Raw genomic sequence first — 57,671 nt, 5'->3', positions numbered from 1 at the left:
CTAAAAAAATACTGTTCCGATACCAGATTGGCAAACACCAAGATTGCGATGATCAGGACAATGGTTAGGTTTGTTTTTTTCATTTGATATACAAGCGTTTAAGAAATATGTCTTTTGGATAGGGACCATTCCCCTAGGTATAGCCCCAACACGGTTATAGAAAGAAAATATACCAGGTCCTTGGAGTCTAAAACCCCTCGGGAAATGGACTCAAAATGGGATTGAAGGTCTAGGGTATCGAAGATTTGCCCCAGACTACCTGTGAAATTTTGGGCCAATACCCCGAAAATGATCTGAAAAAATAAACTAATGAGCAAAGCGGTCATAAAGGCCACAATCTGATTGGTGGTAATACTGCTTGCAAAAATGCCTATGGCCGTGTAGGTGATACTGAGCAACAGTAATCCGAGATAGCCGCATATGGTACCACCGTTATCGAGATTTCCGATATTCGATACCGTAATCACATAGGGTAGGGTAGCCGCCAAGGCAATACAGACCAATAGGATGGATCCCAAAAACTTACCAAGAATTACTTCCCTGTCCGATACCGATTTGGTCAAAAGCAGTTCCAAAGTGCCCGTCTTTCGTTCCTCGGCCAACATTTTCATGGTAATGGCGGGAATAAAGAAGAAGAGGCTCCAAGAGGCAATATTGAAGAATACGCGTAGGTTGGCCTGACCTACCAAAAAAATATCGTTTCCATAAAGCCAGGTGAAAAACCCACTAAACCCTAAAAAAAGGACCAGAATAATATAGGCGATGAGTGAGTCGAAAAAAGTTGCCAGTTCTCGTTTGGCAATAGTCCAAATGATATTCATATTTAATTTACCGTTAAGTTTCTAAAAATGTCCTCGAGTTTGGTTTCCAAAGGCGTGAGTTCGGTCAGTACCCATTTTTTTTCCACACAGAGATTAAAGATGTTCCGTTTGGAGGATTGTTGGGCGACACTCTGTACTTCGAATACGTTTTCTTCCCGTTGTATGGGGTCTACATCCTGTACCGTATCAAGGGCATTCAGGGATTTTATGATTTTTCCAGCCTCGGCGTCTTCAATGCGCACCCTCAAAACTTCATTGTCCTGTGCTTGTTTCCTTAGGGTTTCGGGGGTTCCGTTTGCTACTATTTCCCCCCTATTGATGATTAGGATACGGTCGCAGGTAGCTTCTACTTCTGGAAGGATATGTGTACTCAGGATAACGGTTTTCTCCTTCCCAAGGTCGCGAATCAGTTTTCGGATCTCTATGATTTGGTTGGGGTCAAGGCCCGTTGTAGGTTCGTCCAACACCAAAATCTCCGGATTATGGATCATGGCCTGGGCGAGTGCCACACGTTGGCGATATCCTTTGGATAATTCCCCGATTTTTTTGTGCTTTTCGCGGTTAAGACCACATAGTCCGATCATTTCACGGATCCGACTGTTTAACTTGGTCTTTTCTACCCCTTGAAGGGAGGCACAGAAGGCCAGATAGTCAATTACCGGCATATCCAGGTACAACGGATTGTTTTCCGGAAGGTACCCAATATGTTGTTTAAAGTTGCTCTCGGGATCGGTTACACTTTTACCGCCGATCCGTATATCACCTTCTTCAATGCCGATGTAGCCGGTGATCATTTTCATTGTGGTCGATTTCCCAGCTCCATTGGGGCCGAGAAACCCGAGGACTTCCCCGGTCTTAACATCAAAACTGATGTTGTTTACGGCCCTTTGGGGACCATAGGTTTTGGTCAGTTTTTCTATTTGTATATCCATGTGCGATATATCATATATTGATTTGATTGAATAATTCCTGAATGTTCATGATGTATTTCCCCATAGAACCGGACTTTTCGATATTCTTTTTTTTGACTTGCTCATGAAGCCGCGATCCTATTGGATGTTGGCGCTGGTTTTGAAAACTTCATGATATCCCTTTCTTTCTGTTCACCTGTAAGGTGTACTTTCAGGATTCCATTGTGAAAGCGTATCGTATTTATATGGCGATACCGTTTATTGGGAAGCGCAATTTGAAAATCCATATCCTTTTTATGTCTTGTCAAGGGCGTCCCCTTGTCGGTATAATCGAAAATGCGTTCAGGCTGTTTTATTTTTAGATGTAGCATCCCGTTGTGTACCCTTACAGAGTGGTTTCCTTTTTTAAGGAAATTGGCGGCGATTAGGACTTGGGCACCGCTATCGTCCAATTTCATTTGAAATTTTTTGAATCGCAACGGAGGAAAGGAACGAACCCTCCGCAGGTGTTTTTCTTTCGTGGTTTTCTGAAGTGATTCCATAACTATTCATTTAAATTATACTTTGGTTTTAAAAAGTATTCGTCTAAAAAAACAGAACGAAAAATGATTCTTGGGTATTGAAAGGAAATCCCGGTCAGCCCATTTTGGTTAATGGGAATGCAGGCCTTTTACAGGTGCTTCAATGGGATAGGATAATCTCATCTGTAAAATTTGAATTCAAAAAATTTATTTTCCAAAAGAAAAATAGGGAGAAGATGGTCAATCAACATCCCACTGAAGGAAGGTTCCAAAAGGCGCCCGCTCGATTTGCTATTTGAGTAGAGATCATCAGATGTTCTATCAATCGGCCAAACAGAAAACGCGGGCGAAAAGTCGTCTTCATGTTCATTAAATTGCATGGTATCGCTATTTCAAATTTTGAATAAAAATATAAATTCAACAAAATACAAAAAGTTAAAAAATGCAAAAATATCGGTTTACCGTTCTTGTTTATATTTTGGAGAAGGGGTGATTGGTAAGGGTATGGTATGTGCAACACATTTATAATGAATGGTTTAGGAAATGGGGGTGCACAGGTGCTATATTTTTCGCCTATGGGAAGTCATTTGCGTGAAAGGATCCCCTCGAGTACCATATGTACCCATTATGTGGTCGGTTTGGGTAACGGTTGGGATGGGTTGCCATAAAGAAATAAGTGTTAACTTAACACCTAATTGGTTTTGTTTATATTTGGATACTTGTAATTTCAATTTGTAGTAATGGGTGAAATGGATAGGGCCTATAAGGAAGTTCAGCAGATTACCCTTGCTGTTGATTGCATAATATTTGGTTTTAATAACAACCAATTGGAAGTGTTGCTCATCCATCGAGGTTTTGAACCCGAGAAAGAACGTTGGTCCTTGATGGGTGGTTTTGTTGGGAATAGGGAGGATCTCGATGCGGCGGCCCACCGTATACTTCATGATTTATCTGGACTCGAGGATGTGTATATGGAACAGGTACGCACCTTTGGTAAGGCTGATCGCGATCCTTATGAGCGGGTAGTTTCAACCACGTATAGCGCCTTGATATTGAAAGAGCGGTACAAAGCGGAACTCATAGCGCAATACAGGGCTAGATGGTTTTCCATAGATGATCTTCCAAATCTGATTTTTGACCATAAACAAATGATAGTTTCGGCCTTAAACCGTTTGAGAAGAAGGGTTCGGACTGTTCCTATTGTGTTTAATCTGCTTCCTAAAAAGTTTACCTTGCCTCAATTGCAAAAATTATACGAGGGTATTTTGGGGGAAGAACTCGATAAGCGAAATTTTAGAAAAAAGTTGAATACAATGGATTTCTTGGTCAAATTGGATGAAAAGGACATGTCTGGCTCTAGAAAGGGCGCGTATTATTATCAGTTTGACGAAAAAAAGTACGATCGCGACACGAATTTTAACATCTGATAAATAAGTGTTTTTATAACACTTATAATTATACTATATTGCTTTAAATATTTTAGGGAGGTGTTTCAATCAGCATCTTCTATTTAAATTCATTGATTATGCCCATAATTACTTATAGCCTGGGATTGGATTTCGGCTCGGATTCAGTCCGGGCGTTGTTGGTCAACACAAAGACTGGTGAGGAAATCGCCACAGCCGTTCATTATTACATTAGATGGAAGGAAGGGAAGTTCTGTAGGCCCTCAAAAAATCAATTTAGACAGCATCCCTTGGATTATATTGCAGGTGTCGAAAGCACCATTAAGGATATCATAAACGAAGTGGGTCATGATATCGCAAAGAATATTATTGGTATCGGTGTTGATACCACAGGTTCAACACCAGCCCCGGTGGATGAAACAGGAACTCCTTTGGCTTTGCTGAAAAATTTTGAGGATAACCCCAACGCCATGTTTGTCCTTTGGAAAGACCACACGGGTATCAGGGAAGCCAAGGAGATTAATGATTTATGTAAAAAATGGGAGGTGGATTATGCCCAATATGAAGGGGGTATCTATTCTTCGGAGTGGTTTTGGTCCAAGATTTTACATGTCTCTAGACAAGATAAGGCTGTTCATGAGGCCGCTTATTCGTGGGTAGAACATTGCGATTGGATCCCTTTTTTATTAACGGGTGGAACCGATGTTCGGGAAATGAAACGTAGCCGATGCGCTGCTGGCCATAAGGCATTGTGGCATGAGTCTTTTGGGGGCTTGCCCTCGAATGACTTTTTTGCAACCTTGGATCCTTTGTTGGATGGATTGCGAGATCGGTTATATGAAAAGACCTATACTTCCGATGTTCCCGTAGGGACCTTAAGTCCCGAATGGGCGAAACGACTTGGGTTGTCCGAATCGGTTGTAGTTTCGGTCGGGGCGTTTGATGCGCACATGGGGGCAGTAGGGGCTAAATCGGAACCCTACTATTTAACGAAGATCATGGGTACTTCAACCTGTGATATTCTCGTTGCACCGATGGAAGGGGAAGAAAAATTGGTCAAGGGAATCTGTGGTCAGGTCGACGGTTCGGTCATACCCAATATGTTGGGGTTGGAGGCTGGCCAGTCTGCTTTTGGTGATATTTATGCATGGTTTGAAAGGCTTTTGGCTTGGCCCATAAAAGAAATTTTAGGTGCTTCAAGTTTGATTGATGAAGCCACTAAGGGGAAATTGATCCAAGAAGCAATGGATCGCCTTATTCCAGATTTAAGTGAAGCCGCTTCAAAGGAACCTATTGGAGCTGCCGGTGAATTGGCCCTTGATTGGATGAACGGAAGACGTACCCCGGATGCCAATCAGAATTTAAAAGGCGTTATCGCCGGAATCAATTTGGGCAGTACTGCCCCGAAAGTCTTTCGGGCCTTGGTAGAGGCATCCTGTTTTGGGGCAAAGAAGATCGTAGACCGGTTTTTATCCGAAGGAATACCGATCAAAGGAGTGGTAGCACTGGGCGGAGTAGCCAAAAAGTCTCCCTTTATCATGCAAATGATGGCCGATGTACTCAATATGCCGATTAAAGTGGTGGCGTCCGAGCAATCCTGTGCTTTGGGTGCGGCGATATTCGGTGCCGTCGCGGCCAAGGCATACCCCGATGTTCCTGAGGCCATGGAAATAATGGGTAGTCCGTTTGAAATTGTATATGAACCGGACGGTAACCGTGCAAACGCTTATTCATCGGTTTATGAAGAATACAAGGCGCTTAGTGACACAATGGAAAAACACATCATGAATCAAGTTAGGGCCAATGGGTAATTATAAAAGATTAAAAGAAGAGGCCTATGAGGCCAATATGCAGCTTCCCGAATTGGGATTGGTGCTTTTTACCTTTGGAAATGCCAGTGCTGTAGATCGGGACAAAGGGGTGTTTGCCATAAAACCTAGTGGTGTGCCTTATGCCGAATTGAAAGTCGGTGATATGGTCATCTGTGATTTTGATGCTAAGGTCATCGAAGGTAAAATGAGACCTTCTTCCGATACCAAGACTCATGCTGTTTTGTATAAGGAATGGGAAAAGATAGGAGGGGTTGTCCATACCCATTCCACCTACGGTACCGCATGGGCCCAAGCCATTAAGGATGTTCCTATTTTCGGGACTACCCATGCCGATCATCTGATATCCGATATCCCATGTGCCCCACCCATGAAAGACGAATACATACAAGGGGACTATGAGTATATGACAGGTTATCAGATCATAGATTGCCTTAAGGAACGCGATATCGATTACAACGAATTAGGTATGATCCTAGTTGGCAGCCATGCCCCGTTTACCTGGGGGGAAACCGTTGCTAAGGCGGTATATCATAGTGCAGTATGTGAGGAAGTGGCAAAAATGGCCTATTTGACCTTGCAGATCAATCCGAGTGCCGCACCCTTGAAGACTGCGTTGAAAAAGAAACATTTTGAGCGAAAGCACGGCAAGGATGCCTATTATGGCCAAACGGAATAGTACGAATCAACTAAACTAAAAGCATATGAAATCATTGGATACACTCGATTGGGTGGTAATTGCGGCTTATTTTATTATTCTATTGGGCGTTGCATGGTGGGTTATTATGCAGAAGCAAAAAAATACCGAAGATTATTTTTTGGCAGGACGTAATATTGGTTGGTTTATGGTTGGGGCCTCGATCTTTGCTTCCAATATCGGATCCGAACACGTTGTAGGTTTGGCGGGTAATGGGGCAGGGGACAAAATGCCGCTTTTGATATACGAATTGCATGCCTGGTTGGTCTTGATGTTGGGCTGGGTCTTTTTGCCATTTTATGCCCGTAGCGGTGTGTTTACCATGCCTGAATTCCTTGAAAAACGTTTTGATGCCCGTTCCCGATGGGTGCTTTCCGTCGTCTCATTGATCGCTTATATCCTAACCAAAGTTTCGGTAACGATTTATGCCGGGGGTGTAGTGGTCTCTGCGCTTTTGGGAATTCCGTTTTGGATTGGGGCCGTTGCCACCGTCGTACTCACTGGGTTGTACACCGTTTTGGGAGGAATGCGTGCCGTGGTGTATACCGAAACCATTCAGGCCGTAGTCTTGGTGCTGGGTGCGGGTATTTTAACCGTTTTAGGATTGGATGCCGTTGGGGGATGGAGTGAATTGAAGGCAACCATCGGCCCTGATTATTTTAATATGTGGAGACCGAATTCAGATCCCGATTATCCGTGGTTGCCATTATTCATTACAAGTACGGTTGTGGGGGTTTGGTATTGGTGTACCGATCAGGTCATTGTTCAACGGGTACTTACAGCCAGGAATATCAAGGAAGGCCGACGAGGCAGTATCTTTGGGGCCCTATTGAAATTAATGCCGGTATTTCTTTTCCTGATTCCCGGGGTAGTCGCCTTAGGGTTGAAAATGCAGGGAAAATTGGACTGGGATAGCCCAGATCAAGCCTTCCCGGTCTTAATGAGTAATTTAATGCCTTCCGGCCTTCGTGGATTGGTTGCTGCCGGATTGTTGGCGGCCCTGATGAGTTCCTTGGCATCTGTCTTTAACTCCTGTTCCACCCTATTTACCCTGGACATCTATAAAAAACTTAAGCCCAATAAACCAGAAGCGGAATTAGTGAAAACCGGGCGTATCGCTACCTTTTTTGTTGTGGGCCTAGGGTTGTTGTGGATTCCGATCATAACGAAACTGTCTGATGGATTGTATGAATATCTTCAAAATGTGCAGGCGTATATCTCTCCTCCAATTGCAGCGGTATTTTTATTGGGTATTTTCTATAAACGGATTAATTCAAATGGGGCAATCGCTACTTTAGTCGGTGGTTTTATTATCGGATTTCTAAAATTGACCCTTGAAATAGTACAATCGAGTTTTGCTGAAGGAAGTTTCCTTTTTAATCTGGCCGATATCAATTGGTTGGTATTCGGCGCCTATTTCTTTGCCCTGTGTATAGCAATCGCTGTAATCGTAAGTATGTTTTATCCAGCTCCCTCACAGGCACAGTTGGCCGGACTCACATTTGGTTCGATTACCAAGGAGCAAAAGGAAACCAATAAATCAAGTTATAACATATGGGATATTATCGCGTCGGTTGTGGTGGTCATTATCGTGATTTATATAATGATATCCTTTAGCACATTGAGCTTATAAAATAAAAAACAGCATGATAGATTTAAATAGGTATGAAGTTTGGTTTGTAACAGGTAGCCAACATCTTTACGGACCGGAAACCTTACAGGAAGTTGCGGAGCATTCTAAGAAAATCGCTAAATCCTACAATGAAAATAAGGACATAGTGGTCAATGTTGTTTGGAAGCCTACCGTGAAAACGGCGGAAGAAATACTTCAAGTCTGTAAGGAAGCCAATAATACGGATAACTGTGTGGGATTGATCGCTTGGATGCACACTTTCTCGCCTGCAAAAATGTGGATTGCCGGGTTGCAGGCATTATCAAAACCTTTTTTACATCTGCATACCCAATTTAATCGCGATATTCCTTGGGATGGTATAAATATGGATTTTATGAATTTGAACCAATCCGCGCACGGCGGAAGGGAGTTTGGGTTTATGGCGTCTAGAATGCGGATGGGCCGAAAGGTGGTCGTAGGGCATTGGCAGAACGATTCGGTACAAAAACAAGTGGATGCATGGTGCAGGGTAGCCTGTGCCGTAGCTGATTCCAAAAAGATGAAGGTGGCCAGAATAGGAGACAATATGAGGCAGGTGGCCGTTACCGAAGGGAATAAGGTTTCCGCCCAAATGCAGTTCGGGTACGAGGTAAATGGGTATGGAGTAGGTGATTTGGTTGCTTTTGTAAACCAAATTACGGATGCCGAAGTGGATGTTTTGATCCAAGAATATACCGATAGTTATACCTTGGCCCAAAAGGTACAGAAAGATGGTCCATTGCACCAATCCCTAAGAGATGCGGCAAAAATAGAGTTGGGTATGCGTGCTTTTATGCATGAAGGTGGTTTTACCGCCTATACCGATACGTTCGAGGATTTACATGGAATGAAACAACTGCCGGGAATCGCCACACAGCGTTTAATGGCGAGTGGTTTTGGATTTGGTGCGGAAGGGGATTGGAAAACCGCTGCACTGGTGCGAAGTATGAAAGTTATGGCCGCAGGTCTGGATGGAGGCAATAGTTTTATGGAAGATTATACCTATCATTTTGACCCCTCCAATGCTGCCGTATTGGGTTCCCATATGTTGGAAATATGTCCTTCGATCGCCCAGGGGGAAATTAGGGTGGAAGTACATCCGTTGGGTATTGGGGGCAAGGAAGATCCTGCCCGTTTGGTGTTCAATGGTGGTGCCGGCAAAGCCTTGAACGCTTCGGTTATCGACATGGGTAACCGTTTTAGGATGTTGGTCAATACCGTTAATGCGATATCCATTGAAAATGATATGCCACAATTACCGGTAGCAAGGGTGTTATGGAGTCCCGATCCAAATCTCGAAATAGCCGCTTCTGCATGGATCTACGGAGGTGGGGCACATCATACTTGCTATAGTGAAAACCTCAGTGCAGGACAGTTGGAGGATTTTGCGGATATATTCGGCATTGAATTTTTGTTGATTGATGAAAAAACCGATCTCTATCGCTTTAAGCAAGAATTACGGTGGAATGATATGGCCTTTAAATAGGGGTTGTCTTTTTGAAAATCCATATTGTTTTGTTCCTTACTGGGTTTAGGAGTCTTTGGCCATGATATGTTTTAAGTTTATTCACAGGGCGTTCATGGGTAAATGGTCTAAAATAAAAATGTTATGAAAGTTTTAATATTTCATATACTTTCAATTACTTTGTAATATACAATAGTTACGAAGTTTTTAAAGGTTAATTAAAATATATCCATATGGTGCTTTCAGTCTGTCCAAATCCGTCAATTGATACCTATGCATGGTTGCAAAGCTTTGAAATAGGTCAGTCAAATCGTATTGATCGGCTAGATGAATTTCCGGGAGGGAAGGGTGTCCATGTCGCGATGGCCCTGAAAGAACTGGGTAATCCTGTATCGCTTTTTGCCAATTGGGCGGGGAATAATGGGGAATGGATCAAAAATGCCCCGCAACTTAGTAATGTCCAAATACTGGGTAATCAACTAAAGGGAAACAATCGAAAATGCTATACCTTCAGGTCCACGGACAAAGCATTGGATAATACGGAGTTGTTGGAGCCCGGTCCTGAAATGACTACCGGGGAATGGAATCAGTTTCTTTTGGAATTTCAAGTAGCGGTACAGGCGAGCGATTTAGTCTGTCTTTCCGGCTCGTGGCCAAAGGGTGCCCCAGAGAATGCTTATCTTCAGTTGTTGGAAATCTGCAATAAGGAAGGAAGGAAGGCCATTTTGGATTGTTCGGGCATACAGTTGGAAAATGCCTTGAAGACGACTTTTTTCGGACTGCATATCAATGAACATGAGGCACTAAGTACTTTTGGGACCAAAGACCACATGGAAATACGCAACCAGTTAAGGAATAGGGTTTCACTAATTGCCATTACCAAGGGGAAGGAAGGACTCTTTCTACACACCGATGAACAATCCGTACACGCCAATGTGGTTATAAACGAAGTAAAGAGTACCGTGGGGAGCGGGGATTGCCTAACGGCAGGAATCGCCAATGCGGTATTCAAGGGAATGTCGCTTCAAGAAATCGCTAAATATGGGGTGGCCTGTGGGGCAGCCAACTGTTTGAATGAGGATTTGGGCATCTTGAAATTAAAGGATGTAAACCAACTCTTGCCTAAAGTCAAATTGACTTAGGAAGAGTTGTTCGATTGAACTTCAGTGAACCCCCTTAATCAGGGGGTAAGTCAATTACCCTAAATAGAATGGTTATAGGGGGTTAGTAAATAGTAACTCCTTTTACAACCCTGGATATTGCACCGCTCAAGGAAGGTGAATCCGGATTCAAACCTAAGTCCATGGATTTGAAAAAGCCCAATAGTTGACCTAAAATAATATTGCACACCGAAAGATAGGGCTCCTCTATGTGGTTGCCATCCTTGGAAAGTACGATTAGCGCATCCAAATCCAGATCGGCTCGCATTTTTTCAGCGATACCCATTTGAAATAATGGTGTTTTGCCTTCATCCATGGCTGCAACCAAATCTTTCTCATACCGGTAAACATCCTCGTTATTGGAAAAATAATAAACGAGTAATGTTTTGTTATTGACAACTGCCTTTGGTCCGTGTCGAAAGCCTAAATAGGAGTCGTTCTTGCAAATAATCTGTCCATCGCTTAGTTCCTGTAATTTTAAATGGGATTCCATGGCTGTACCATATTGTGGGCCAGATCCGAGGAAAACGGCCCTGTCGAAAGGTAGTTCTGCCGTTTTCTTAATGGTAGGGAGGAATTCCGTAAGTAAGGAGGTTCCGTATTCACAGACCTTATCCACGGTACTGTGCAATGATGTAATATTCTTGATGTCATTGATCAAGAGTGCTGATAGGAGCATACCCGAGTAACTTCCGGTCATGGCCAAACTTTTGTCATTTGCTTCTGGTGGCAGGTAAAAAACATATCCATTTTTTTTAAATGAATGTTTTGCCAGGTCCCCGTCGGTATTGCACGTAATGATTAAATGATAACAATCATTACAATGTTTGTCGGCAAGTTCAACCGCGGCTACACTTTCGGGACTGTTGCCCGATCTCGCAAATGAGATGAGTAGGGTGGGAGTATCCGGCTCAAAATAGTCCTGTGGGTGGGAAACAAGGTGTGTCGTGGCCACTGGGACTGTTGTTATTTTGGTAGTACGCTGTATAATGCCTTCTAATGAAAAACCGATATAAGCACTTGTTCCTGCGCCTGTTAGGATTATCTTTTTTGCAATTGGATAAACATTGTCAAGAAACGAGGAGATAGATTCACGCTCAGAACATATATTATTGTAAATGGCTTCCCATAGTTCGGGTTGGCCTTGTATCTCTCTTGCCGTATCAATGGCTTTTAAGTCGATCAGTGCACTTTCGGCAATATTTAGATATTTCATTTGGTAAGTCGTTATTTCAAATGCTTATATTCTTTCAGAACATTTCACACAAAGTTATTAAACTTATTTAAACTTTCAAATCTTATTATTTAAATTACGAAACATTATTATGTATTAAATCATAAGATTACTTCCTTATTTTTGTTAAATACCAAATCAAAATGTTATTTTAGATTGTTAATTTATGAAGAAAGCCAATGGATAAAAGCAAAACAAAACGTTCAACTGTTGAGCGTCGTAAGAAAATATTGAATCTTCTCGATATAAACGGACAGGTGTTCGTTCATGAACTCAGTGAGCAATTCAACGTTAGTGAGGTTACCATTCGAAACGATCTTGAACTTTTTGAATCCAAGAAGCTATTGATTCGTGCACGGGGTGGTGCAATGAAATACGATAACTCCGTAAGTGCCGATTATCAACTCTCTGAAAAGGATAAAATACATTATGCCGAAAAAATTGAAATAGGGAAAAAAGCGGCCTCCCTTATTAAGGAGGGTGAGACCATTATTTTGGATTCAGGAACTACGACTATGGAGGTCGCCAAGCATCTGGATGCTGAAAAAGCTATTAATGTGATCACCAACGCCTTTAATATTGCCAATCAGTTAATTCACGCCCAAAACATTAATATTATTGTTCCAGGAGGAACATTGAGAAAGAACTCACATTCCTTGGTTGGGCCTTTGGCTGAAAAAAACCTTCGTAATTTTTATGTGGATAAGGTATTTCTAGGTGTAGACGGACTCGATATTAAGCAGGGGGCATTTACCCCCAATATTGAGGAGGCCTCATTGAACCAGATTATGATAGATATTGCCAAGGATGTTATTTTGGTGGCTGATTCCAGTAAATTCAACCGAAGGAGTCTCGCATTTATATGCCCTACAAATAAAATCAATATTATTGTTACCGATGCCAATATCAGTAAAGAGGTTCTTGTGCAATTGCAGGATGCCAATATAAAGGTGATTATTGCTTAGGAGGTATTATCATTGGAAGGTATTCCCTTGATTTTCCTTCAATGTATTGGAATAAGGTGACTTCAGCATCAATACACCAAAAAACCGGGGTTGGATCCAACCCCGGTTTTTTGGTGTATAGCGTTAAAGGGAGGTTGCAGCCAGTTTATTTGGTCAATGGTGTAACCTTTAGATAGATATCGTTTTCTGTACTAATATTGACATTTGCAACCGATCCATCAATTGTCGCAATGGTTTTGTCTGTGCCAAGGTCTTTTATGGTATAGGTGGTACTGCCCTTTAAACCACGCAACGTTACTTTTCCTTTAAAAGGCCCTGGGGCAAAGTAATACAAGGTATTTTCCTTTTTTGTGACATGAAATTCAGGATAATCATTGGCTATGTCATAAAGATTGAGATATTCACCTTTGTAAATTTCCTCCTCCCGATATATTTTCAACCATTTTTTCCATTCTTCCTTCTTTTCTGGGGATATTTCAGTGTAATATGTTTCAAAATATCCTCCCATGGCAACACATTCGTCAATTTCACATGGGTCATAATTCCATCCTTCTTCCCTATGGGGAAGAATATAACCAGGGTTAAAATAAACACTAGATCCGTTAAGGGCCTTTTCCACTTTTAATTTTTCGCGTACTTGTTTTTTACTGGTTGCGTCCGAAGCATTCGTTATATTGTAAAAGGGCATTTTGTAAGGGTCATGGGGACGTCCGCATTCACACATTTCAACGGCACACCCAGGTTTTATGGATTGGGCCTTGTCATAGATTATTTTAAACTGCTCCGGCATATTCCAGTAGGGGGATAAAGGGCTTTTGTGTTTGTGCTTTGGATTGTAACATGGAGGGACTTCAATAAGATTCGCCCAATCATTATAAATAAAATCCAAATCAAATGTCACATAGATTTTTTCTACTTGTTGTTCCCAAAACTCAAGTACGGGTTGATAATCCGGACAGAGATAGTAAGATGTTGGCTCTTCCATTATATAAGGTTCCCCATTTTTTTGGAGCATAAGCCAATCAGGATTCGCTTTGGCCACTTCGGTATCGGGCTCTACCGATAGCGGACACCACCAAACACCAACTTTTAAGTCTTCTTTATGCATGTTATTGACGAATGCAATGAGGTCTTTCCTGCCTTCTGGGAATTTGTGTTTGTCCGTACTAGGCTCCCAGTCCCCGTAGTTGGAAAACCAACCATCGTCCAATACCACCATTTCAATACCTAGTTCCTTAAATTCAGGAACCTTTGCATAAATGTCCTTGACCTTAAAGTCCAACTCATAACCCCAGGTTTTCCAGTAGGTGTCAGGAACATCGTCAGGGGTTTTCTTGAATGTCTTGATACCTTGTGCATTCAAAAATTCGGCATAACGCCTTAAGGCATCGAAATAATCCAGGTTATGGACTGTCACCGCGTTTTTAATCGTTGTGTACGTATCTTCACTATCTAATACGATCGTACCATTTTGTGCGGAATGTGCTTCTTCAATGGCATATTGAATATTCCCATTCTTTAAGGTCTTGATGGGCATACTTACAAATTCAGGTTTCTTCGAGATATGGGCGATAGACATCCCCATTTCCTTACCCCATAAATCCAATAAGGGGATTCCACCCCCGGAGGGATCCCGACTAGCTACTTCAACACCCATAAAATTGGTTGCTGCATAGGTAGGGGTCATTTCTATATGGGCATAATCAAGGCCCCAATCCACACCACACCCTTGAAAAAGCGCAAAATCATAATTCTTTTTAGAAGGATTCACCAACTTGCGATTAAGTGTATATTGTGTTTCTACAAGCTTGTCAATGGTTATTGGTGTTTTTGATGAATTAGTGTATGCCACATACGTGATTACGGAGTTTGGGAAGTCTTCATAGAGCTCAATCGTCAAAACCTTTTGAATGGCCAAGGACTTATGATTCACCAAGCCTTTGTATTCCCCATACAATTTCAATCTTTTTCCTGTTCCAAATTCAGTATTGACTTCTGTCAATTCCTTTTTGGTAACATTGAAATCTGAAATAGGATTGCCTTCGATGAATAGGTAGTCGTTCGGAAGGGAATCATCCACTACCACAGACAGTATGGTGTTTTTCGTTTTATAAGATGGTATGATCTTCATCTTATTGTCTATTTCAAGAAGGATTTCCTGATTATTGAAATGATGGATTTCGTTTTCGAAGGAATACGTAATAACTGATTGGTCTTGATCGGCACAACTTTGTAACGCGATTATGAATACCAAGTAGAGTAAGACTCTTAAGTTCGATTTTTTAAGTTCCATAAGGGATATTTTGACATTTTTACCGGCCATATTTTGATATGGGAGGTCATGACAGAGGAATTTTTATCTTCCATGTCCTAAACAATTCGTTAACGAGGCTCGTTTAAAATTTATTCGGTTTCTTCTTCCTCAGGGTCAATAGCCAACAAAAAGGCTGCGATGATTGCAAAAACAATACCGATGATCTTAATGGTGTTGGGTACAAAATTCAATAGGACCATGGAAATAATAGCGGTAATCAGTGGGGCACCCGCATTGGTCAATGGGGATACCACCATTGCTTTGCCATACCTGAATGCAAAAACCAGACAAAGCGCACCTACGGCGTTCAGCACCTGTATACCAGCAGCCAACCAGGGGCCATTGGCTCCCCAATTGATTTCTTGGGAAAAATCGGTCATAAATAAGGCTACGGGAATTATCAGTAACCCTGTTATGGTCATGTAGAAAAATATACTCTCCGCGTTCATGCTCTTGTTGGCAAACTTCATAAAGTAAGCCTGAATACCCCATGCCGCTAGGACCAAAATGGCCAAAATAAACCATGATACCCCATACCCCTCGGATTCATTACCTGTAGAGTATTCAAATAAGGGCAATGCCAGAATAGCGAGTATAATACCAATAGTTCCTTTGGGTCCGGTTCTTTCCTTCAAAAAGAAATAGGATAGTACTACGGTGATAATGGGGGATAGTGAGATGATCGGAAAAATCAAATAAGTGGGACCGACAGTTACGGCATGAAAAAGCACCATTTGTCCACCAGCGCCTAAAAGGCCGATCAGGCAACCATAAAAAATAGATTTTTTGTCGTACTGTAATTTCCAATTGACACGGTATAAGACAAATAGGGCGGGAGGTATCATCGTTAGTGCCCAAACACAATATACTAAGGTCTCGGGAAATCCATTTTCTGCTGGTAAACCTGTAAAAGCTCCCCAAACTCCCCAGAAAAGAGTGGTTGTCAGTGCGTATATAAGCCATGGTTTTGATTTCATTGTAGCGTTGGTTATTTGGTTATAAATTTTGTTTTAAACGAAGGGTTCCATCTTCCTCGAGCTTTTGTTCACAAGCCCATTTTATTTGATGGCGTACCCCTTTTACCTCTATTTCTGCTTTTATTCGCAAGTTTTTCCAGACCGTTCCTTTAGGTAGAAGGAAGGATGCCTGCCTAACTTTTCCAGGTATCGGGTATCCAGGGTCAATACTTCCTGTGGTAATTAAATTACCATCATTGTCCAGCACCGAAATATACAATGCTCCGGGAACGCCACATACCCCATCGTTCACCAAGCCTAGAATCAATCCGGGATATCCTTCTTTCTCAAAATGCCATATCCAGGAAGGCCGTACATTATATCCCAAGACCATAGCCAATTCGTCTAACGGTTCAGGATGTTTTTCGTAATAACCGAGAAGGTTCCCCAGGGCGATATTATGCCAGTTCCAAAGGGAGAAATAGTTGGGGCTTACATCCTTGATATGGGAAATGATGTTCTCATTTCGGGTAATACCCTCAATTTCGGATGTATTGTTTTCTTGCTCGGTTCGGATTCCTTGCTCTATTGTGGCTCCTATCCAAGGGGGGCGGTTGCTCAAGGCGTCTATTTGCGAGGGCTCTATAAAAATGGTATCCGTACGCAACCAATTGAACGAACGAATGGTTCTATCCAATACTTCAGCATTGCCAACATCGTTATAATCAGGTTGGGTATTGGTCACCAAAGGGGTTTTTGTCCAGTTGGCCGCTTGGTATTCGAATATCTCAACAAAGGTCTTTTCGGCCGTATGATTGTCTGGAAATGGGTTACCGTTAAACGGCCATGAATGTCCTTCCCCCCAAAAACCATACATACAGGTATCTACATATTCAACCAGTTCGTGACCATTGTAGATTGCCGATAAAAGATCGTCCATTTTTTTAAAGGCCTTCATGAATTCGGGATGGTCGTACCTTGGTGCGTAGTGTACTTTATTCGGAATACCGATTTCATCGGTCGTGCCCAGTTTTACCATGGGTACTTTTCCGATTAAAAAATCGGGCATGGACTCCGGTTCAATCACGGGGCTCATCAGTTGTATTCTAAAGGCTACGCGCTTGCCGTATTTCTTGGCCATTTCAAACGTTAGGTGCCAATGATCCGGGAATTCCAACTTATTGGGCTCTTTTTGAATGTCACGCCAATCAACTCGAATATATAGTACGTCGCCCAAAGGGAATTTGGCTAGTTTTTCAATTGATTCCCGTAATGTTTCCCCTTTTGTTTTCGGAGGGCCAACTTCATCACAGACGTAAGTCACGAAACCCTTACCATAATTGCTGATGGGTTTTTTGGCAGGTGTGGTTACCATTACCACATCGGCACCAGGAGCGGTAGCTGAAGGTCCATACGTTGAAAACGGACCTTGATTCATTCTGTTTTCAATTGTAGGTGGTGGACCAAAATCATAACCGTCCCAATTGTGTGGTGGTATATGGTCTTGGGGTTTTGACCAAGGAATGCCGACAAGTAAACCTGCTGAGGCACTTTTGGTGATAAATGATCTACGTTTCATTTTTGAAAATCTAGGATGATGTATTTACAGCTACAAATGCAATAATGGTTTTATTTGGTAAAGGTAAATATATGAAAGTATAATAACTTTCAAAAACTTATTATTTACAAAATATATGTTTTTTATTCTAATGAACATAAGAAAAAGCTCTTAGGGCACTAGAATTGCTACCCACCAAAATCACTTCGCGGCCATCACCCATTTTCAACTGTTGGATGTCCTTGGCGTCACTATGGACATAAAAACCACTTTTCGTAACAGGGACGGAGCTGAAACCACCCTTGCCATCCCCTTTCAAAAGGAGTCCTATCATGGCATCATGGTTGCCAATGGCTGAATCCCCTGAATAATTATTGCCAACGATGAGTACATCTAATTGTCCGTCTTTATCTGCGTCAATGAAGGCCATATCGTTTATGGGTGCAATTTGGGCCATTGGGGGTAGGGCCCTGGTTTTGAATGTGCCATCACCAAGGTTTTCAAGATAGAGACTTTGAAATTCCATAGCTTTTACAATTAATGCGTTTTCCAATTCTTTAGGCAAAAAGGCATCTTCGAATTCTACTTCGGCGTAGGACCCGAAGGTGGCAAACCGTCCGCGCATCGAAGCGATTTGACCAACCAATAGGTCACGTGGGTGTGCTATATAATTTTTACCTTGGATATAATAACACATTATAGGGTCGATGCTGTTGTTTTTGTCATAGTCCTTGGCATAAATGCATAGGGGTTCCGAGATTGAGGCTTTGTATCGACTGTTGGTGCCGAGGTTTCCAGCAAAGAAGTCCATGTCGCCATCACCATCGATATCTGCTGATTTAATACAATTCCACCATCCAGAGGTATCGGAAAGGCCTGTACTTTTTGTGACGTTCTCTAGTTTGCCATCGGTGTTTTTGAATACGGTAATGTTCATGAATTCCCCGACGACAATAAGGTCGGTTTCCCCATCCTGGTCATAATCTTCCCATATGGCGTCGGTTACCATACCGATGTTGGACAATTCCGGGTTCAATTCTTGGGTAATATCCTGAAACTTTCCATTTTGGTTCCTCAATACAAAACTTCGGGGTACGGTAGGGTATTCACCGGGGACCAACCTGCCACCTACAAAAAGATCTAGATCATTGTCCCCGTCAAAATCAAAAGGCCTGACTATAGAGCCTGAAGCTTCAATTTTGGGCAGGGCACTTTCATCTTTCGTGAAATTACCATGGCCGTCGTTCAGATATAAACGGTCTTGGTACCAAGGGTTTTGTTTTTTGAATTCACTTCCACCACTAACAACATAGAGGTCGTTATCCCCGTCATTGTCCGCATCGAATAGGAGTGAACCCATATCCTCTGATTGTATATCCAAATTAAGGGGTTGTTCTTTAAAGCCTCCTTCTGGTCCTTGAACAAAGAACACTCCACTATAACCTTTACTGCCACCGATATAAAAGTCTTGCAACCCATCCCCATTAATATCGCCCTTGGTCATTTTTGGACCGTTTTTAGAATGCATGTGGGGCAACAGAAGCTGTACCTTAAAATCGACAAAGCTGTTTTCCTTATGTTCAAAGTCAATTTTCAAGGAATCCGTAATTTCTTTGAGGAGCGTATTTGTCAAATGGGCTTCAACGTGATTCGCCCCGATTATTCCTTTGGCGTATTCGACGGTCAACATTTGATTTTCCTTGACGTCCTTTAGAACCTGCGTATTTTGATCGGGCCATACAATTGTAATGCTATCGATTTTTGTTTTCCCCAAGCCAAAATGCACAATTTGGTCTACACTGGATTCGTAACCCCTGGAGAGGAAGTGTTGATAGTACTGGTTGTCCCCATTGGTATGTACGGTGATTTTTGTTCCGATACCATCCCTGTTTCCTTTTTTGCCAATGAGTTTTAGTTTTAAGTAACGGGATTGGTTTTTCTCGCTATTGTTTTGCAGTATACTGGCCTTTTCATTGATGTTGTTCACTACCAAATCCAGGTCTCCATCGTTGTCAAAATCAGCAAAAGCGGAACCGTTGGATAAATTGGCATGTTCAATACCCCAATCTGTTGTCGTGTTCGTAAAGGTGAAATCACCATTGTTTTTGTAAAAATAATTTTTGACAGAGGCACTTGGCAACTCTTTTATGGTTTGTAGTTTTCTTTCCCTTCTTGCTTTTTCAGAACCGAACGGATTCGATGATTCCTGTTGGTAGTTGATATAATCCATGTCCCCAATATCCCTCCTGAAACCATTGGTGATAAAAGCATCCTTAAGTCCGTCATTGTCATAGTCTGCCAAGAGTACACTCCAACTCCAGTCCGTTTGGCTGATCCCTGCGAATTGCCCTATTTCACTGAAGGAATTGTTGCCGTTATTGAGCTGCAGGGTATTTCGTGTGTATTGGGCAGTATATCCCTTGTTAAGCGTCATTTGGAATTTATCGAAATTGCTCGCTGGAATAATGGTCTTTTGGCGTTTATGATCCTCGGGAAGCATATCCAAAACGAGAATATCGGCCAAGCCATCGTTATTGTAATCGGCTATATCGTTGCCCATACCGGCAAAACTGGTGTGTTTGAAATAGGTGTTGGAAACATCCGAAAAAGTGCCATCCCCATTATTTCGATATAAAATGTCATTGGTAAGGAAATCGTTGGATACATAGACATCCGGCCAGCCATCGTTATCGATGTCACTGATGCCGAGGCCGAGACTATACCCTTCGATCAGAATTCCCGATTCGGCAGAAACATCGGTAAAGGTGCTGTCCCCATTGTTTCTATAGAGCTTGTCGGTACTATTTGATTCGCCGTTCAATTTTCTGGCACGTATGGTGTTTACGGATGACATGGTGTAATCCACAGGATTAATGATCAAAAACATGTCGAGGTCACCATCCCTGTCATAATCAAAAAATGCAGCATGCGTAGATTGGCTGGTGTCAGCAAGTCCATAGCTTTCACCCTCCTCGGTGAACGTATTGTTTTTTTGATTGATGTACAGCTTATTGGCTTTTTCAGGGGATTCCGCACCGCCTGAAACGGCAACATAAATATCCAACCAACCATCTTGGTTGATGTCTGCCATACATACACCCGTAGACCATCCCTTGTTGTTGATTCCTGAACGCGCTGTAATATCTTCGAAATTGAAACCACCCTTGTTCACATACAATCGGTCAGGAACGATGTTGCCCGCAAAGAAAATGTCGGTAAGGCCATCGTTGTTGATGTCGCCAACACCAACGCCGGCCCCAGCATAAATATTCATGAAATTAAGGATGTTATGTTCCTCGTTTTCTTGAATCTCATTTGAAAAATCGATATGGGTATCGGTCGATTTAAGCGCAGTGAACAAGGTGTCTGGATTTTTACAGGAGGATCCTGTTAAAAGACATAGGATAAACAAACATAAAGGGTATCTATTTATCATCACCTATCTCAATTTTTCTGGTTTGGTTCGTGAATGAAAAGAATTCAATATAATCAGTTTTGGTTTTATCTACTTTTAGCTGTCTTGAGGTATGGCTTAAATACGAACTGCCATAGGCAAATTCTTTTTTATAGGAACTTCCATCCTTCATGTGAACTAGGGCGTGTGTTTCCCGAGGTTTCGGGTGCATCACTAATTTGTTGGTTGTGTACGAATATGCTTTTAACTCACCCAAATTCTGGCTTGCTAGAAGAATGGCGTCACCATTTGCGGCCCCCAATTCGACCAACCCTTTGGCGTCACCATCTATTTTTAAACCACTTTCCGTTGCTTTAACGGGTAGAAACCCACCAATGCCATCTCCTAAGAGGCAGAGGCCCGAAAGTGCGTCATAGGCGCCAGTGAGGGCTTCGGTGGCATAGAGATTGCCGACTAACAATACATCTATGTTGTCATCGCCATTGAAATCCTCGACCAATGTGCCAAATATTGGGGCATATTGGGCTTCAATGGGTAATTCCTTCATTTTAAACTTGCCTTCCCCCATATTCTCCATATACATACTGGTCAACATTGTTGCTTTAAGCGTATAGGCATCCTTCAATTCTTTTTTTGAGAAGGTCCTGTCAAAAGGAGCATTGGCATAAGCTTCATATGTTCTAAAGCGGCCTTTCATGGCAACAATCTGACTGTTCAATACGTCCCTGGAGTGTATTAAGTGCTCGTTACCTTGGCGATAACTGGTAATCATAGGGTCAATGGTACCGTTAGCGTCAAAGTCCTTGGCATAGATCGTAACGGGTTCCTCGGCACTTGCCTTGTATGCACTGTTCAATCCGAGATTACCTAGGATATAGTCAGTGTCACCATCTTTGTCAAAATCGCCGGAGGTGATGCTGTTCCACCATCCTGAACAATTTTGGAGTCCGGTGGATTTTGATACGTTGATGAGGTTGCCATTATCGTTCTTGTAAAAGAGGGGTTCGGAAAACTCGGCAACAATAATTAGGTCTAACCAACCATCATTATCGAAATCGGTCCAAAGTGCATCGGTGAGCATTCCGAATTTTCTTTCGTTATTGAATACCGCTTGGGTAACATCGTGAAACTGACCGTTTTCGTTTTTTAAGAGGTAACTATTGGGTGATAATGGATAGGATCCACTCACATACCTTCCGCCAATGAAGAGGTCTAAATCACCATCTTTATCATAATCCCCGGCTTTTACAAAAGAACCGGCATCAGGTCGTGTGAAAAAGTCCTTCCCCTTAAAATTGGCTTGACCGTCGTTGAGGTAGACCCTATCGGTATAACCTTGTTTTAATTTAGTACTATTTTCGCCCCCACTGATTACTAAAAGATCTAGATCGCCATCGCCATCGATATCGAACAAAAGGGTACCCATATCTTCGTGGGTTTCTTCACTTAACAAAGGTTTTTCAAGAAAGCCACCATCATTTTGCTGTATAAAAAAGCTGCCGTTCTGGCCTTTGCCCCCTCCAACATAAAAGTCCTCAATCCCGTCAGCATTAATGTCCCCGACTGCAATACCCGGGCCCAGTCTGGAGTTCATTTGAATCAACGTTGTCTGCTCATTGAAATCAATATGCTTTTCTTCCCTGTGGGTGTAGTTGATTCCCTTTCCGACCATTTCTTGAAATATTGTTGGGATAAGGGTGTTCTTTTTGCAATTTCCTGCATTCGCAACGTCAAGGGTGATTGTCTGGTTGGCCAAAACCTTTTTAAGGGTCTGGCATTTGCCATTGGGCCATTTGACGGTTAATGAATCTACCTCTTTCGTATCGCCCAAACCGAAATGTAGGCTCTCCCCCATGGTGGACAAATACCCTTTTACGGTGTTGTGGTATTGGTATTGCACGGTATTTTGGTCGTAGAGGTAAACCTCAGTCCCTGTTACATTGGGTAGTCCTTTCAATGTAATTTGAATAAAGTGGTTGCCAGAAATGGCGGTATTGGCTTCAATAGTGTTGTTTTTGTAAATATGGGCCTTGTCATCAATATTATTGATGGCCAAATCCAAATCCCCATCATTATCAAGATCGGCGTAAGCTGAACCGTTGGAGTAACTGGGGGTGTCTATTCCCCAAACCAAGGACTTGTCCGTGAAATCTACCCCACCGTTATTCTTGTATATGTAATTGTGTAATTTGACTTCGGGCAGGGCATTTAATTTTTGCAGTTTATCCTTTCGGATGGTTTCCGGGTCACCAAAGGGTCCCTGTTTTTGACCGTAGACAATAAAGTCCAAATTGGTTACATCCCGTCGGTAGCCATTGGTGATAAAGACATCCTTGAAACCGTCGTTGTCAAAATCGGCAATAAGGGGAGACCAACTCCAATCCGTTGCATTGATACCCGACAATTGTCCAATCTCACTAAAGCTGCCATCCCCATTGTTCAGTTGTAGTGTATTGCGGACATACTGTGGCATATAGCCGAATTCCGTGTCGAGCATATGTTTATCGTAACTGAAATACCCTAAGGTCTGCTTTAGTCTTTTGTTGTCTTGGGGCAGCATGTCGAGAACAATGATATCTGATTGGGCATCGTTATTGATGTCGGCAATGTTCAGACCCATACCGTTATAGCTTTGGTGTTTCAGGTAATCGAAGATCTTATCGGAGAATGTGCCATCCCCGTTGTTGACGTAAAGGATGTCATTGGTCAAGAAATCGTTCGATACATAAATATCGAGCCAACCATCCTTATTGATGTCACATACGGAGACCCCGAGTCCAAATCCTTCAATAGTTACACCCGCTTCCTTGGATATGTCCGTAAAGGTATTGTCTCCATTGTTTTTGTACAGCCTATCGGTGCTAGGAGCCTTCCCATCCAGGATTTTGGGTCTAGAGGTATTTCTGTTGTATGCGACAAGGGCATTGGTCAAGAGGTACATATCATTGTCTCCATCTTTGTCATAATCAAGGAAAAGGGCCTGTATGCTATATCCGGTATCGGCGAGCCCGTATTCGTTGGCGCTTTCAACAAAAGTACCATCCCCCTTATTGAGGAAGAGTAGATTGGCCATTTGTTCTTCAGGGGTATTCCTTGGTCCGCCCCGACTAATGTAGAGGTCTAAAAAACCATCTTGGTTGATATCCTTCATGGCAACCCCATTGCACCAACCCGTGGTTACGACGTTGGCTTCTGCCGTAATATCCTTGAATTTGAAGTCGCCCAAATTGCGATATAATTTACCGGAGACTTGATTGCCTGAAAAATAGAGGTCCTGTAGACCGTCATTGTCGATATCACCGATAGCCACACCGCCCCCATTGAACATAAACTCGAAATCAAGGATGTTGATGGTGTCGTTTTCTGACAACCTGTTCTCAAAGTCGATATTGCTGTATTCCGAATCTACGAGTTCAAATAAACGTTTTTCAGGGGTTGAAGTGCTGCAATTGATGGCCAATAGCCCCAATAGGCCAATGAAATATAATCTTAGTAGCGTATTTATTTTGTTGTGATGGCTTGTCATCAGAAAGAGTATAAATATTTTGGCTAAAAAGTAGGCATTTGTTTAATGGTCCTAAACTATTTTCATAATAAAAACCATAGCTTCCTTCGGTTGGGTTTGCTTTTTTTTGATAAAAAGCGAATTTTATAAAGGGAGTAGGGGGTATAATAAAGAGAAAGGCATCGTATAATAGATGCCTAACCCAATATTAAAAACTCAAACTAACATTTCTTTGGAACCATTGTTTTGGTTATAACGGTACTTAGGTTATAGTCTATAGTCCAGGAAGCTGGTTTAATACACCTTGGCTTCTTTCTATTTCACTTTGTGGTATTGGGAACAGACCATTGGCTGTTTTACTGTCCCAAAGATTATCATTGGTACCAGTATCCAAGGCGTCAAAGGTTTCATTTGCGATTCCCCAACGAACAAGGTCGAAATAACGTTGTCCTTCAAAAGCCAATTCCAACCTTCTTTCCAATCTAAGGGCATCAGTAAGTTCAGTTGTACTTAAGCCGTAAGCTACCGGTGTTGCATCCGGGTAAGATCGAAGTCTAACTTCATTGATGAGGTCAGTCGCTAATCCTGGATCGGAATCAATCAACGTCTCAGCGTACAATAAAATTAAATCGGCATATCTAAATAGGCGTTCATTGTTGTAATCAACAACTTCATTGGTAGCCCCCATTTTGGCGATGTTCTCACCTCGGTATTTTTTAAGTAAATATCCGGTATCTGAGAATTCTGACATATCCTCGATTACAAAACTATCTCCGTAACCATCATAATAAATGTCACCCTCCCCGTAAATATTTACGGCATACCTTGGGTCTTCGGCATCGGATGCCATGGCATATTCGGCTGTTGGTCTATAGATGGCGCCGCCATCGATATCTTGGTCCGATCCTCGGTTATACCCTTGGGTCGCTTTAAAATTTTCGGAGTGAAAATCATCTAGAACCCAGCCATTGTCATCTGAATTACCTGTAAACTGAACCTCAAAAATAGATTCTTGGTTATTCTCGAAATCATAGTCGAACACTGAGGCATAATCGGGCATTAAGCTATAAGGGCCTTGTTCATACACATTTTTGAAAAAGGGCATTGCAGCTTCTGGGTCACCATTATACAGGTTTACTTTTCCCATGTAGGCAATGGCCGCCCATGATGTAGCACGACCTAAATTGGCATCATCCCAGAATTCAGGTAAATTATCTGCCGCCGTTTGAAGATCTGAAAGAATCAAGGCAATAGTGGCCTCTGGTGTTGAGTTAGGTGCTGCCAGGTTGGAAAAGTCCGTTAATGTAGCTTCCATCAATGGAGCATTTCCACCCCATAATTTAAAGCTCTGGAAGTGGAACCAAGCTCTTAAGAATTTGGCTTCCCCTTCGTACTGTGCTTTTTCCTCTGCGGTCAACTCATTCTCTTCGTCTAATTTTTCCAGTACCTTGTTGGCCCTATAAACACCCTGATAAATAATCGTGTATATAAAGGATAAGGCATTGTCTTCGGGTAAGAATCTGAATTTATTATAACCGTATAGGTCCGATCCCACTTCACAGGACATTCCGTCCTCTGTCATAATCGTGAGTTTCCACCATTCATTGGCCGCAAACAGGTTTTCCTCTGTAGTGGCATACAAACTTTGAATAGATGAATAAGAAGCTAAGGTCGCCCCTTTGAAATCAACCTCTGTCTTGAAGAAATTATCCTCAATGACAGCATCCAAAGGCTGTAAATCGAGTTCGTTACAGGAAAATAAGAACACTACTAATGCCAATAGACTGTAAGAACGTATTCTTGCTATATTGATACTTATTATTTTCATATTAATTACGCTATTTATGATTGATTAGAAACTTATTCTTGCTCCAAATTGAATACTAACTGGTTGTGGTGAAGCATAGCCGTCATCAACTCCGGTTGATAGGTTGTTTTCCCCTTTTTGAAAACTAAAGGCTCGGGTAACCTCAGGATCCAAACCAGAGTATTTCGTGAATACCGCTAAATTTTGGGCACCAGCATAGAGTCTGATATTCGAAACAAAACCATTGAAAATGTTTTTAAGTGTTTCGGCGTCGAAATTATATCCTATTTGAATGTTTTTTAATCTGGTGTAGGCACCACTCTCTACCCAACGATCGGAGAAACGGGTGTTGTTGTTCGATCCTTCCGCATCTAATCGAGGTATTGAGTTGCTTGTACCTTCCCCGGTCCATCTTTTCAATATGGCTGTTGATTGGTTTGAATATCCTTCCATACCTTCCAATTCGCGACGGGCTTCATTGTAGATTTTATTACCACCAACACCTTGGAAGAAAATCGAGAAATCGAAATTTTTATAATTTGCACTTAGATTAAGTCCGTAATAATAGGAGGGTATTGGACTTCCTATGTTGGTTTTGTCATCAGGTGTGATTTCACCATCACCGTTGACATCGACAAATCTTATATCACCTGCTGATGCACCGTCAAAGGAATCCTCATCGGGAAGGGCTGCAGCGGCTTCGGCATCTGTTTGGTAAAGACCATCTGTTTTATAACCATAGAAATGTGCCATGGACTCCCCTTCGATCGTTCTACTGATTTGAGAGCCAAAGACCCCTGATAGAAGTTCAAATCCACCTAAATCGGCCACCTCATTCTTTAGGGTTGAGAAATTGGCGCTGATTCCATAACTGAAATCATCGCTTAAGGAATTGTTGTAGTTCACTGAAAATTCAAGACCTGAATTTTTAATTTCCCCTAAATTGACATCGGTAGGAAGTGCAAAACCTGTAACCGCAGGAAAAGGAACGCCGACTAAAATGTCTTTCGTGTCTTTCATGAAATAATCAACGGAGAAATTCAGTTTATTGTCGAACATGGTTACGTCGGCACCGATATTCGTTTGATTACTTTTCTCCCATTTTAGGTCCGGATTGGCCAGTACGACTGATGCAGGTGCTATAATGACCGTTTGATCACCGCCAAGAACATAAGCCGATGTAAGTCCCAATTGGCTTATATATGCGTTATTGGCCCCTGTGAATTGGTTACCGGCTTGTCCCCAAGACGCTCGTAATTTCAGGTTGTTCAGGTTGTCTACGTTTTCAAGGAATTTTTCTTGGCTCAATCGCCAGCCCAAGGCAAATGAAGGAAAGTAATCTGCCCTGTTATCGGATGAAAACCGCGAGGTTTCGTCCCTTCTTAAATTGAAGGTAGCTAAATACTTGCCATCATAATTGTAGTTTATTCTTCCTAAATATCCCCTGATTGCCCATTCATCCGCTTCTTCATTTGCGGCAGAATTGGCACCGGTGTTTACAAGTTTCACTGTACTGTTTAGTAAATCGGTAGCCTGTCCTCTTAGTTTTGTGAATTGAAACCTAGTTTCTTCATGCCCTAATAGCAAGGATAAGGTGTTCTTTCCGAAGGAGGTATCATAGGTTAGGATGTTCGATACATTGACGGTTTTTTCAATAGGTCTTTCCTTTACCAAAAGATCGGTTCCTGTGGTATTTCCTTCCCCATCACCGAAATCATATTTAGCTTGGTACCATTGTCCCTCACCAACTTGGTAATCCAAACCGGCGGTGAACTTATATTTTAATCCTTTCACAAATTCAACTTGGCCATAAATACTTCCAAGGATCCTATTTGTTTTTACGCGGGTTTCGTTGTTTTCCAAATCATTGAGTCCAACAATCTGTCTGTCACCCGTATTCCAACTGGCATCCCCTACGGTGTCATAATTGGCAGAGGTATAACTTCCATCTTCATTGTAGATGGGAAAGAAAGGTACGTTGGTAGCGGATAGGAATGATGCGGCAGCACCTGGTTCTGACTGTACTAATCTATCAGTACTACCAAAAGTGAAGGATTCCCCGAATTTAAAATGTTCACCTACTTTAATATCCGAGTTTGCCGAAAAACTGTAACGTTCAAAGTTCTGGGACAATTGAATACCACTTTGTTCTATATATCCTGCCGATATGCTATAATTGGCATTGTCGGTTCCACCACTAACCCCAAGATTGTGGTTGATGGTGTTTCCGGTTCTATAAATGGCGTCTTGCCAATCATAAGTGTCACTACCACTAAATTGGGAGAAATCGTGCCCTTCGCCAAGACCGGCTTGGTAGGCAATATATTGCTCCGTATTCAATACATCAAACCTTTTTCTGTTTGTTGCAGTTGTGGTGTATATGTCATATGTTATTTTGGCTTTTCCACTTTTCCCTCTTTTGGTAGTGATAATGACAACCCCGTTTGCGGCCCTTGCACCATAGATTGCTGCGGCAGAGGCATCTTTAAGTACGTTGATCGATTCAATGTCGTTCGGATTTAAAGTTGCTAAAGGGTTACTCTCGGTATTTGAACCTGTATTTACGGTTTGGTTGGAAGTTTGTACTAAAGGAATACCATCCACAACAAATAAAGGTTGATTGTTTCCGGTGGTACCCACACCACGGATTCTCACATTTATCGGAGCGGCTGCATCACCACCACGATTAGCAATATAAACACCCGCTACCTGGCCTCCTAACGCCTGGTCCAACGATGTGTTTGGGGTTTTTGTAATGTCGTCGGAAGTAATCGTTTCGACAGCACCGGTCAAATCTTTCCTCTTTTGTGTTCCAAAACCAACAACAACTACTTCATCAAGACTTTCCGCACTTTCTTGCATGGCAACGTCTATTGTGGTTCTTCCTTTTACAGGAATCTCTTGTGTTTCAAAACCTAGGTAGGAAAATACAAGGATGGCATCGGATTTGTCAACGGTTATCGAATAGTCCCCGTCGAACGTGGATGAAACACCGTTGTTGGTTCCTTTGACCAAGACATTGACACCTGGCAGGGGCACACCTTCCGAGGTCACCATTCCGGTAATCGTTTTTTCTTGCGCGAATCCTGCCAGCGAAAAGAACAGGGCAAAAAGCGAAGTGATTAAATATTCTTTTTTCATACTAAATAGTTTGTTTGGATTAGTTTAAATAAGTTATTGAAAAATTAACATTATTATAACAAAGCTATAAAAACATAAATACTTTCACAAACTTATTTTTAAAATTTCGAAATGTAATTTAAACTTGTGTTGGTTTTCTTGATAAGAAACAGTGGAAATCCGCTTTAAAATAGCTGGGGGATTTGTCGGATATGTGCGTGTAGTAGTGTTTTAAAACCTTGAAAATAAAGTAGATAATAAAAATATAAATTAAAAATAATTCGAGATTCCACAAAATAGGGAAAGCGATAGGGTTGATGATAAACGGAATGTATTTAATCATTTATTAATTAATCTGATAAAATATTGGGTTGTAATTAAGTGAAAAATAAGTAAAAGAAAGTTCAAAGAAAGGTTTTGAAAGATTAAATACAATCCTTATTTTTGGACTATTAAATTTTGGTATTTCTATGTTTTATACCGATACCTTTATTTATTGAAATTGATTTGGATGTATTCTAAGATGAAAACTTAGATGCCGTATTGTTATATAAAGGACACAACTATTATGAAGTTTTTTGATGTTTTAGTGGTAGGGGAATTGAATGTCGATATCATTTTGGATAAAATCCAAGGTTTTCCAGTCGTTGGCAAGGAAATAGTCTCTAAGGAAATGACGATGACCCTTGGGAGTAGTTCGGCCATATTCGCCAGTAATTTGAGTTCCTTGGGGAATAAGGTTGGTTTTTTGGGTAAGATCGGTAAGGATGATTTTGCCAGAACCGTAATAAATACCCTTAAAGAGAAAAAGGTTGACACCGAAAATATAATCCAGTCGGAAGAATACCAGACAGGGCTGACCATAGTTATGAATTATGATATGGATAGGGCGAATGTCACGTTTCCTGGAGCCATGGAGCATCTTAGGCTACACGAAATAACAGATTCCCAATTGCAAAAGGCCAAACACCTTCATTTAAGCTCAGTGTTTTTACAGACCGGACTATTAAGTGAAATTTCGGAACTTTTCAAAAGGGCGAAGAATTTAGGGTTGACCACTTCCATGGATCCCCAATGGGATCCTACCGAAGAATGGAACCTGGATTTGGAAGAACTTCTACCTTATATGGATGTCTTTATGCCCAATACCGAAGAGTTTAAACATCTTACAAAGTGTGCCGACATCCAATCGGGGTTGGAAAAAGTAAAATCCTATGCCAATTATATAATCATTAAGGATGGTGAAAATGGGGCCCACCTTTGGGATGGTAAAAAATTAACCACCCAACCGGCATTCCTTAATAGTAACGTCATTGACTGCATTGGGGCCGGTGATAGTTTTGATGCCGGTTTTATCAGTGAATACCTTAAAGGGGGCAGTATGTTGCATTGCCTTGAGTTCGGAAATATCACAGGCGCCATTAATACGACCGCGTCTGGTGGTACGGGTGCCTTTAAAAGTCTGGAAAACGTAAAAAAAGTTGCTTTTGACCTTTTTAAATATCAATTATAATATATGAAATTACAACAGAAATTATTGCTTAACAAAACAGAGGGAAAGGCTTTATTAGCTACAAATTTCTACAATTTTGAAACCCTTTCCGCAGTGTTGATGGCGGCGAAGGAAACAGATTCCGAACTCATTCTGCAATTGTCCGAAAGTTCAATAAAGTATATAGGACTTCGCGTAGCCAAAGCGTTGGCGACCAGTGCAAGGGAACAATATGGTGTTACTGCTTGGTTGCATTTGGATCATGGTCAGAATGTCGAATTGGTAAAACAATGTATCGATATAGGATTTGATTCGGTGATGATCGATGCCAGTGAAAAACCTTTCGACGAAAACATACGGATCACATCTGAAATTGTTAAATATGCGGAAAGCTTTGATATTAATGTAGAGGCAGAACTTGGTTATATTTCAAAATTGGGACAGGACCAAAAAATGATCTATACCCAGCCGGAAGAAGCCAAACAATTTGTTGAGAGTACCGGTATCAATGCTTTGGCGATAGCCGTGGGTTCTGCCCATGGGTTTTATAAGAACACGCCTAAATTACAGTTGGACCTTATAAAGGAAATAAATGCTGTTACCGATGCCGCACTTGTTTTGCACGGTAGTTCGGGTATTCCGGATGACCAGTTGCAAGCCGCTGTTAAAAACGGAATCACTAAAATCAATCTGGCTACGGAAATTAAGAACATTTTCATGAAAACCTTGCAAGCAGAACTTAAGGCTACAGATAATATAGACTTAAGGGAAGTCTTCCCCAAGGCAACAGAACAGGCAAAGAATTTGGTTGCCAATAAGTTGAATGTGATAAACATCAAATAGCCAACAATGCGCGCCCAACTTTTGTCCATTGTTTTGATTGTCAATATCTTTTCCGTGGCTATGGGACAAGAGGATATCCTTTTGAAGGATTATAATCCGAAGTCTATCTACAAAACCCATAAAACGGTTATAGAAATGGCTAAGTTTCCTGTGATAGATATTCATTCACATGCTTATGCTACAAGTCAGGAAGAAATTGAGGAATGGGTTAAGACCATGGACAAGTTTGGTATTGAAAAAACGACGGTCCTAACCAAGCTTACCGGTAAGGCATTCGATAGTGTTTACAATATCTACGCAAAATATGAAGGTCGTTTTGAAGTTTGGTGTGGATTTGACTATACTGGATATACCAAAAAAGGCTGGGCAAGGAAGGCTGTTCGGGAATTGGAACGATGTTACGAGGTAGGGGCAAGAGGTGTCGGGGAACTCGGCGATAAGGGAGAGGGTCTGTTGTATTCGAAACCTACGGCCGCATATGGTATGCATATCGACGATGAGCGTTTGAAGCCCCTTCTGGAAAAATGTGGTGAGTTGGGTATGCCCATCAATATCCATATTGCAGAACCCTATTGGATGTACGAACCCATAGATGTTTATAATGACGGTCTTATGAATGCTGCCGACTGGCAAATAGACACCTCAAACAAAGATTTGCTATTGCATTCAGAACTCATTAATACTTTGAGGAATGCCGTAAAGGATAATCCCAAAACTACGTTTATAGCATGTCATTTTGCAAATTGTAGTTATGACCTGGGTATTCTTGGTGAGCTTTTGGATAATTACCCCAATCTATATGCTGACATTGCGGCCCGATATGCCGAAACAGCACCTGTGCCAAGATATACCAAGGCATTTTATGAAAAATACCAGGATAGGTTGTTGTACGGGACCGATATGGGTTTCGATGCTTCAATGTATGAATTGACGTTCCGGATCCTCGAGACTGAGGATGAACATTTCTACGCCAAAGAATTGTTCGGTTACCATTGGTCCTTATATGGTCTAGGGCTATCCGATACGGTATTAAAAAAGATATATTATGAAAACGCAAAGAAAATCAGAAATTATGAATAGACTGAAAACAGGGCTCTTAGTGTTTATGCCCCTATTGATTTTTATGTTCTCGTGTGACAATCAGAAAAAAGATGCCACTGTACTGACTATTCAGCAGGGAAATCTGACGTTGGAAATAAATGGGAATTTAAAAACGAGATTATCGGCTACGCTTGAAGAGGCAAAACCTTTAATGGATGATTTTCAATCTTCAGAACAATTGGTGGTAGCAAAACAGGGGTTGACTGACTTCAGTGTTGAAGGAGTAGAGGAAACATCCCTCGAAGGTAGTTTAACAGGCCGACAATGGGTGGTCAACGGGGTCTATAACGACAATGGTCTCTCTGTGGGTAAAAAGTTGATCATTACCGCTTATGATAAATATCCCGATTTATTGACGACCAAGGTCATATACACGAATACGTCGAATTCGGATGTCTTCGTTGAGGAATGGACCAATAATGGCTATCAGATTCTCTCCCAAGGGGATGAACCTGCTTTCTGGGCGTTCCAGGGCAGTTCCTCTACCGATAGGAGTGATTGGATAAAGCCATTGGAACCCGGTTTTTATCAAAAGAACTTTATGGGAATGAATGACAGCGATTATGGGGGAGGTATTCCGGTAACTTCGGTATGGCGACCAGATGTAAATGTAGCGGTAGGGCATTTGTCACTGGTTCCAAAACTAGTGAACCTTCCTACAGAGTTGCCGTCAAATGATAGTAAGGTCCATATTGGGGTTTCCAAGGATTTTGAAGAGCGTACGGTCTTTAAATCACAGGAAACGTTGGAAACTCTGGAAACCTTTATATCAGTGTCTAAGGGCGATTATTTCACCAATCTTTCGAGGTATTCGAACCTTATGCAGGACAAGGGGGTCAAAATCGCGGAAGCCGAACCGGCTGCCTTTGAGTCGATATGGTGCGCTTGGGGGTATGAAAGAAAGTTTACCCTCGATGAAATTGTAGGTACCCTTCCCAAGGTTAAGGAACTTGGCATAAAGTGGGCTGTTTTGGATGATGGCTTTCAAATAGCAGAGGGTGATTGGGATGCAAATCCAAAAAAATTCCCGAAAGGAAACCAAGAGATTAAAGGTCTGGTTGATGATATCCATAAACAGGGCTTGAAAGCAAAAATTTGGTGGACTCCCTTGGCGGCCGATCCAGGTAGTAATGCCTTAAAGCAAAATCCTGAAATGCAGATCATGCAAAAAGATGGTTCCCCCCAATTTATAACATGGTGGGATGCATATTACCTTTCACCTGCAAATGATAAAACCATTGAACATACAAAGAAAATCATACACCTTTTTATGGATGACTGGGGGTTTGATGGTTTGAAAATGGATGGACAACACATGAACTGTGTAGCTCCTGACTATAATTTGGATGATCCGGAAAGTGCTCCGGAAAAACTGCCCGATTTCTTTCAAATGATCTATGATGAGGCCCGAAGTATAAAACCCCATGCCGTTATAGAAAACTGTCCGTGTGGCACATGTATGTCCTACTTTAACATGGCATCCATGAACCAAGCGGTTTCATCTGATCCACTTTCCAGCTGGCAAGTGCGCCACAAGGGAAAAACATATAAGGCCCTGGTGCCAAATACGGCTTATTATGGGGATCATGTGGAATTGAGTGATAACGCCAATGATTTTGCAAGTTCATTCGGTATCGGGGCGGTTCTAGGCACTAAATTCACTTGGCCCAAAGACAACCCTTATGCCGAGGCGAGTTATTTATTGACTCCCGAGAAAGAAAAAGTATGGAAGAAGTGGTTCTCGCTCTATGACGAAAAAATGCTTTCGAAAGAAAAGTATCTTGGGGAGTTGTACGATTTGGGATATGATAAACCCGAAACCCATGTAATTCAAAAGGAGGAAACCCTTTACTATGCTTTCTATGATAGCGATTGGAATGGGGAAATCGTTCTTAAGGGATTAAAAGAAGGGGCTTCGTATGGTGTTAGGGATTATTTTAATGAAAAAGATTTAGGAGCGGTTTCTTCTGATAAACCTACCATAAAGGTGGACTTCAAAGATTACCTTTTAATAGAGGTGACCCCGTTATAGATCGTGGGTGTGTTCCTACTGAAAAAATTAATACGTAAACCAATATTGTAAAAGAAGGTATTTTGCCTTAAAACCAACCAAACCGATAAAAAGGGACGCCTATTGCGTCCCTTTTTTGTTGATTAAAACCATAGGGTGTTTTCTCAATACATATGCAAAAAAAACGGCTGTAGGCTTGTTGTTGAATCCTAAAACCATATTATTCATATTTGAGATGGGAGACCAAGTCCAACTTTAGGGCTTTTACCGCTTGCACCAGAATGATGGCTATGGTCAATGTCAACATGACAATAGGGGCTATCAGAAAGGGGGCTATGGGAATATCGATGCGATAGGCAAAGTCTTGCAGCCATCTATTCGATAGATAGAATGAGATGGGGAGGGCAATAATAAGGGCGATTATGGTGATGAGAATAAAGTCTTTGATAAGTCCGAACACCAACTCTTTTTCCGAGGCTCCCAAGGTTTTTTTAATGGCCACTTCCTTATAACGCAGTTGAACGGTGTGCGAGGCAATTGCGAACAACCCAAGCAATGAGATGAAAATCATCAGTATTGAAAGTCCGGTCACCAGTTTTTCCAAGCGTTCGTGTTTGGAGAATAGTTCGGCAAAATTCTGGTCAAGAAACTCATACTTAAACGGAAAACGGGGTTCGATACGAGTCGTCCAGAATTTTTCGATCTCGTTCAAGGTGGTTTTCACGTTCTGATTGTTCAATTTTATCATTACAAAGGACGGTTTGCCCCAATCCCCATTATCACCTTTAAGATAGTTCATGTATAAAGCGGGGTAGGCACCTTCGTCAAACCCTTTGGAGATATAGTTGTCGACCACGCCAATAATGGTGCCCTTATAGCCCCAATAGGAAACCTCTGTGCCAATAGGGTTTTCAAATCCGAATTTGTCCACCAATTTTTTGTTCACAATGATTTCATTTAAGAGTAGGGTGTCCCCATCTGAATCCATTGTGAATTTTGATCGATCTGTCTGCATCCAATCTTGAATGAAATTTTTCCCTTCAGAAAGTTTTATGCCCATGGTGGGGAAATAGTCCGCATCGATAAAATGCATATCGGTCTGATAGCTTATTTCACGGTAATCAACATTTGAATTTGAACCATTTCCTGCATAGGTGCCTGGGGGCCTTGTGGTCGTGGCTACCTTTTCAACACCTTTCAGTTTGGTGAGTTCCTGTTTGAATGTTTCCATCTTTTTCCAGGTTTCCCCCCCATTCTGAATGGGTACAAATAGCATTTGGTCTTTTTGGAACCCAAGATCCTTATTGTTCATATAATCCAATTGTGATTTTATGATGAATGCGGAAATCAGAAAGATCGCGGAAATACAAAATTGAAATATAATCATGGTCTTTTTGAGGGTATTTCCGCTTTTTGAACGCCCGAAATTACCTTTCAATACTTTTACCGGATTGAAGTTTGAAAGGTATATCCCCGGGAAAATGCCGGCAATGAAAACGAGTAACCCAATAATGCCTAACGCCCAGAACCACTTGTTGTAGGGGTCAAGGATTTCCAATTCGGTGTTCATTAGGCTGTTGAACAAGGGTAGAAGGATTTCTACCAGCGCCAAAGAAATTACGATGGCGAACAGGCATTGCAGGGTAACTTCAAAGATAAACTGCAGTACGATTTTTGTCTTACTGGTACCCAGTGTTTTCCGGACAGCAACTTCCTTGGCTCTTTGTGTTGAACCGGATATGCTCAAGTTTATAAAGTTGATCGAAGATATTACAAGGATAAGGAATGCCAATAAGGAAAGAATGAAAATGGTATTGGCCCCTTTGCCCATATGGACCTTTGAAAACAAATGGATATCCCCTAAATTTTCTATGGACATTCGCTCTTCCTTCCCTTTTAGGTATTCTTCCCAAGAAATCCCCCAAGATTTATAGGTGTTTTCATCATAGAATTTATCGAATTTGGGAATGAAGGACCCAATATCGGTTCCGGGATGAAACTTGAATAGTGCCATGTAGTTGAAATTGCCCCAATGGTCCATATTGTCGGTCTCCTTAATCAACTTTAAGATCGCAGGCTGGGTTTCACTGGGATAACCTTTGGTCTTATACACCCCGGTTATGAGGTACGTTATAGGTTGGTTTCTGAAAAGGGCCTCTATGGTTTTGCCAACAGGATTGGTGTCCCCAAAAAGTTCATAGGCGAAGGTATCGCTTAAGACAAGTTCATTCTCGTTTTTGAAAAGGTTATCTTTTGTCCCATATTTAAAAGGATAAGGATAAAAGTCAAAGAAATTGGGAGTGGTGCCCATGGCACCCTTCATCAGTTTTTTTCCATCGGAATTGAAGAGAATGCTTCCCATCCAATTCATCATCATGGCATCTTCCAATTCAGGGAGTTGTTCTTTCGCTGTTTTTACCATGATACCCGGTGAGGTGGTCCATACCTCCCCATTGTCGAATAGGCGAATGGGCCTGTAGATATGGGCTAGGTTGGGATTCCATTTTTCATAACTCAATTCTTTGCTCACAAAAAGAATGACCAAGATGAAACAAGTGATTCCCAAGGTAAGTCCAAGGGTATTGATGAGCGGGTAGAGCGGTCTTTTTTTTAGGTTCCTAAGGAAGATCTTAAGCCAGGAATTAATCATGATTGTTCGTTTTTTGATTGATTTAGATGATTTCTATTTGACGTTGATTCACTTTTTCGCCAACGACTATCCCATCACGGAGTGTTACGATTTTACTTGAAAACCCAGCGTCGTAACTCGAGTGTGTTACCATGATGATAGTAGCACCTTGGGAGTTCAGCTCAGTCATTAATTCCAAAACCTCATTGCCGTTCTTGCTGTCAAGGTTGCCTGTCGGCTCATCTGCCAAAATGAGTCTGGGTTTGTTCACCAATGCCCGGGCTACGGCGACGCGTTGTTGCTGGCCACCTGATAGTTGTTGTGGGTAGTGTTTGCTTCTGTGTGAGATATTTAGACGTTCCATGGCTTCCTCAACCCTGACTTTTCGGTCTGCCTTTCCAATTTTATTGTAAACAAGGGGCAGCTCAATATTTTCATAAACACTTAGTTCGTCGATCAAATTGAAATTCTGGAATACAAAACCAATATTCTGCTTTCTGAACAGGGCACGGTCCCTTTCCTTTAATCCGAACATTTCCTTTTCTAAAAAAGCATAGCTGCCCGAATCAAAGGAATCCAAGAGGCCTATAATGTTCAATAAAGTGGATTTTCCACATCCCGAGGGCCCCATAATGGCCAGAAATTCACTCTCTTTGACTTCGAGGGAAATATCATTTAGGGCTGTGGTCTCTACTTCCTCCGTGCTGTAGGTTTTACTTAAGTTTTTAAGGTGTATCATAATTGAATGGTTCTAACTGATTGATGAATGTTTTATGCTGTTTTGGTTTCTTAGTTTAATGCCAGTACATCTTTGTCCTTAAAATCGTCATAGGATGAGGTGATTACCCTGTCGCCTTTGACAAGGCCTTCCAGTACTTGGTAAAAGTTGGCATTGGCCTTTCCAATGCTTATTTTTCGCTTCTTCGCGGTATTGTCATCGGTTAATACAAAAACATATTGTCCGCCCGATGATTGGTAAAATGAGCCCTTGGGAAGCAAAAGTGCCTTTTCCTTTTTATTGGATAAATAGATCTTAATGGGCAATGTCATTCCCTGTTGTATGGTTTCGGGAGTTTTATCCTCAAAAACGAGTTCAATATCGAATTTACCATTGATGACCTCGGCAACCACTTTTTCAACCTTTAGCTGATATTGTTGATCGTTAAATTCCAATAGGGCCATTTTCCCCTCTTTTAATTGACTGTAGTAATACTCGTCGGCCCGTACCAAAAGTTTGTATCCATCCTGCATGTCCAGTTTTCCAATGAGTTCCCCCTTATTATAGCTCTTTCCCAGTAAAGGGTTAAATGATGATAATAGTCCGGTTGCAGGGGCTTTAACAATAAAATTTTCTTTGTTCTCTCGCAATTGCTCCAGACTTTCCTCCATTTTTTCTATGGAGGCATTGATCAATCGCAACTGGGTTTCCCTATCCTTTTGTTCATTTTGCATGTATTTTTTAGTATTCTCTTGTTGTTTCCCTTGGAACTCGAAAGTCTCCTTTGATTTTAGATAATCATTTTTTGATATTACCCCTTTTCGGTACAATGTGGTGTCCATACGGTATTGTCGTGCAGCATTGTTGAAATTGTAGGACATTTGAATAAGGTCCTTGTCCAAGGTCATTTGTTGGTTTTTAATCGATATACGGGTGTTTCTGAGATTGTTGATCTGTTCGATTATGGCTGTTTCCTGGGTGAGATAACTAAGTTCGGTATTGGGGTTGTACAGTTCCAGTAAAAGTTCGCCTTCTTTGATAAGTGCACCATTTTGCCCGTGTATCTTTTTGACCGTGCCACTCTCAATAGTGTTTATTTGAAGGGTGTTTAGGGGTTGTACCTTTCCGTTGAAAAGGGCCATATCCTCAAAAGAATCATATTCCACGGTTTTTATACTTACCCTATCCCTGTCAATCGTTACTTTGTTGCCGGCTGCCAATGCCGACCATAAAAGCAGGCATAGTAAAATGGCAGGTAGGGTATACAGGAGTATGCGTTTGAGTGGATTTTTTTTATGTTCAATCTTTCTGTCCATTGAGGTAATTTTTCAACTTATCTTTAGCGTATATCATGCCAAAGGGATTAAGGGATGTTAAGTTACTGTAAATCAGTATATAATAATTTTTGACACACAAATAAGTGTCCGTTTTCGGACACTTATTTGTACGATATCGAACATATCATTAAAATTGAATATGGGAAAAAAGAAATACACATTGCTATTGGTCGATGATGACCCGGACATCCTTTATTCCCTAAAGCTATTCTTAGGTCGTTTCTACAGTGAGGTTATAACCCTGTCAGATCCCAAGAAGATTATGACGACCTTAAGTCAATCTGTGGTAGACTTGGTGCTGATGGACATGAATTTTAGAAGGGGGGAACAATCGGGAAACGAAGGGCTTTATTGGTTGAAACGTGTCAATGAAGTTTCCCCGGAAACGGTGGTCGTTCTCATGACGGCCTATTCCAGTGTTGGTCTGGCTGTTGAAGGGATTAAACTGGGGGCATATGATTTTTTGTTGAAACCATGGGACAATGATAAACTTTTGGTGACCATTGATGGGGGTATTGCCCAGAGAAAATCCAAAAAACAAGGGGAAAAGTTCAAGAAGATAACGACCTCGTTAGATATGGATGGCCATAGGGTGATCGGAACATCAAAGGCATTTAAGGAGGTGGTCAATATGGTTGAGAAAGTTGCTGACACCAATGCCAATGTACTGCTGTTGGGGGAAAATGGAACAGGGAAATTCGTTGTTGCCAAGATGTTACACAACCTATCCTCGAGAAGGGATAAGATTTTCGCACATGTCGATCTTGGGTCATTGAATGGCAATCTTTTCGAGAGTGAATTGTTCGGCTATGCAAAAGGTGCTTTTACCGATGCCAGGGAGGATAGTATAGGTCGCTTTGAATTGGCTGATGAAGGAACCCTTTTTTTAGATGAAATCGGTAACTTGCCCATACACTTGCAGACCAAACTATTGTCCGTACTTCAAAACAGAAAAGTGGTGCGTCTGGGGGAGTCCCGGGAACGAGCGATCGATGTCAGGATAATTTGTGCAACCAATATGGACCTACATGCTATGGTAGAACAGAAAGAATTCCGTCAGGACCTTTTGTATCGCATCAATACCATGGAGATACTTGTGCCGCCCCTTAGGGATCGTGTGGATGATATTCCGTTATTGGCCACTTTTTTCTTGGAAAGGAATAAGAAGAAGTATCAAAAGGGGAAGTTACAATTTTCCTCGGCGGCCATTGAGGCATTAAAAGACTACAGATGGCCGGGAAATGTTAGGGAACTCGAGCATATGGTTGAGCGGGCGGTGATTCTTTGTGATGAAAATGAGATATCGGAATCCGATCTGCATTTTGGCCCCCAAAGAAAAAAGGAGAATTTCATTGCGAGCCTTAATTTGGAGGAGACCGAACGAATGTTGGTGGAAATGGCGCTTGAAAAGCACCGGGGCAATGTCACCAATGCTGCGAGGGATTTAGGTATAACACGTGCAGCACTTTATCGCCGCATGGAAAAATATAAGCTATAGTCTACCATGCGAAAACTAGGTATTTCATTTTTTTTATTGGTTGGGTTATCCCTTGTACTTACCGTTTGTGGAACGATTTTAGTCATGAAGGGTTATCCATTCGTGGCCTTATTGGTCTTTGTATTGGCCATTTCGGCAGCCTATTCGTTTTTCGATAAGACCAAGGAAACCTTACTTCGAACGTCACAAACATTACAGGCATTGGTACAGCGGGATCTCTCCGTAAAGATTCCTAAAAGCAAGCTCACCAAGAACATTGCGAAACCATTACAGGAACTCTTGGAACAGTCGCAGGAGACAAGGGTCCAGTCAGAATCGATGAAGTTGGTGTACGAATCGATTATCGAATCAATGGATACAGGGATATTGATTTTGAAGCAAGATTCGGAACGGATATTTTTTTCGAACAAAGCATTTTTCGAAATCCTTGAATTACCGCAGTATACCCATTGGTCAATGGCCAAGAAATATTTAAATGCCTTTGAAAAATATTTAAAGGAGGAAAGTTGGCGGAATTTAAGGGATGTTATCACGTTGAAAGTAAATGATAAAGAGGAGGTTTTTAGTTTGCGAACCTATACTTCCGAAATTTATGGCAAGCGTTATCTCGTCGTAAATCTTGATCCCATTCAAAATATCATGGACCGCACGGAGAAGGAAGCCTGGTTTAATCTGATGAAGGTAATGAGTCATGAGATCATCAATACCATAGCCCCAATAACATCCTTGACCAATAACCTTGAATTTTTGATTGGGGAAGAAAGTCAGGGGGTGGGGGAACATCAAAAGGATATAGCACAGAGTCTCTCGACCATAAAAAAAAGAACCCTACATCTTTTGGATTTCATTGAGAATTATCGCCTCTTGGCCGAACTGCCAACACCCAAACCGACTTGGTTCGTTATCGAGGAACTCTTTGGGCACAGCAAGACTTTCCTGTCCGGATTATTGAAAGAAAAGGGAATCCAAGTTGAGATCGATTTAGGGACAAAATCCTTACGCTTATTTGCAGATAAAAACCAGTTGGAGCAGGTATTGATCAATTTAATGACGAATAGTGTTTATGCACTGCAAAACAGTGAACATCCCAAAATTTCGTTGAAAGCCTATCGGGCAAATACGTCAACGGTCATCGAAGTAAGTGATAATGGCCATGGTATAAAGGATTCGATCAAAAAGGAGGTTTTCGTTCCTTTTTTCACCACCCGAAATAATGGTTCCGGTATTGGCCTAAGCCTGAGCAGGAATATTATGAACGCACATTATGGGACGATCAACTTTCATTCCAATGGGCAATCAACCACATTTAAATTGACATTCAAGGATCAGGTGGATTAATGTTATCCGAGGTTTATTTAAGTACAGCCGTTACAGCAGTTCTTTTTTGAAAAAGGCAATGGTCCTATCCCATGCCAATTCTGCAGCTTCCCTATCATATCTTGGGGTAGTGTCGTTGTGAAACCCGTGATTGGCCTTTTCATAGATATAGGCTTCGTACCTTTTGCCGTGTGCTTTCAACGCGGCCTCATAGGCGGGCCACCCCGCGTTCACCCGTTTGTCCAATGCACCAAAATGCAATAGGAGGGGAGCGTTTATTTTATCAATATCCTCGGTAGGTTGTCCCCCATAAAAAGGAACGGCAGCCTCTAGATCAGCAACCTCAACGGCCATCATATTCGATATCCATCCTCCAAAACAAAATCCCACGACACCAACATGGCCATTACAATCCGGATGGTCTTTCAGATAGTGAAAGGCCGCTATAAAGTCTGTCAGCATTTCGTTGCGGTCCCTTTTGCGTTGCAGTTCACGGCCATCATCGTCATTTCCGGGATATCCGCCCAAAGGTGTCAGGGCATCAGGTGCCAAGGAGACGAATCCGGCAAGGGCGGCACGACGGCCAACATCCTCGATATGTGGATTCAATCCGCGGTTTTCATGAACCACGACAATGCCCGGAAGTTTTCCGGTGGCATCCGAAGGCTTGGAGAGCAATCCTTTTATAAGTCCCCCACCATCGGGGGAATCATATTCGATGTATTCCGATTTCAATCGCGAATCATCCTGTGTGATTTGAATTTTTTTGACATAATCGGGAGAGATAAAACTGAGTAAGGAAGGAAGGGTGAGTCCGCCTACCGCATAGGTCGATAACTTATCCAAGAACAGCCTTCTATTTACCCGATTATGGGCGTAATCGTCGTAGAGGTCGAATACCTCCTGTTTAATGTCTTCTTTCCTTGGTTTTTTCATGTCCTGATGGTTTAAATATCTGAATCATTGAAAGATACAAAATATTGGGGTAAGTTTTTCAAGGGTCCTATATCCCGTTTTTAGTTTCCGGTATTAAAACGTAATTTTAATACAAATCAAATTCACTATGGGTTCACGAAGGGATTTTATCGAAAAAATGTCACTTACGGCGCTAAGCGTGCCAATTTTATATGCTCCAACAAGTCTTTTTGCTGCTTGTGAAGAACCTTATGACGGTCCCGTACTACGGGTAGCCATAATGGGGTTGGGCAGTTATGGGACCAGGGTGGCCAAGGCGATGGTAGCTTGTAAACGGGCGAAGTTGGTCGGTGTGATCAGTGGTTCACCTTCCAAAGTCACTAAATGGAAATCCGAGTATCATATTCCGGATAAAAATTGCTACGATTATACTGATTTTGATCGGATCAAGGAGAACCCCGATATTGATGCAGTTTATATTATAACCCCTAACGGACTCCATTGTGAACAGGCCATTCGGGTTGCCAAGGCTGGTAAGCATGTGATCTGCGAAAAACCCATGGCCATAAATGCCGAAGAAGGGGAGCGTATGGTCAAGGCCTGTAAAGAAGCCAAGGTGAAGCTATTGGTGGGATACCGTATGCATTATGAGCCCAAAACGGTTGAGGTCATACGTATGCGACAAACGGGTGAATTTGGGCAACCCAAATTTTTTCAAGGACAATCGGGATTCGTAATGGGTAATCCGAACCAATGGCGATTGGATAAAGAATTATCGGGTGGTGGTGCCATGATGGATATTGGTATCTATTCGATCAATGGGGCACGCTATATGTTGGGAGAGGAGCCTATTTGGGTCACTGCCCAAGAAACCAAGACCGATCCGGTGAAGTTCAAGGAAGGAATTGACGAAACCATAACGTTTCAAATGGGATTTCCCAGTGGGGCGATGGCATCCTGTCTTTCAACCTATGCAATGAATCATTTAGATCGTTTTTACATGACCGGAGAGAAAGGTTGGGTAGAAATGCAACCTTCCACGGGTTATGGTCCAATAAAGGGGCGTACGCATAAGGGTGAATTGGACCAGCCGCATAGTACGCATCAAACTTTACAGATGGAAGGTATGGCCCAGCTTATTTTTGAGGACGTGCAACCCTTGGTGCCTGTTGATGGGGAAGAAGGATTAAGGGATTTGAAAATCATTGATGCCATTTACCTGGCCGTCAAGACGGGTAGGAAGGTGACATTATAGGTAAGGGGTTATTTGTTTACACTGATCATCACCGCTTCACAACTCTTTAGATCGGAATTCAGGATGATGTTCTCGGAGGTCGTTCCATCGGTAATCTCGACCGAAACGGTATTGGGGGCATATTTCCCCAGGTTATGGGCATAGAGAAACAGGTCGTTTTTCTTATTGGGGTCTAAAGTGATTTCTATCTGTTTCTTGGAATAGGTCAATGGGTGTTTTGAAACTATGGTGAACCCATTCAGATAAACGGAAACGATATCGCCATCCTGTCGGCCGTGGTCCCATATCTTGATTTTGATTTTTTCGTTTTTAAAGGACAATTCCTTTACATAGGTGATATTTCGACCGTCGAACTCCATTCTTTTGGGAGCTTCGGCAATTTTGGGGTTTTGGATTTTCTTAGGTGTTTTTGCCTTGGCTACCGTATTGGTTTTTGACGCATTCAGTAGTCTGTACTGTTCCTTTCTGGCATCCGACTCTTTATTCTTGATGGAAAAATAGGGTGTGGACACCTTGGCAATATGAAACTTGTCATCGGGAAACATCTCAATACCTACCACCTGATAATTATTCCCAGAGCTAATGTTCCTGGCTAGGATGATGCCACCCGCATTCCCTGTGTTTTTAAAGGTTCCCAGTTCCTGCACTACCATATCGTCCTTGGCGAGAAAAAAGCGTATCGATTTGTCCGTGCCGATATTCTTGGTGTTCCATTCCAGCTCTACCGGTCCAGGGATAGTCCAGATACTACTGCTGTTCGGTGAGGTGATGTTGATGGCGGATTTTAGCATATCCGTTGCTTCCGTTTTTTCGATTTCTTCCAGATTGTTTGAAACACTGAGTGGATTATTGGAAGCTACAAAATCCTTGTGGTCCGATGTAGAATCAAAACCAAAAGTATGCCCATACATCCATTGGCATAAAAGAAAAGTGCTAAGAATAAAAATGGTTCGCATAACAATACTCCAATTCGATTGGTAACTATCAAGATTCAAAAGCTGTGCCAATCCCAATACTAACGAAGATATGGCTTAAATATTTGGTGTTCCTCCCAATTGTATACGTGTATTGTGGGTGTCATGGATTTCTTTGTGGGATTAAGGATGGATTTTGTTAAAATAAGTTTTACTTTCATTGATGATTAAGCCTACCTAATTGGTGAAGTGAATTATTTAAATAATGAAGATATGAAACTCAGAACCACAGTTTTTGCATTGTTGATTGTATTTTTCTCCTATTCCCAACAGAATACTATTGCGTTTGCCAAGTCTAATGACACAACCGTAATCAGTAAACATATTTATGGGCATTTTGCCGAACATTTGGGAAGGTGTATCTATGATGGTTTTTATGTGGGCGAGGATAATACGACCATTCCGAATACCAATGGGGTCCGCAACGATATAATAAATGCTTTAAAAGCGTTGAACATTCCTAACCTAAGGTGGCCAGGCGGCTGTTTTGCAGATACGTATCATTGGAAAGATGGTATAGGTCCAAAGGAGAACAGACCTGCCATTGTAAATACCTGGTGGGGCAATGTTACCGAGGACAATAGTTTTGGAACGCATGATTTTTTGAACCTTTGTGAAGTTTTAAACACCGAACCTTATATTTCCGGGAATGTGGGCAGTGGTTCTGTACAGGAGTTGGCAGATTGGGTACAGTATGTGAATTTTGAGGGTAAAAGTCCCATGTCCGACTTGCGGAGACAAAATGGTCGTGAAAAGCCTTGGAAGGTTAAATTTTGGGGTGTTGGTAATGAAGCTTGGGGCTGTGGGGGTAATATGCGCCCCGAATATTATGTCGATGTTTATAGAAAATATGCCACTTTTATGTCGGGTGTAGGCGTTGAAGGCGGATTGGATAAAATTGCGTCCGGAGCCAGTGATGCGGATTATCGCTGGACCGAAACCCTGATGCGCGACATTCCCCATAATCTTTTACAGGGTGTTGCATTGCACCATTATTCGGTCATTGACTGGGGCAGTAAAGGGTCTTCCACCGAGTTTAAGGAAGATCAATATTTCAAGACCATGCAAAGATCGTGGAAGATGGAAGAGCTCATTCAAAAACATACCGAGATAATGGACAAATATGACCCTGAACGAAAAGTGGACTTGGTCGTTGATGAATGGGGAGGGTGGTATGACGTTATGCAAGGAACAAATCCGGGATTTCTGTATCAACAGAATACCATGCGCGATGCCATGATTGCAGGTATGAACCTGAATATTTTCAATAACCATGCACAAAGGGTGAAAATGGCCAATCTGGCACAGACAGTGAATGTGCTTCAGGCAGTCATATTGACCGAAGGCAAGAAAATGATACTAACCCCAACCTATCATGTAATGGAAATGTACAAGATACATCAAGATGCGGTCTTGGTACCCTTGCAATTGAAAACCGACAATTATGAATATAAGGGGGAGTATTTACCAGCGATTTCTGCATCCGCATCAATAGATAAGGAAGGGGTCACCCATATCTCGTTGGTGAATATAGACCTTCATGACTCAAAGAACATTACGGTTTCTTTGGACAAGGTTTATAAATCGGTATCTGGGCGCATTTTGAAGAGTGCTAAGGTGCAGGATTATAATTCCTTTGGGGATCCAGAAAAAATAAAGCCGACCGATTTTAAGGGAGCTGTTTTGAAAAAGGATGGAATTAAAATTGAAGTGCCCCCATTTTCAGTTGTGGTACTGGCGTTAAAATGAATTGATATTGTCAACCATGATACAGAAAGAAGATCTTATTGCAACCCATCAAAGAATTACTCCTTTTATTCATGAAACCCCAATTTTCACCTCTCATTTATTGAATGGGATTGCAGAAGCCGAGCTGTTCTTTAAGTGTGAGAATTTCCAAAGAATGGGTGCCTATAAAATGCGGGGCGCTACGAATGCCATTTTACAATTGACCAAGGAACAAAGGGAAAAAGGGGTGGTCACCCATTCTTCGGGCAATTTTGCCCAGGCTTTATCCTTGGCAGCGAAGAGCCTGGGGGTTAAGGCCTATATCGTAATGCCATCTTCTGCCCCCCAAGTGAAGAAAGATGCCGTTAAGGGTTATGGCGGGACAATTATCGAATGCGAACCTACCCTAGGGGCAAGGAATACCATGGCCCAGGAAATCCAATCGGAAACAGGGGCGACCTTTATCCATCCTTCCAATGATCGGAATGTGATTGCAGGGCAGGGCACCGCTTGTATGGAGCTGTTGCGGGAACAACCCGACCTGGATGTTGTGGTCGTGCCTGTTGGGGGTGGCGGACTCATTGCCGGGACAGCACTTGCTGCCCATCATTTTGGGAATGATTGTAAGGTGGTCGGTGCGGAACCTTTTGAGGTCGATGATGCTTACCGTTCCTTGAAAAGTGGAAAAATAGAATCGAATGATACTACGAATACCATCGCAGACGGACTCAAGACCCAACTGGGGGATAAAAGTTTTCCGTTGATCCAAAAATATGTGGAAGGTATTGTTCGTGTTGGCGAGGATGAAATAATAGCGGCCATGAAATTGGTTTGGGAACGTATGAAGATCGTTATAGAGCCTTCCAGTGCGGTGGCCTTTGCGGCCGTGTTGCGTAAAAAAAATCGATTTATCGACAAAAAAGTTGGAATCATCATTTCTGGTGGGAATGTCGATCTTAAAAACCTTCCATTTTAATCAAAAAGCAGTATTTCAGCAACTTTTTATCTCCCTTAAACTAAAATCCCCCTTTTCATCAGGACGTGGAATGGGCTTTGTAATCTTACTATAAACAATAGTAAAATTTTGATTATGAAGACAACACTACTTATTAAGAAGATTTATGAGGAAGGATTTCGAAATTTGGGACATTTGATGGTCAAGAACTATTTCAAGGTTTTCGCATGGTTCAGTTTCGCAATGTTCTTTATCGTGCTGTATGCTTTTGTCTATAGAGTGTCTACAGGATTCGCTTTTGATTAGGACTTGCCCCTTTTTTAGTAACTGATTCTGGAAAATAATAAAGAAATTTGTGGTACTTTGGTAGGTGAAAGTCACATGTACACTAATTTGTGGAATTTAAGCCTGCCAGTATAAGTATGAAAAGATTTAAAGCACTGGATGTTTTTCGGGGGTTGACCATTTGTTTAATGATCGTTGTGAATACGCCGGGAGATCATAGCTTTACCTTTTCACCGTTACTACATGCCAAATGGCACGGATTTACCCCGACCGATTTGGTTTTTCCTTCCTTTCTTTTTGCAGTGGGCAATGCCTTTGCATTTGTAAAAACGCGCTGGGGCGATAAGTCCTTGTCCGAGGTTTTTGGAAAAATCGTAAAGCGTACCTTGATTATTTTCCTATTGGGATATCTCATGTACTGGATCCCGTTCATGTCATGGACGGAAACTGGGGACCTTGCAATGGTTCCTTTTAGTGAAACCAGGATATTGGGGGTATTGCAGCGAATTGCATTATGTTATTTCATGGGGGCCATCATGATCTATTTTTTGACAAACCGACAACTTTTAATAGGGTCGGGAATCCTATTGTTGGGGTATTGGTTGTTGCTCTATGCCTTTGGTGATTATACGTTGGAAGGCAATTTCGTTAGAACAATAGACCAGTTTGTTTTTGGTGATGCCCATTTGTATATGGGTGACGGTATCCCTTTTGATCCAGAAGGACTCTTAAGTACCCTTCCGGCAATATGTAATGTGATAGCAGGATATTTGGTTGGGAAATACGTTATTGATGGAGGGGTCGATTTTAAAAAGCTCGCTAAAATGCTAATGGTCGGGACCGGCCTATTGATCGTGGCGTATTTTTGGGATTTGGGTTTTCCTGTCAACAAGAAATTATGGACAAGCTCTTTCGTCGTCCTTACCGTAGGGATGGATATTATACTGCTTTCAGTATTGATTTATTGGATAGATCTGGTCAGAAAACCCGTGAACTTCAACTTCTTTGAGATTTTCGGGAAGAATCCCCTGTTCATATACCTGCTGTCTGAATACTTGGCAATAGGAATGCACTTTGTAAGGGTAGATGGCGAGCAGTCTTTGTTCAACTATATTTATGAAAAAGGTTTCAGTTGGATTGGCCATTACTTCGGGTCGCTTGCTTTTGCCTTGGTTTTTATGCTACTGTGCTGGGCTGTTGGTTGGTGGTTGAACAAGAAAAAAATATACATCAAGGTGTAGTTCTTGTCGATTCAAAAAAAACATTTGTAAACACCTTATTCCCTTTAACACAATTGAAAAAGCATATTGGATCCAGGAATTGGAAGCCGATACGTTAAATATTTTTATTTATATGGAAATAATCCAAAAAATAGGAATTATTCCATAATTTAGCTGTCCCTTTTAGTGAAACCTTGTTTTGGCAAGCATGTAATGCGATGACAAAATAAATGGAGGAACTAACCCTGACGTTTACAGTCAGGGTCTCTGTTTGATTTTGTTTTGGAGCTGTTCTATTCAAAGAAACCAAGGTTTACTAAGAGGAATATTATTTCGTAGGATAGTTATGCAAAAGACCATACTTCATTTAGATCTGGATACTTTTTTTGTATCCGTGGAACGGCTCTTGAACAGCGAGTTGCAAAATCGTCCCTTATTGGTGGGTGGTACCAGCGATCGGGGAGTGGTGGCGGCCTGTAGTTATGAAACCCGTGGTTTTGGGGTGCATTCCGGTATGCCCATGAAAATGGCGCGGGAATTATGTCCTGAAGCAGTCGTCATTAGGGGCAATGCGGGCACTTACAGCAAGCATTCCGATATGGTCACCGAGATCATCAAGGAACAGGTGCCCTTGTTCGAAAAATCGAGTATTGATGAGTTTTATGCCGACCTCTCGGGAATGGACCGTTTTTTTGGCTGTTACCAATATGCTTCCGAGCTACGTAAACGGATCATCAAGGAAACGGGTTTGCCTATTTCTTTTGGACTTTCAGCAAACAAAGTGGTATCCAAAGTGGCTACCAGTGAGGCCAAGCCAAACAATCAACTGAAAATCGATTTGGGTTATGAAAAACCTTTTTTGGCTCCCCTGTCGATAAAAAAAATACCCATGGTGGGCGATAAGACCTATCAGACCCTTCGCAATCTCGGGTTACGGAAAGTAAAGACGGTTCAAGAAATGCCGATGGATTTGATGCAACGCGTGTTGGGAAAGAATGGGGAGGTAATCTGGAAGCGTGCCAATGGGGTAGACCATACACCCGTAATCCCTTTTTGTGAACGAAAATCCATTTCCAACGAACGTACTTTTGATAAGGACACCATTGATGTGGTAAAACTGAGGGGTATCCTTATCGCGATGACCGAGAATCTGGCCTTTCAATTACGTAGGGGAGAAAAACTGACGGCCTGTATTGCCGTCAAGATCCGTTATTCCGATTTTAATACGTATTCCAAGCAAATGCGTATTCCGTATACGAGTGCCGACCATATTCTCATTCCCAAGATTTTGGAAATGTTCAAAACATTGTACAACAGAAGGTTATTGGTGCGCTTGGTGGGGATACGGTTCAGTCATTTGGTATCGGGCAATTATCAGATCAACCTTTTTGACGATACCGAGGAAGCGTTGAACCTTTATGCAGCCATGGATCGTATGCGGGAACGCTACGGGGATAAAAGTGTGGTAAGGGCTTCGGCTATGGGGGCTAGGACCATTGGTAGAATGCATAACCCCTTCAATGGGCAACCACCGACCGTATTGGCACATCGGAAACAGTAGGTTTTGGGTTTGCTGTCACCTCGAGCGCAGTCGAGAGGTCTTTGAAGCATTGCAACTATCAACATGGGTCTCGACTGCGCTCGACCAGACAGTATGTAAAGATTCATTTTGCCAACACCCAATATCCAACATCTAAAATCTAACGTCTATCTATCTAAATTGTCACACATATTACAGCCTTCGCTTCGGAACCTTTTCCGAACTCGAACTCCTGCAATTGGCCCAAGCCAACCATGTGACCCAATTGGCACTGACCGACATCAACAATACCTCTGCCGGACTCAATTTCGTGCGCAAGGCCAAGGAATTCAACATACGGCCTATTTTGGGTATTGATTTTAGGAATGGGGTAGACCCATGTTTTGTGGGTATTGCCAAGAACAATGAAGGCTATCAAGAGTTGAATGCCTTTTTATCATGGCATCTGCACAAAGGGGAAGAACTGCCTGCCATTGCCCCACATTTTGATAATGCCTATGTCATTTACCCTTTTGAGAAAGTATTGCTCAATGACCAGATTACCTTTTCCGACGATGAATTTATCGGCGTTTCGATTGCCGACCTAAGGCGATTGCCCTTTTCCAAACTGGTTGAGCTCAGGGCTAAATTGGTGGTGTTGCAACCCGTTACCTTTAGGAACAAACGCGATTTTAATGCGCATCGTCTCTTGCGGGCCATCGATAATAATGTGTTGTTGAGCAAGCTTCCAAAGAGCGAAGAAGCCTCAGAGGGCGAGAAGATGTACCCCGTACAGAATCTGGCAACAGCCTTTTCGGAGTATCTCTTTATTCTTGGGAATACCGAGAAGTTGATGAATTCCTGTAGTATACATTTCGATTTTTCAGAGGGGCGGGAGCCCCAGAATCAAAAGACTTATCTACAGTCTAAGGAAGAGGACGAAAAACTACTTGAGGAACTATGCCAAAAAGGGTTGTCGTATCGTTATCCCGAAGTGAACAAAACGATTTTGGACCGATTGCAAAAGGAACTGGGCCTAATCAAGAAAATGGGGTTTGTATCCTACTTCCTTATCAATTGGGATATTGTTTCCCATGCCCAAAAGAAGGGTTTTTTCTATGTAGGCCGGGGGAGTGGTGCCAATAGTATTGTCGCCTATCTATTGCGGATCACCGATGTGGATCCCATAGAGCTCGACCTATATTTTGAGCGATTCATTAACCTATATCGGGTGAATCCGCCCGACTTCGATATCGATTTTTCATGGCGCGACCGGGAGGAAATGACCCAGTATATTTTTGACACGTTCAAGAATGCCGTGCTTTTGGGGACTTATGTCACCTTTAAGCATCGTGGTGCGGTGCGGGAGTTGGGCAAGGTGTTCGGGTTGCCCAAAAACGAAATCGATCTATTGGCCGATGGGCGGTACCAATCCTCACGGTTGGATGAGGTTTCGAATTTGGTCTTAAAGTATGGGGAATTGATCAAGGGCATGCCCAATTATTTGAGCATTCATGCCAGTGGAATCCTGATCAGTGAAAAGCCCGCGCATTATTTTTCCGCGACCCATTTGCCTCCCAAGGGGTTTGCTACGGTTATGTTCGATATGGTCATTGCCGAGGATGTCGGACTGTATAAGTACGATATTTTAGGGCAGCGGGGTTTGGCAAAAATAAAAGAGACCATGGAGATCCTGGAAGCGAGTCGACCCGAGGAAACCGCTAAGTTCGATATCCATGATATCAAGGCTTTTAAGAACGATCCCAACATCAATGACATGATAAAGAGTGCCCAGTGCATGGGGTGTTTTTATGTGGAATCACCCGCCATGCGTATGCTGCTCAAAAAATTGCAGGTAGACAGCTATCTTGGGTTGGTGGCGGCAAGCTCGATCATACGACCTGGGGTGGCCAAAAGTGGAATGATGCGCGAGTATATCCTACGGCACCGTAATCCGGGGCGGGCGAAGGAGAGGGCCCATCCGGTAATGTTGGATATTATGCCCGAGACCTATGGGGTCATGGTCTATCAGGAAGATGTGATTAAAGTGGCCAATTGCTTTGCCGGTCTGGATCTGGGAGAGGCCGATGTACTGCGGAGGGGTATGAGTGGTAAGTTCCGTTCACGGGAGGAGTTTCAAAAGGTAAAGGATAGGTTTGTCGGGAATTGTAGGGAAAAGGGCTATGATGATAAGCTTATTTTTGAGATTTGGGAACAGATTGCCAGTTTTGCAGGTTATGCCTTTGCCAAGGGACATTCGGCCTCCTATGCCGTGGAAAGTTATCAGAGCCTTTTTTTAAGGACGTACTATCCGTTGGAATATATGGTCGCCGTGCTCAATAACGGTGGCGGATTTTACCGGGCCGAAAGCTATATCCATGAGGCACGTATGCTTGGGGCCACTATTCACGCCCCCTGTGTGAACAAAAGTCAACCCGCCAACTGTCTTTACGGCACACAGCTGTATCTGGGACTTATGTATTTAAAGGAGTTGGAAAGTCGGGTTATGGATCGTATCCTTAAGGAACGGACAGCGAACGGACCTTTTACCTCTTTGGCCGATTTTCTGGATCGGGTGGTTATCTCTATAGAGCAGGTAAGCATACTTATCCGTATTGATGCTTTTCGGTTTACCCAGGTCAATCAGCACGAGCTGCTGTGGCAAGCACATTTGTTCCTCTCCAAGGGGATGTTGGTAGAGCATCCCAAATTGTTTCCGCCGCGGCATGAAAAGTTCAGTATTCCCAAGATGCATACCACCGATCTTGAGATGGCCTTTACCCAATTGGAACTCTTGGGCTTTTGCCTGTGTAGTCCTTTTGGGTTGTTGAAAGAACCGCTCAGGAACGACCATGGTAGTAGGGACCTGGAACGCTATTTGGGTAACCATATCGATATTTACGGTTATTTGGTTACGGTTAAGAACACCAGTACCCATAATGGAAAGCGCATGCATTTTGCTACGTTGTTGGATCAACACGGGGAGGTGTTCGATACGGTATTGTTTCCGCCTGTAGCGGCCAAATACCATTTTAGGGGCAAGGGGGTGTACCGTTTTTACGGTAAGGTGGTGAGTGAGTTTGGGTTTTTGAGTATCGAGGTCATTAAAATGCTGAAACAGGATTATGTGCAAGACCCCCGTTATGCCGATATGAAGACAGCGAACAAGGTGTTTAAGGAGAAGGAAAAAAGAATGGGAAATTGAATATTGTAATGCTTTGGGGTAGAATGGGATTGTGGATCCTAATTTTTTTATTTCGGGAATCTTGAAAGAGGAATAAACGTATGGCCCCCTCATTTTTTTACGATTAAAACCGATATATCCTCAGTATCTTTAATGTGTGATTTGATTTGCGAAGCGGAAGGAGGGTGCAGCCCGAAATGGCTTAAGTTATTGTTTTAAAGTAAAATGCAAGGATGGACAAAATGAATACGATGTGGGACGATCGGTATGCCGGGGAGGAATACGTCTACGGTACGGAACCCAATACTTTTTTTAAGAGTACAATAGATCAACAGAACCTTAGTGGCCGTATTTTATTGCCAGGCGAGGGTGAAGGTCGAAATGCTGTATATGCGGCAAAATCCGGCTTACAGGTAAGTGCTTTTGATATTAGTATGGAAGGGAGGAACAAAGCCTTGAAATTGGCCGAAAAAGAAAAGGTGATGATCCATTATGAAGTCGGGGAGTTTTTCGATTTGTCATTAGTGAATAAGGAATATGATGCAGCAGCCCTTATTTTTGCGCATTTTCCACCCCAAATTGCATCAAAATACCATCACAAAATCGCTGATTTGCTAAAACCGGGCGGACTCTTGATTTTAGAAGGGTTCAGTGTTGGACATTTGGCGTTGCGAAAGTTGAATCCGGCAGTGGGCGGTCCTGGCAATATGGATATGCTGTTTTCCAAGGATTCAATTCAAAGGGATTTCCCGAATTTCGAGATCCTGCAACTTGAAGAGGTTGATGTTGAGTTGAAGGAAGGCGACTTTCATAATGGTATAAGTAAGGTGATTCGGTTTATCGGGAAGAAAACCGGATAGTGCCCATGATAGAATTGGTCCTAGTTCGAGTCCAATCGATCGCGTTCTATTTTGTCAATGTCACGTTGATTGTCCTCCAATCTAAAATTGCCAAAATTCAAAGTAAACCCTAGACGTATATATTGGGTTTCAGGCTTTACAAAATAAGCATTGTCCTGATTAAGGTATTTGGAAGATATACGACTGTTGGCTTTGTTCAACAGGTCATTTGCCTGTAAACTGACCACGGCCCTTTTGTTCCATAGGCTTTTTCGCAAACCCAGGGTAAGGTTTGTCGTTTCTTCCTTGGTATAGGAACCCTCCATAAATCCGGATAGGTAGGTAATGCCCACTTCCCCCTTAAAGGTACCGTCTTTGGAAAGGTTGAGGTAATTGGTAAAATCAATGTAGCCACCATCTACGGAGTTGGTAACGGTTTGGTTATTGCTTTCCAAGGCGACAAAGGTCTCATCTTCGTGAAAAATGGAAATGTAGGTATAAAGATACCACCAGTCGGTCACTGTTTTACCGTAATTGAAATCGAAACCATAGGATGTGCTTTCAAGAACATTTTGTGTAATATCCCGTAAAACAAGGTTTTGGTTGTCCTGAAAGGCAAGGGTGGAAATGTAGTTGCCATTGTCCCGATAATAAAAGTCGAAATAATAACTTCCTTTCAAGGTATAGTTTAGATTGAAGTTATGGCTGAAATTGGGGCGCAGGTTTGGATTACCCTCGCTAAAGTTGCTTTCATTGATATAATATCGGAACGGATTTAGATCCTCATATCTTGGGCGAGTCAATTTTCGGGAATAATCAAAGGCGAAACTGTGGTCGTCATGGGGGGTGTAGGTCAAGTAAAAGGTAGGGAACAGCTCAAAGTACATTAGCTCGTTGATTTCCAAAAGGGAAGCTGAAAACCCGGAACTTTTGGTCTGCTCCGCACGTAGACCGGCTTTGAAACCAACTTTTCCCCAGTCTTTGGATGCACTAAGGTAACCTGCATACACTTCTTCATCATAACGGTAATCATCGGACAGGTTTGCAATATGCAGCTGTTCTTCATTTGTGGTATTGTAATAGTCAATACTACTATTTGATTTGATAAAGGACCCTTTTAGTCCAGTTTCAAAATCAACGCTTCCAACGGAAGTCGTAATGTCCAATTGGGTGGTGTAGATTTCAATATCCTGGAGGTTATCCGTATAAAAACCGAAGGTTCTCATAAATTGGTTATCGGTGTCAAAATAGTCAGACCTCGCATTTTGATTATTGGTACGGCTATATTTTGTGTAATGGCCGTTCAACTTAAGGTCGCCCTGTTCTTTAAAATTGAGTTTGTAGGTGAGGTCCACAGAAATACTGTTCTTGTCCTCGAGTAGATCACTTTCAGTAATAAAGGTCGAATCCAATAGGCGTCCCGCATTGCGCATTTCGGTAAACTGTGTATTGTCGAATTCCTTGTTGGGGGAAACCGATGCGGTCGAGGCTAAATTGAGGGTGTTCCTATCATTGATCACATAATCCAAATTCAGTTGGGCCGTATGGTTTTTCGCTCTTGTGGTCTTATCATAATCCGTTGACCATCGAGAAAATATGCCACTATTGTTCATGAAATTGGTGGTGCTTTCGGTATTTTGAAAGTCCTTTCGCTGGCCATAATTATAAGAGGCAAACGCATTTAATTTTTCAGTTTTGTAAAAATGGGAGGTTCCTAGGGTGTATTTCGGGAAAATCGATTGGGTATAGGTGCTGTTGATGTTTCCTTTGTAGCCCATGGAAATGTTTTTGTTGGTCACGATATTAAGGACCGGACCGCTTTCGGCATCGAACTTCGCTGGGGGGGTATTAAAGATCTCGATCGATTTAATATGTCCGGCCGGATAATTATCCAATAGTTCGCGTACTTCCTGCGATGACAATTGAACCTTTCTGTCATTGATATAGACTGTGGCCTTTTGGCCACGCACCATTAAGTCTTCTTGCATGGCTATTACCCCTGGGGTACGTTGAAGAATATCCCAAGAACTACCTTGTGATACTACGGTGTTCTCGACATTGAAGATTAGCCGGTCTGTTAAACGTTCTATTTTCGGTTTCATTGAATTAACGACTACCTCATCGAGATTTTCGATATTATGGTCAATGATAATCGTGCCTATTTTAACATCCTTGGAAACGTCAATGCCAATCAAATCCGAGGATTTTGCAACATAACTGGCTTTTATGAAATAGGTGTTTGGGGTAATATTCTGTATTGTGAAACCGCCTTTTTCGTCCGCTGAAACACCACTTACCATTACACTGTCCGCCACCCCAAGTAAAAATACCGATGCAAAGGGGATACTTTGGTTGTCCATATCCTTAACCGACCCCGATACCGAAAAGGTTTGTGCCTTCATGGGTAAAGTAATGGCCAATGATATCACTAAAAGTATTGGTATAAATTTCACTTAACAATTTTGTTACTCCAAATCTAACAAAAAATGTCACTTTCCCTTACAAAAAACCTTTGG

The 57,671-nt window shown here is 42.1% G+C and carries 39 protein-coding genes (1 of these 39 only partly in view); 21 read left to right on the top strand and 18 right to left on the bottom strand.

Annotated features, from left to right (window positions below; genetic code table 11):
* The 4 genes from LX92_RS13525 to LX92_RS13510 form a co-directional block, all read right to left on the bottom strand.
* Positions 1–83 carry the start of a GldG family protein gene (locus LX92_RS13525; protein ID WP_109651489.1) on the bottom strand. The gene continues 1,420 nt to the left of window position 1, outside the view, so the window shows 83 of its 1,503 coding nt (coding positions 1–83); the start codon lies at positions 81–83; its stop codon lies off the left edge, out of view.
* Between the two features lie 15 nt (positions 84–98).
* Positions 99–821 (bottom strand): ABC transporter permease subunit, encoded by a 723-nt coding sequence (locus tag LX92_RS13520; protein WP_109651487.1) that lies wholly within the window; start codon positions 819–821, stop codon positions 99–101.
* A 2-nt stretch (positions 822–823) separates the two neighbouring features.
* Positions 824–1,753, bottom strand: coding sequence for an ATP-binding cassette domain-containing protein (locus LX92_RS13515; protein WP_109651485.1), 930 nt, complete (start codon positions 1,751–1,753; stop codon positions 824–826).
* A 101-nt stretch (positions 1,754–1,854) separates the two neighbouring features.
* Complete coding sequence (locus tag LX92_RS13510) at positions 1,855–2,274, bottom strand: hypothetical protein (RefSeq protein WP_109651483.1); 420 nt, start codon at positions 2,272–2,274, stop codon at positions 1,855–1,857.
* A gap of 719 nt (positions 2,275–2,993) precedes the next feature.
* On the opposite strand from LX92_RS13510, the gene LX92_RS13500 reads away from it, so the two are divergent.
* From LX92_RS13500 to LX92_RS13475, 6 genes are all read left to right on the top strand, one after another.
* Positions 2,994–3,680, top strand: a complete 687-nt coding sequence (locus tag LX92_RS13500; RefSeq protein ID WP_394340346.1) for an NUDIX hydrolase — start codon at positions 2,994–2,996, stop codon at positions 3,678–3,680.
* 98 nt (positions 3,681–3,778) lie between these two features.
* The gene (locus LX92_RS13495; RefSeq protein ID WP_109651479.1) at positions 3,779–5,470 is read left to right on the top strand and encodes a ribulokinase; all 1,692 of its coding nucleotides are present in this window, start codon (positions 3,779–3,781) and stop codon (positions 5,468–5,470) included.
* The gene (locus LX92_RS13490) at positions 5,463–6,167 is read left to right on the top strand and encodes an L-ribulose-5-phosphate 4-epimerase (RefSeq protein ID WP_109651478.1); all 705 of its coding nucleotides are present in this window, start codon (positions 5,463–5,465) and stop codon (positions 6,165–6,167) included. The genes LX92_RS13495 and LX92_RS13490 overlap by 8 nt, the downstream gene beginning before the upstream one ends.
* A gap of 25 nt (positions 6,168–6,192) precedes the next feature.
* Positions 6,193–7,818, top strand: a complete 1,626-nt coding sequence (locus LX92_RS13485; protein WP_109651476.1) for a sodium:solute symporter — start codon at positions 6,193–6,195, stop codon at positions 7,816–7,818.
* Between the two features lie 13 nt (positions 7,819–7,831).
* Positions 7,832–9,322, top strand: a complete 1,491-nt coding sequence (gene araA, locus LX92_RS13480) for an L-arabinose isomerase (RefSeq protein WP_109651474.1) — start codon at positions 7,832–7,834, stop codon at positions 9,320–9,322.
* A 212-nt stretch (positions 9,323–9,534) separates the two neighbouring features.
* Positions 9,535–10,443: a 1-phosphofructokinase family hexose kinase gene (locus tag LX92_RS13475; protein WP_109651472.1), complete on the top strand. Its 909-nt coding sequence runs from the start codon at positions 9,535–9,537 to the stop codon at positions 10,441–10,443.
* Between the two features lie 82 nt (positions 10,444–10,525).
* Here the strand turns inward: LX92_RS13475 and LX92_RS13470 are convergent, their stop codons facing one another.
* Entirely contained in the window at positions 10,526–11,677 is a 1,152-nt protein-coding gene (locus LX92_RS13470) for an SIS domain-containing protein (RefSeq protein WP_109651470.1), read from the bottom strand.
* Between the two features lie 197 nt (positions 11,678–11,874).
* Between LX92_RS13470 and agaR the strand changes: the two genes are divergently transcribed.
* Entirely contained in the window at positions 11,875–12,660 is a 786-nt protein-coding gene (gene agaR / locus LX92_RS13465) for a transcriptional repressor AgaR (RefSeq protein WP_109651468.1), read from the top strand.
* A 145-nt stretch (positions 12,661–12,805) separates the two neighbouring features.
* Here the strand turns inward: agaR and LX92_RS13460 are convergent, their stop codons facing one another.
* The 7 genes from LX92_RS13460 to LX92_RS13430 all read right to left on the bottom strand — a co-directional run bounded on the left by LX92_RS13460 (position 12,806) and on the right by LX92_RS13430 (position 29,356).
* Positions 12,806–14,953 carry an alpha-galactosidase gene (locus LX92_RS13460; RefSeq protein ID WP_170117850.1) on the bottom strand — a complete coding sequence of 716 codons (2,148 nt, stop codon included), beginning with the start codon at positions 14,951–14,953 and terminating at the stop codon, positions 12,806–12,808.
* A 110-nt stretch (positions 14,954–15,063) separates the two neighbouring features.
* Complete coding sequence (locus tag LX92_RS13455) at positions 15,064–15,951, bottom strand: DMT family transporter (protein ID WP_109651463.1); 888 nt, start codon at positions 15,949–15,951, stop codon at positions 15,064–15,066.
* Between the two features lie 19 nt (positions 15,952–15,970).
* Positions 15,971–17,509 (bottom strand): hypothetical protein, encoded by a 1,539-nt coding sequence (locus LX92_RS13450; RefSeq protein ID WP_170117849.1) that lies wholly within the window; start codon positions 17,507–17,509, stop codon positions 15,971–15,973.
* 127 nt (positions 17,510–17,636) lie between these two features.
* Positions 17,637–20,924: a VCBS repeat-containing protein gene (locus LX92_RS13445; RefSeq protein ID WP_109651461.1), complete on the bottom strand. Its 3,288-nt coding sequence runs from the start codon at positions 20,922–20,924 to the stop codon at positions 17,637–17,639.
* Positions 20,914–24,429, bottom strand: coding sequence for a VCBS repeat-containing protein (locus LX92_RS13440; protein ID WP_109651459.1), 3,516 nt, complete (start codon positions 24,427–24,429; stop codon positions 20,914–20,916). The genes LX92_RS13445 and LX92_RS13440 overlap by 11 nt, the downstream gene beginning before the upstream one ends.
* Positions 24,430–24,682: 253 nt before the next feature.
* Positions 24,683–26,236, bottom strand: a complete 1,554-nt coding sequence (locus tag LX92_RS13435; RefSeq protein ID WP_109651457.1) for a RagB/SusD family nutrient uptake outer membrane protein — start codon at positions 26,234–26,236, stop codon at positions 24,683–24,685.
* A gap of 24 nt (positions 26,237–26,260) precedes the next feature.
* A complete protein-coding gene (locus tag LX92_RS13430) occupies positions 26,261–29,356 on the bottom strand; it encodes a SusC/RagA family TonB-linked outer membrane protein (protein ID WP_109651455.1) in 3,096 nt (1,031 codons plus the stop codon).
* A 547-nt stretch (positions 29,357–29,903) separates the two neighbouring features.
* Here LX92_RS13430 and LX92_RS13425 point away from each other — a divergent pair.
* The 4 genes from LX92_RS13425 to LX92_RS13410 are packed head-to-tail and all read left to right on the top strand — an operon-like array spanning position 29,904 to position 34,803.
* Complete coding sequence (locus tag LX92_RS13425) at positions 29,904–30,848, top strand: carbohydrate kinase family protein (RefSeq protein WP_109651453.1); 945 nt, start codon at positions 29,904–29,906, stop codon at positions 30,846–30,848.
* A 3-nt stretch (positions 30,849–30,851) separates the two neighbouring features.
* On the top strand, positions 30,852–31,670 hold the full coding sequence (locus LX92_RS13420) for a class II fructose-bisphosphate aldolase (RefSeq protein WP_109651451.1): 819 nt from the start codon (positions 30,852–30,854) through the stop codon (positions 31,668–31,670).
* Positions 31,671–31,676: 6 nt separating this feature from the next.
* Positions 31,677–32,750, top strand: a complete 1,074-nt coding sequence (locus LX92_RS13415; protein WP_109651449.1) for an amidohydrolase family protein — start codon at positions 31,677–31,679, stop codon at positions 32,748–32,750.
* Positions 32,716–34,803: a glycoside hydrolase family 36 protein gene (locus tag LX92_RS13410; RefSeq protein ID WP_109651446.1), complete on the top strand. Its 2,088-nt coding sequence runs from the start codon at positions 32,716–32,718 to the stop codon at positions 34,801–34,803. The genes LX92_RS13415 and LX92_RS13410 overlap by 35 nt, the downstream gene beginning before the upstream one ends.
* Positions 34,804–35,002: 199 nt before the next feature.
* On the opposite strand, the gene LX92_RS13405 is transcribed toward LX92_RS13410, so the two are convergent.
* Genes LX92_RS13405 through LX92_RS13395 form a run of 3 tightly spaced genes read right to left on the bottom strand, consistent with a single transcriptional unit; the run spans position 35,003 to position 39,445 of the window.
* Complete coding sequence (locus LX92_RS13405; protein WP_109651444.1) at positions 35,003–37,432, bottom strand: ABC transporter permease; 2,430 nt, start codon at positions 37,430–37,432, stop codon at positions 35,003–35,005.
* A 22-nt stretch (positions 37,433–37,454) separates the two neighbouring features.
* Positions 37,455–38,150 (bottom strand): ABC transporter ATP-binding protein, encoded by a 696-nt coding sequence (locus LX92_RS13400; RefSeq protein ID WP_109651442.1) that lies wholly within the window; start codon positions 38,148–38,150, stop codon positions 37,455–37,457.
* Between the two features lie 50 nt (positions 38,151–38,200).
* Positions 38,201–39,445, bottom strand: coding sequence for an efflux RND transporter periplasmic adaptor subunit (locus LX92_RS13395; RefSeq protein ID WP_109651441.1), 1,245 nt, complete (start codon positions 39,443–39,445; stop codon positions 38,201–38,203).
* A 160-nt stretch (positions 39,446–39,605) separates the two neighbouring features.
* On the opposite strand from LX92_RS13395, the gene LX92_RS13390 reads away from it, so the two are divergent.
* Complete coding sequence (locus LX92_RS13390) at positions 39,606–40,964, top strand: sigma-54-dependent transcriptional regulator (protein WP_109651439.1); 1,359 nt, start codon at positions 39,606–39,608, stop codon at positions 40,962–40,964.
* 6 nt (positions 40,965–40,970) lie between these two features.
* A complete protein-coding gene (locus LX92_RS13385; protein ID WP_109651437.1) occupies positions 40,971–42,302 on the top strand; it encodes a sensor histidine kinase in 1,332 nt (443 codons plus the stop codon).
* A 30-nt stretch (positions 42,303–42,332) separates the two neighbouring features.
* Here LX92_RS13385 and LX92_RS13380 read toward each other — a convergent pair whose 3' ends face one another.
* Positions 42,333–43,217, bottom strand: coding sequence for a dienelactone hydrolase family protein (locus LX92_RS13380; RefSeq protein WP_109651435.1), 885 nt, complete (start codon positions 43,215–43,217; stop codon positions 42,333–42,335).
* A gap of 127 nt (positions 43,218–43,344) precedes the next feature.
* Between LX92_RS13380 and LX92_RS13375 the strand changes: the two genes are divergently transcribed.
* On the top strand, positions 43,345–44,451 hold the full coding sequence (locus LX92_RS13375) for a Gfo/Idh/MocA family protein (protein WP_109651433.1): 1,107 nt from the start codon (positions 43,345–43,347) through the stop codon (positions 44,449–44,451).
* Between the two features lie 8 nt (positions 44,452–44,459).
* Here LX92_RS13375 and LX92_RS13370 read toward each other — a convergent pair whose 3' ends face one another.
* Positions 44,460–45,407, bottom strand: coding sequence for a hypothetical protein (locus tag LX92_RS13370; RefSeq protein ID WP_146197834.1), 948 nt, complete (start codon positions 45,405–45,407; stop codon positions 44,460–44,462).
* Positions 45,408–45,638: 231 nt separating this feature from the next.
* Between LX92_RS13370 and LX92_RS13365 the strand changes: the two genes are divergently transcribed.
* The 7 genes from LX92_RS13365 (at position 45,639) to LX92_RS13340 (ending at position 55,176) form a co-directional block, all read left to right on the top strand.
* Entirely contained in the window at positions 45,639–47,174 is a 1,536-nt protein-coding gene (locus LX92_RS13365; protein ID WP_109651429.1) for an alpha-N-arabinofuranosidase, read from the top strand.
* A gap of 16 nt (positions 47,175–47,190) precedes the next feature.
* Entirely contained in the window at positions 47,191–48,129 is a 939-nt protein-coding gene (locus tag LX92_RS13360) for a pyridoxal-phosphate dependent enzyme (protein ID WP_109651427.1), read from the top strand.
* Positions 48,130–48,243: 114 nt separating this feature from the next.
* Entirely contained in the window at positions 48,244–48,414 is a 171-nt protein-coding gene (locus LX92_RS22445; RefSeq protein WP_170117848.1) for a DUF6747 family protein, read from the top strand.
* 116 nt (positions 48,415–48,530) lie between these two features.
* Positions 48,531–49,634, top strand: a complete 1,104-nt coding sequence (locus tag LX92_RS13355; protein ID WP_109651425.1) for an acyltransferase family protein — start codon at positions 48,531–48,533, stop codon at positions 49,632–49,634.
* Between the two features lie 325 nt (positions 49,635–49,959).
* On the top strand, positions 49,960–51,174 hold the full coding sequence (locus tag LX92_RS13350) for a DNA polymerase Y family protein (protein WP_109651423.1): 1,215 nt from the start codon (positions 49,960–49,962) through the stop codon (positions 51,172–51,174).
* A gap of 148 nt (positions 51,175–51,322) precedes the next feature.
* Positions 51,323–54,337 carry a DNA polymerase III subunit alpha gene (locus LX92_RS13345; RefSeq protein WP_109651421.1) on the top strand — a complete coding sequence of 1,005 codons (3,015 nt, stop codon included), beginning with the start codon at positions 51,323–51,325 and terminating at the stop codon, positions 54,335–54,337.
* 212 nt (positions 54,338–54,549) lie between these two features.
* Complete coding sequence (locus tag LX92_RS13340; protein ID WP_223308370.1) at positions 54,550–55,176, top strand: class I SAM-dependent methyltransferase; 627 nt, start codon at positions 54,550–54,552, stop codon at positions 55,174–55,176.
* A gap of 20 nt (positions 55,177–55,196) precedes the next feature.
* Here LX92_RS13340 and LX92_RS13335 read toward each other — a convergent pair whose 3' ends face one another.
* Positions 55,197–57,608, bottom strand: coding sequence for an outer membrane beta-barrel family protein (locus tag LX92_RS13335; protein WP_109651419.1), 2,412 nt, complete (start codon positions 57,606–57,608; stop codon positions 55,197–55,199).
* Between the last annotated feature and the right edge of the window lie 63 nt (positions 57,609–57,671).

Origin of the sequence: Maribacter polysiphoniae, from assembly GCF_003148665.1 — a bacterium.
Classification (GTDB): Bacteria; Bacteroidota; Bacteroidia; order Flavobacteriales; family Flavobacteriaceae; genus Maribacter_A; species Maribacter_A polysiphoniae.
This window is presented reverse-complemented; position numbering and strand designations above follow the sequence as displayed.

Bases quoted from the DNA above. Each gene is read 5' to 3' on its own strand.
- LX92_RS13520 (WP_109651487.1), bottom strand. From the start codon at position 821: ATGAATATCATTTGGACTATTGCCAAACGAGAACTGGCAACTTTTTTC.
- LX92_RS13515 (WP_109651485.1), bottom strand. From the start codon at position 1,753: ATGGATATACAAATAGAAAAACTGACCAAAACCTATGGTCCCCAAAGG.
- LX92_RS13510 (WP_109651483.1), bottom strand. From the start codon at position 2,274: ATGGAATCACTTCAGAAAACCACGAAAGAAAAACACCTGCGGAGGGTT.
- LX92_RS13500 (WP_394340346.1), top strand. From the start codon at position 2,994: ATGGGTGAAATGGATAGGGCCTATAAGGAAGTTCAGCAGATTACCCTT.
- LX92_RS13495 (WP_109651479.1), top strand. From the start codon at position 3,779: ATGCCCATAATTACTTATAGCCTGGGATTGGATTTCGGCTCGGATTCA.
- LX92_RS13490 (WP_109651478.1), top strand. From the start codon at position 5,463: ATGGGTAATTATAAAAGATTAAAAGAAGAGGCCTATGAGGCCAATATG.
- LX92_RS13485 (WP_109651476.1), top strand. From the start codon at position 6,193: ATGAAATCATTGGATACACTCGATTGGGTGGTAATTGCGGCTTATTTT.
- araA (WP_109651474.1), top strand. From the start codon at position 7,832: ATGATAGATTTAAATAGGTATGAAGTTTGGTTTGTAACAGGTAGCCAA.
- LX92_RS13475 (WP_109651472.1), top strand. From the start codon at position 9,535: ATGGTGCTTTCAGTCTGTCCAAATCCGTCAATTGATACCTATGCATGG.
- LX92_RS13470 (WP_109651470.1), bottom strand. From the start codon at position 11,677: ATGAAATATCTAAATATTGCCGAAAGTGCACTGATCGACTTAAAAGCC.
- agaR (WP_109651468.1), top strand. From the start codon at position 11,875: ATGGATAAAAGCAAAACAAAACGTTCAACTGTTGAGCGTCGTAAGAAA.
- LX92_RS13460 (WP_170117850.1), bottom strand. From the start codon at position 14,953: ATGGAACTTAAAAAATCGAACTTAAGAGTCTTACTCTACTTGGTATTC.
- LX92_RS13455 (WP_109651463.1), bottom strand. From the start codon at position 15,951: ATGAAATCAAAACCATGGCTTATATACGCACTGACAACCACTCTTTTC.
- LX92_RS13450 (WP_170117849.1), bottom strand. From the start codon at position 17,509: ATGAAACGTAGATCATTTATCACCAAAAGTGCCTCAGCAGGTTTACTT.
- LX92_RS13445 (WP_109651461.1), bottom strand. From the start codon at position 20,924: ATGATAAATAGATACCCTTTATGTTTGTTTATCCTATGTCTTTTAACA.
- LX92_RS13440 (WP_109651459.1), bottom strand. From the start codon at position 24,429: ATGACAAGCCATCACAACAAAATAAATACGCTACTAAGATTATATTTC.
- LX92_RS13435 (WP_109651457.1), bottom strand. From the start codon at position 26,236: ATGAAAATAATAAGTATCAATATAGCAAGAATACGTTCTTACAGTCTA.
- LX92_RS13430 (WP_109651455.1), bottom strand. From the start codon at position 29,356: ATGAAAAAAGAATATTTAATCACTTCGCTTTTTGCCCTGTTCTTTTCG.
- LX92_RS13425 (WP_109651453.1), top strand. From the start codon at position 29,904: ATGAAGTTTTTTGATGTTTTAGTGGTAGGGGAATTGAATGTCGATATC.
- LX92_RS13420 (WP_109651451.1), top strand. From the start codon at position 30,852: ATGAAATTACAACAGAAATTATTGCTTAACAAAACAGAGGGAAAGGCT.
- LX92_RS13415 (WP_109651449.1), top strand. From the start codon at position 31,677: ATGCGCGCCCAACTTTTGTCCATTGTTTTGATTGTCAATATCTTTTCC.
- LX92_RS13410 (WP_109651446.1), top strand. From the start codon at position 32,716: ATGAAAACGCAAAGAAAATCAGAAATTATGAATAGACTGAAAACAGGG.
- LX92_RS13405 (WP_109651444.1), bottom strand. From the start codon at position 37,432: ATGATTAATTCCTGGCTTAAGATCTTCCTTAGGAACCTAAAAAAAAGA.
- LX92_RS13400 (WP_109651442.1), bottom strand. From the start codon at position 38,150: ATGATACACCTTAAAAACTTAAGTAAAACCTACAGCACGGAGGAAGTA.
- LX92_RS13395 (WP_109651441.1), bottom strand. From the start codon at position 39,445: ATGGACAGAAAGATTGAACATAAAAAAAATCCACTCAAACGCATACTC.
- LX92_RS13390 (WP_109651439.1), top strand. From the start codon at position 39,606: ATGGGAAAAAAGAAATACACATTGCTATTGGTCGATGATGACCCGGAC.
- LX92_RS13385 (WP_109651437.1), top strand. From the start codon at position 40,971: ATGCGAAAACTAGGTATTTCATTTTTTTTATTGGTTGGGTTATCCCTT.
- LX92_RS13380 (WP_109651435.1), bottom strand. From the start codon at position 43,217: ATGAAAAAACCAAGGAAAGAAGACATTAAACAGGAGGTATTCGACCTC.
- LX92_RS13375 (WP_109651433.1), top strand. From the start codon at position 43,345: ATGGGTTCACGAAGGGATTTTATCGAAAAAATGTCACTTACGGCGCTA.
- LX92_RS13370 (WP_146197834.1), bottom strand. From the start codon at position 45,407: ATGCGAACCATTTTTATTCTTAGCACTTTTCTTTTATGCCAATGGATG.
- LX92_RS13365 (WP_109651429.1), top strand. From the start codon at position 45,639: ATGAAACTCAGAACCACAGTTTTTGCATTGTTGATTGTATTTTTCTCC.
- LX92_RS13360 (WP_109651427.1), top strand. From the start codon at position 47,191: ATGATACAGAAAGAAGATCTTATTGCAACCCATCAAAGAATTACTCCT.
- LX92_RS22445 (WP_170117848.1), top strand. From the start codon at position 48,244: ATGAAGACAACACTACTTATTAAGAAGATTTATGAGGAAGGATTTCGA.
- LX92_RS13355 (WP_109651425.1), top strand. From the start codon at position 48,531: ATGAAAAGATTTAAAGCACTGGATGTTTTTCGGGGGTTGACCATTTGT.
- LX92_RS13350 (WP_109651423.1), top strand. From the start codon at position 49,960: ATGCAAAAGACCATACTTCATTTAGATCTGGATACTTTTTTTGTATCC.
- LX92_RS13340 (WP_223308370.1), top strand. From the start codon at position 54,550: ATGGACAAAATGAATACGATGTGGGACGATCGGTATGCCGGGGAGGAA.